A 45,891-nucleotide genomic window follows, 5' to 3' on the forward strand; every position below is an offset into this window, starting at 1 on the left:
GACCGCGCTCGGCCGGCGAGAGGTGCGCGAGGCCGCGGAACGTCGGGCGGTGGGTGAAAGCGTGGTGTCCGGCGAACCCGATCAGCATTCCGAACGGGCGCGCCGCGATCTGGGGGTAGAGCGCGGCGCCCGCCTCGAACGCCGCCGCCGAGGCCTCCATCAGCTCGCGCCACTGGTCCGGGGCGGCGTCGACCTGCACCAAGGCGAAGGAGACCGGCCGATCGATCTCGGTGGCCAGCCGGCGCATCCAGTCCAGCTCCCGTAGCGGAGCGACGATGTCCTCGCCGGCGGCGCCGGTGGGAGCGAGCTCGAACACGGCCTGTCCGCCGCGGGCCATCGCTCGGCCGAGCCCGAACAGTTCGTCCTCGGCGGCGAACGTACCGGGCACCGGCTCGCCGTCCATCGCGCGGTGCGCGACCGTGCGCGACGTCGAGAATCCGAGCGCGCCGGCTTGGACCGCCTCCTCCACCAGGCGCCCCATCGCCGCGATCTCGTCCGGGGTCGCGGGCTCGTTGCGGGCGCCGCGCTCGCCCATCACGTACGCCCGGAGCGGGCCGTGGGCGATCTGCACGCCGAAGTCGACGGCCAGCTCCCGGTCGGCGAGCGTGTCGAGGTACTCGGGGAACGATTCCCAGCCCCAGGTCATGCCCTCGGTGAGCGCGGAGCCGGGGATGTCTTCGACACCCTCCATCAGCGCGATCAGCCACTCTTCCCGACCGGGCCGGACGGGCGCGAAGCCGACTCCGCAGTTGCCCGACACGACGGTCGTGACGCCGTGGCAGCTCGACGGTTCGAGCGTCGCGTCCCAGGTGACCTGGCCGTCGTAGTGGGTGTGGATGTCGACGAAGCCGGGCGTCACCACCATCCCGGTGGCGTCGATCGTGGTGGCGGCTTCGGTCTCCAGCCCGGGGGAGTCACCCTCGACGCGCCGTACCTCGACGATGCGGCCGTCTTTGATCGCGAGGTCCGCGCGGAACGGTGCGGTGCCGGTCCCGTCCACCACCGTTCCGCCGACGATCGTCGAATCGAGCATGTCGTCCTCCCGGTTGCGTCGTTGAACTCCGGTGTGGCGAAGTGCCTCGCGGTGGGGCGAGCGCAGTGCCCGGCGTCGCCCGGCGCAGAGCGCCGATTATGAAAGGCGATTCTAGTTCTTGTCAACGGGGCGGGTGTGTGCGCGCGACGGAGGCGGATAGCGGGAAATGGCTGTTGTTCAGCGTGTCGTCCGTCCGCATAATTGAGTTGGCGGCGGAGAAATCTGCCCCTACGGTGAACACCAACGAAGCACCGACACGGAATCCGGAGGCCGACATGTTGCGACACACCTCGCGCGCACCGCGGCGCTCCCTGCCGCGCGGCGAGGGTGCCTCATGCGTCGAGCGACCCTCCGACCAGGTCATTTTCGAGAACGATGCCCGCCGGGGACGGTGGCGACGCTAGCGCGACCAGCGCCTCGCTTTCGCCGCCCTCCCAGTCGGGAAAGGGCGGCTTTTTGTTTCCGCCAATTGCTTCTCTGTGCTGCCCGGACAATTCTTCGTCGTGTAGTGCCCCCGGGTATTCGGGGCGGTCGTGATCATTGAGAACTTCACAGTGGATGGCACATCTGGAGCGAGGGAGACGGCAACCCGTCCGCTTTGGAAGCGGAAGACCACCCGGTTCGACTCCGGGGCTCCAGACCATCCCGGGCTTGTGGCGCAGCAGGTAGCGCGCCGGTGTGGCACACCGGAGGTCGACGGTTCGAATCCGTCCAGGTCCACGGCGGGAGCACTGTCATGGCTCCCGCACCCTGTTCCTGTAGCTCAGCGGAGAGAGCACCGGACTACGAATCCGGGGGTCGGCGGTTCGAATCCGTCCAGGGACACTTCTCGCCTTCCAAGCTCAGGTGGTAGAGCACGCGGTTGAAGCCCGCGAGGTGTCGGTTCGACTCCGGCGGAAGGCACGACGCACCCTGGTAGCCCAATCGGCAGAGGCGGCCCGCTCAAACCGGGTCCAGTGCGGGCTCGAATCCCGCCCGGGGTACGCAGCAAGGTCGTCGTAGCTCAGTAGGTGAGAGCGCCGAGCTGATACCTCGGAGGCCGTAGGTTCAATTCCTGCCGACGACACGCAAGCAGGCTCGCCGCCCGTGTGCGCCCGCCAGTACCGCCCCCGTAGCTCAGCGGAGAGAGCGCCAGGTTCCGAACCTGGAGGTCGCTGGTTCGAATCCAGCCGAGGGCACTCAGGAACCGACGGTCTCACGCGCGCCATCCACCGTGGAGTTCCCACCAGGGATAAGGTCGCTCGATGGTGAGCGGGACGCTGCTGTCGTGGCTGCTCGACGCGGATCCGGCCCTGCGCTGGCAGGTCGAGCGTGACCTTGCGCAGGAACCGCCGTCGGTGTGGCGGGCGACCCGGGCGCGAGTCGCGACCGAGGGTTTCGGTGCGCGCCTGCTGACGCTCCAGGACCCGGATGGGCAGTGGGCGGGCGGTGCGTACTTCCCCGCGGGCTTCGACTTCGCCGACGTCGAGCGCGTCGGGCAACCGTGGACGGCGACGACGTGGTCGCTCACCGCGCTCCGGGAGTGGGGCCTGGACGCCGCCGTCCTCCGCGAGCGCCGCACGGCCGAACTGCTCGCGCAGAACAGCCGCTGGGAGTACGACGATCTGCCGTACTGGGGCGGCGAGGTGGACTGCTGCATCAACGCCTGGACCCTCGCGAACGGCGTCTGGCTGGGCGTGGACGTCAACGGCGTCGCCGACTGGTTCGTTGAGCACCGGCTACCCGACGGCGGCTGGAACTGCCAGTGGGTCGAGGGATCAACGCGGTCGTCGTTCCACTCGACGCTCAACTCCCTGAAGGGGCTGCTCGCCTACGACACCGCGACCGGTGGCACGGACGCGACGCGCGCGGCCCGGCGCAGCGGCGAGGAGTACCTGCTCCAGCGGCAACTGTTCCGCCGGCTGTCGACGGGCGAGCCGGTGGCTCCGTGGGTCGCCAACTTCGCGTACCCGTTCCGCTGGCTCTACAGCGCGCTGAACGCGGCGGAGTACCTCCGGGAGGCGGCGCTGCTCGACGGCACGCCGCCGGATCGGCGGATGGCGGACGCGATCGACCTGGTCCGGGCCGCCCGCCGGCCGGACGGCACCTGGCTCCAGGGGCGTCGTCTGCCGGGGCAGGTGTGGTTCGACGTCGACGTGGCGGACGGGGCGGCGTCGAAGTGGTTAACGCTGTTCGGTGCACGGGTGCTCACCTGGTGGGACTCATAAGCTCGGTGGGGCCGATCACCCGGAGAAACTTGATCTGTTCCAGAAAAGTGCACTATGTTTAGCGGGTGATGTCCGACTTCGAGTCGCAGCTGCGGGCTGTCTCGTTGCGCGTGACGCGGCCTCGGTTGGCCGTGCTCGCCGCGCTGCGTGACCACCCGCACGTCGATACCGACACGGTGATCGGCCTGGTGCGCGACGTCCACCCCACGGTCTCCCACCAGGCGGTGTACGACGTGCTGCGTGCGCTCACCGACGCGGGCCTGGTGCGGCGCATCGAGCCCGCCGGGGCGACTGCGCGTTACGAGACCCGCGTGGCGGACAATCACCACCACATCGTGTGCCGCTCCTGCGGTGCGATCGCCGACGTCGACTGCGCGGTCGGTGCTGCCCCCTGTCTCAACCCCTCGGACGACCACGGTTTCGTGGTCGACGAGGCGGAGGTCGTCTACTGGGGCACCTGCCCCGACTGCGCGGCCGAACGTACGTCCCAGTCAGCTCCCAGTTCGGAAGGAAGCAGATGAGCGACACCCAGGACACCCCTGCCAGCGCGCAGGGTGTGGACAAGAAGGCGGCGGCCGGCTGCCCGGTCGCGCACGATTCGGTGACCTCGCACGGCAGCGAGAGCGAGAACCCGGCGATCGACTCGCCGACCCCGAAGACCGGTGGCCGTCCGCACACCATCCGCGACTGGTGGCCCAACCAGCTCGACCTCGGGGTGCTGCACGCTCACTCGTCCAAGGTCAACCCCCTCGGTGCGGACTTCAGCTACGCCAAGGAGTTCGAGAAGCTCGACGTCGAGGCGCTCAAGCGGGACATCACCGAGGTGCTCACCACCTCGCAGGACTGGTGGCCGGCGGACTTCGGCCACTACGGCGGCCTGATGATCCGGATGAGCTGGCACGCCGCGGGCACCTATCGCATCCACGACGGTCGCGGTGGCGCCGGCGACGGCGGGCAGCGGTTCGCGCCGCTCAACAGCTGGCCGGACAACGCCAACCTCGACAAGGCCCGCCGCCTGCTCTGGCCGGTCAAGCAGAAGTACGGCCAGAAGATCTCCTGGGCCGACCTGCTCGTGCTCGCCGGTAACGTCGCCCTGGAGTCGATGGGCTTCAAGACGTTCGGCTTCGGCTTCGGCCGCGAGGACGTCTGGGAGCCCGAGGAGATCTTCTGGGGCCCCGAGGACACCTGGCTCGGCGACGAGCGCTACGTCTCCGACTCGGCGATGGCCGAGGGCGTCGGCGCGACCGAGATGGGCCTCATCTACGTCAACCCCGAGGGTCCCCGCGGCAGCGCCGACCCGCTCGCGGCTGCACACTTCATCCGCGAGACGTTCCGCCGGATGGCGATGAACGACGAGGAGACCGTCGCCCTCATCGCCGGTGGACACACCTTCGGCAAGACCCACGGCGCTGCCGTCGCCGACGACCACGTGGGCCCGGAGCCCGAGGGTGCCCCGATCGAGAACCAGGGCCTCGGCTGGCTGAGCACCCACGGCACCGGCAAGGGCGGGGACACGATCACCAGCGGTCTCGAGGTGACGTGGACCGACAAGCCGACGCAGTGGAGCAACCGCTTCTTCGAGATCCTGTACGGCTTCGAGTGGGAGCTCACCACGAGCCCCGGTGGCGCCAAGCAGTACGTCGCGAAGGACGCGCCGGAGATCATCCCGGACCCGTTCGACCCGTCGAAGAAGTACAAGCCGACGATGCTCACGACGGACCTGTCGCTGCGCTTCGACCCGGAGTACGACAAGATCTCGCGCCGGTTCCTGGAGAACCCGGAGGAGTTCCGGCTGGCCTTCGCCAAGGCCTGGTACAAGCTGCTGCACCGCGACATGGGTCCGGTCAGCCGCTTCCTCGGCCCGTGGGTCGCCGAGCCCCAGCTGTGGCAGGACCCGGTGCCGGCCGCCGACCACCCGCTCGTGGGTGAGGGCGACGTCGCCTCCCTGAAGGCGAAGATCCTCGAGTCCGGCCTCACCGCCACTCAGCTGGTCTCCACCGCCTGGGCGTCGGCCGCGACCTACCGGGCCACCGACAAGCGTGGTGGCGCCAACGGCGCGCGGATCCGCCTCGAGCCGCAGCGCAACTGGGAGGTCAACCAGCCCGAGCAGCTCGCCACGGTTCTGCAGACCCTCGAGGGCATCCAGCGGGAGTTCAACGCGGCCGGCGCCGCGAAGATCTCGCTCGCCGACCTGATCGTGCTGGCCGGCTCGGCCGCCGTCGAGAAGGCGGCGCGCGACGCCGGCGTCGAGGTGACCGTGCCGTTCCGCCCGGGCCGCACCGACGCCTCGCAGGACCAGACCGACATCGAGTCGTTCAGCGTCCTCGAGCCGCGTGCCGACGGGTTCCGCAACTACCTGCGTTCCGGCGAGAAGACCCAGCCCGAGGTGCTCCTCGTCGACCGTGCGTACATGCTGAATCTGACCGCGCCCGAGATGACCGTGCTCATCGGCGGTCTGCGCGCTCTCGGCAACAACGTCGGCGGCTCCCGGCACGGCGTCCTGACCGACCGGCCGGGCGTGCTGACCAACGACTTCTTCGCCAACCTGCTCTCGCCGGGCACCCGGTGGAAGGCGTCGGAGTCCGAGGAGAACGTGTACGAGATCCGCGACGTCGCGACCGACCAGGTGAAGTGGACCGCCACCGCGGTCGACCTCATCTTCGGTTCCAACTCGCAGCTGCGGGCCCTCGCCGAGGTCTACGCCAGCGAGGACGCTCGCGAGAAGTTCGTGGCGGACTTCGTCGCGGCCTGGACCAAGGTCATGGAGCTCGACCGGTTCGACATCGCCTGATTTCGATACCGACGGACGAGCCCGCTCGATCGCCCAGCCGGCCACCGGCCTCGTCCGCTACTCGGGTGCCTCGACGAGACGCTGCAGGTTGTCGAGCGACGTCTCCAGCGCGCTGAGCGGAACGACCGGCCAGGTCAGCCGCTCCAGCAACTTGGGGTGGACGCCGCTCCAGTCGCAGTACGACGTCACCTCGGTCGCGGTCGCGCTGACCGGCGCGAGCAGGTAACCGTAGGTGTGGCCGAGCGGGGACCGATCCACCGAGCCCGGCTGCCAGGCGAGCTCCACGTCCGGGACGAAGCGGAGAACGGTGTTCTTCACCGTGTACTTGCCCAGCGGCAAGTCGCCGAGCGGCTCCCGGTCCATGTTCATGATGAACGTGTCGCCGACCGCGCGGAGCCGCTGCGAGTCGGGGGAGACCATCAGCATCCCGGACCCGTCGATCGCGACGTGACCGTCGGGATCGCTGATCACCGCGAAGATCCGGTCCGCCGGTGCGGCGATCCGGCGCGTGGTGGCGATGCGCTGTTCCACTGATTCGGGCACGGCAGGCCGCTCCTTTGCGGTCGGGACCCCCGGTACCGGTCATCGTGGCGCGGCGGACGAATCCGCCGCAGGCAACGTGATCCAGTTAACGCCGCGGACAACCCTGCCGGGTCATCAAAATAACAAGCCCATACCCGCCTACGGAGACCCGAGGGCCGGAACAAGCAGCGGCCCGGAGTGCGGTGTGCACTCCGGGCCGGTGCGGCGCTGTGACTGGGGGTGGGGCTCAGTAGCGGTTGTAGTCCCAGCAGTCGTTGTAGCGCTTCTTGTGGTGGCGGCGACGGCGGCGCGGCTTGTAGCAGTCGTTGTAGTCCCAGTCGTTGCAGTGGTTGTTGTAGTCGTAGTCGTAGCAGCCGCTCATGTCGTCCAGCCTCCTGAAGTTGTGGTCCGGGGCGTGTTCCCCGTGTGTCAGTAGCTTCGCGCTGAGCGGGCGGCGGTTCGATCGGCCCGCAAACGGCCGCAGCGTTCGCTTCCGAACACTCGCGCGCTGGGGCGGCGTCCGGCGCGGGCGGACGGTAGCCAGCGGCGGCTCAGGTGGTGGCGCGCTCGACGACCCGCAGCGGCACCTGCTCGTCGGAGTCGTCCTCGGTGGTGCCGCCGGTCACCGAGCGGACGATCATCTGCGCCATACGTAGCCCGGCGCCGCGGATGTCCGTCTCGATCGTCGTCAGACGCGGGCTCACCAGGTTGCTGATCGGGGTGTTGTCCATCCCGATCAGCGCGAGGTCCTCCGGCACCCGCAGACCCGCCTCCCGGGCCGCGCTGAGCAGCGCGATCGCGACGTCGTCGTTGTAACAGGCGATCGCGTAGCGGGGCAGGTCCAGCCGGTTCAGCTCGCGGCGCGCCTCGTCCGCGTCGATCCCCAGGTTCAGGATGGGGGTCGCGGGCAGACCCGCTTGCCGGCAGGCGTCGCGGACGCCGTCCGCACGTGCCGGGCCGAACGGGTCCTCGCGCCGGTCGCGCAGGTGGGCGTAGGCCAGCCGGGTGTAACCCCGGCTGACGAGGTGCTCGGCCTGCATCCGGCCGATCCGGTGGTCGACCGGTTCGCGCGCGTCGAGGTGGGGCTCGACCAGCCGGATGCCGAGCTCGGTGAGGAGGCTCCGGTCGGAGTCGCGGAGCCGGGTGATGCTGACGACGGCCAGCGGCCGCATCGTCTGGACCAGCCGCTCGAAGGAGTGCGACGAGGAGTCGGAGAATCGCAGGACCAGCGTCAGTCCGGCCGCGGACAGCTCGTCGGTCAGGGTGTCGACGACGTCCTGCAGGTGACCGCCGAACGTGGTGTGCGGGAGGAGCCCGACGACCAGCTCGCTCGCGCCCCGGGCGAGGGTGCGGGCCGCCGCGGACGGCTGGTAGTTGAGCTCCCGTGCGATCTGCTGGACGCGGTCTCGGGTGGCCGGGGCGAAACGCTCGCCGCGTCCGTTCAGGATCTGGCTCACGGCGGCCCGAGAGACGCCGGCGGCCTTCGCGACGTCGGTGCTCGTCACAGTCACGAACACAGCGTAGTTGACGCGCGTTAACGACTGCGGTGGCCTGCGCGCTGCCACCGGCGCCCGGAGCGATCGTCTTCCACGGTGACAGCATCACTGGCCGCTCCTCGCCACCCCGGACGGTGAACTCAGCGGTGAGTGCACCGTGGACCTGCTGCACCTCAACGGTGCCGGCTACCGGGCGTGGGCGGACGTCCTACGCCCCTGCCTCGACGAACTCGCCCACTGACCGCGTCAGGGCGCGGTCCCCGTGGTGGGTTCGGGCAGGGCGAAGCAGCCGGCGAACGGATCCGGGAGCGCGCTCCACGCGTCCCAACCGTCGGCGAGTTCGTCGTCGGTCAGCAGGCACTCGGCCAGGATCGTGGTGAGCGCGTCCGGGGCGGAATCGAGGCCGACGAACGCGAGTTGGGTGCGCCGGTCGCCGTAGTAGGGGTCCCAGGTGGCGTCGGCGGTCAGCCGGCGGCTGGGTGAGGCGTCGTCCCACTCGCGCGGCGGGAGAGCCGCCAGCCAGTAGCCGAGGCTGCCCAGGCCGATCCCGCCGCCGGCGGCCTCGAAGCCGAGCGCGGTGTCTGGCTGACTGGCGATCCACAGCTGACCGCGGGCCCGGAGCGTGCGGCCGGCGAGTTCTTCGAGGGCGTCGTGGAGCCGCTGCGGGTGGAACGGCCGACGGGCCTCGAAGAGCATCGCGGTCACACCCCAGTCGGGGGTGGGGTCGTGCTCGCCGATCGGGTAACCCTCCTGCCCGCGGCCGAGCGTTCCCGGCTTCTGCGGGTCGTGCCGGCCGGTGCGCCGGAGCGCGGCCGGGACGTCCGGCGCGTCCGCGTCCAGCTGCACGGCCCACGGCGCGAGGCGTCGCAGCAGGGTGGCGACGCGCACCCGCTCGAGCGGATCGGACTCGGGGCGCGCCCAGCTGACGAGCGTGTCGGCGTACTCGATCTGGCGCGCGACGACGTCGGCGACGGCGCGGTGGTCGTCGGGCGCGGCGTGCAAGCCCCGATCGCGGAGGTCGTCGGTGGTGTCGAGGCCGTCCAGAACGGTATCGACGTCGACGACGGTGACGTACGAGTCGAAGCGCACCGCGTCGGTGACCGGTCGCCCGTCCAGCAGCGTATGGGCGCAGGCCGAGGCCACCGCCTCCGGCTCGACGGCGCGGGGCAGGGCGAGCAACTGGTCGCTCTGCGGGTGGGTCCGGGCGAGGCGGACGAGCGTCGGGAGGACGTCCTCGCGCAGGGTGCAGGAGACGCAGCCGTGGACGAGTTCCACGGTGACGTCTTCGACGACGCCGGCGGCGGTGCGCACCAGGCGCCGGACGCGGCCGTCGGCGAGGTCGTCGAGGGTGTGAACGACCAACAGCAGGTTCGGATCCTCGCTGAGCAGGCGGTGGGCGACCGCGCTGGTCGCGGTCGGGGAGAAACCGCTGAGCACGGTGACGGCGGGTCGGTGGTCGGGTGGGGAGTGGGTCATCGTGAGTGCTTCCCGGATCGGAGTGTCAGCCGAGTTCGTGTCGGACGAGCGCGCGGAGGTCGGGCGGCACCGGGGTGGTGTCCGGACCGCCCTGGCGAACCCAGTCGGCGAGGGAGCCGACGTCGGCGGGGCGGTGCAGCGGGCCGAGCAGTGTCGCGGCGAGGAGTGGGCCACCGGCTCCCTGCCGGGGTGCGACGAGCGCGACCGGGGCCCAGACGCACGGGCCGAGACAGCCCTGACTGCGGATCAGCACCGCGCCGGCGGTGTTCCGGACCGCCGCGCGCAGCGTCTCGGGGCTGCCGCCGCTCAGTGCTTGGCAACGGCGGCCGCCGCAGGTGACCACCACCGCGCCGGTCGTCGTCCGAGTCCGTTCGCTCGATGGCATCGGCTCTGTCCTTTCGCCGGGATGGGGGTGTGTCGCGCCTTCGCGGTGCTGTGCCCTACCGTAGAGCACATGAAAACCATTATCGAGTACGGCCGTCGGGGGGATCGCCGGTGAGCGCCCGCTGCCAGGTGACCGGGCGGACGCCGGGATTCGGGAACGCGGTGTCGCACTCGCATCGCCGGACCAAGCGGCGGTGGGAGCCGAACCTGCAGCGCAAGCGGTTCTGGCTGGGGTCGGAGAACCGCTGGGTGACGCTGCGGGTCAGTGCGAAGGGCATCAAGACCGTCGACCGGCGCGGAATCGAGTCGGTGGTCGCCGAGCTCCGGGCGAAGGGGGAGAAGGTCTGATGGCCAAGAAGAGCAAGATCGCCCGGGACGCACAGCGGCGGGTCGTCGTCGCCCGCTACGCCGAGCGGCGCGCGGAGCTCAAGCGCGTGATCGCCAATCCGCGGAGCACGTCCGACGAGCGAGCGGCGGCGATGGCCGAGCTGGCGCGTCAGCCGCGGGACGCCAGCCGCACGCGGGTCCGCAACCGCGACGCCGTCGACGGGCGCCCGCGCGGGCACCTCCGCAGGTTCGGATTGTCCCGGGTGCGGTTCCGGCAGATGGCCCACGCCGGCGAGCTGCCCGGCATCAGCAAGTCCAGCTGGTGAGCGACTCCGGTCGCCGGATCGGACGCTCTGCACCCGAGGTGACACGAGCGGTGCGAAAGCGCGGGACCACCGTGGCGGTGGGCACCGGGAGCCGCGGCCCCGTTCGGCACCGGCCGCCGTTCGCGGATCGACGCCGGTTCGCGGGGCTCTGCGCCGGGCTCGCGGGCGGCGTCGTCGCGGTGGGTGTCGTCGGCATCGCGATCGGCGCGGTGCCGATCTCACCCGGCACGGTCGTGGCCGCCCTCGCCGACCACGCCGGTCTTCCGGTGTCGGCAGTGGACCCGGTGGCCGACCAGATCATCTGGACCTCGCGCGTACCCCGGGTGCTGCTCGCCGTCCTAGTGGGCGCGGGCCTGGCCGTCGCGGGCGCGGTGATCCAGGCGATCGTCCGGAACCCGCTGGGCGACCCGTATCTGATCGGGATCGTCCCCGGCGCGAGCCTGGGCGCGGTCACGGTGATCGTGGCGGGCGCGTCGGTGACCGGAGCGCTCTCCTTATCGGTGGCGGCGTTCTTGGGCGGGCTGCTCGCCTTCGCCGCGACGTTCGTCCTCGGCCGGCAGGACGGCCACTGGCCGCCGACGCGGCTGGTCCTCGCCGGGGTCGCCGTGGGATACCTCGTCTCGTCGTTCACGTACTTCCTACAGACGATCGCCACGCCCAACCAGGTCACCCGGGTCCTGTTCTGGAGCCTGGGCAGCGTCGCCAGCGCGCGCTGGGGTGACCTCGCATTACCCGCGATCGTGGTCTCCCTCGCCACGGTTTGGCTCCTGCTCCACGGGAGGCGGCTGAACGCGCTCGTCAACGGCGTCGACGTGGCTTCGGCGCTCGGGATCCAGGTCGGCCGGTTCCAGTTCCAGCTGATGGTCGTCGTCGCGCTGCTCACCGGGACCTTGGTCGCCGTCTCCGGCGGCATCCTCTTCGTCGGCCTGGTCGTTCCGCACGTGGCGCGGCTGCTGGTCGGTGCGGAGAACCGCCGGGTGCTCGTCGCGTCGGTGCTGCTGGGCGCGGTGTTCCTTCCGCTCGCCGATCTGCTGGCGCGCACGGTCCGCGCGCCGGTGGAGCTGCCGGTCGGGATCGTCACCGCGGCGATCGGCGCCCCGTTCTTCCTGTGGCTGTTGCGCACCTCCGGCAGGAGGGCCCGGTGATGCGGGTACACGCGGACGGGGTGGCCGTCGAGATCGCCGGCACGACCATCGTCGCCGACGCGGTGCTCTCCGCGGAGCCGGGAACGCTCGTCGGGCTCCTGGGTCCGAACGGCTCCGGCAAGACGACGTTGCTGCGCACCGTCTACCGGGCGCTCCGTCCGAACGCCGGGAGCGTGCACGTCGGGGACGACGACGTCTGGCATCTCAACGCCCGGGACGCGGCCCGGCGGACGGCGGTCGTGGTGCAGGACGACCCGACGGACTTCGAGTTCACCGTCCGCGAGGTGGTCGAGCTCGGGCGGGTCCCGCACCAGGGTCTCCTGGACCGGCACACATCGGTCGACGACGAGATCGTCGACTCGGCGCTGACGACCGCCGGGGTGGTGCACTTCGCCGACCGGCTGGTGAGCACGCTCTCCGGCGGCGAGCGGCAACGGGTCTTCGTCGCGCGGGCGCTGGCCCAGCAGACCCCGGTCCTGGTGCTCGACGAGCCGACGAACCACCTCGACATCCGCGCCCAGATCGAGCTGCTGGAGCTGCTGCGCGGGCTGGGCGTCACCGTGGTGGCCGCCCTGCACGACCTCAACCTGGCCGCGACCTACTGCGACACGCTCTACGTCCTGAAATCCGGCCGGGTGGTCGCCTCCGGCCCGGTGGCCGACGTGCTGGTACCCGACCTCGTGCGCGACGTCTACGGCGTCAGCGCCGTCGTCCTCCCCAACCCGATCACCGGGCGGCCCACCCTCGGGTTCGGCCCGCTCGTCCCGACCTCTTCCGAGAAGGAGCTCACATGAGCAGATCGTTCCGGCCGCGCGTCGTCCGCCTGGCCGCCGGCCTCGCCGCGCTCGCGCTCGTCGCGGCCTGCGGCAGCGGCGAGGACCCGGACACCACCGCCGCCGCGGCCACCGCGCCGGCCGGAGGCTTCCCGGTGACCGTGGAGAGCTGCGGGCACGAGGCGACGTTCGACAAGGCGCCCGGGCGGGTCGTCCTCGGCTGGGGTACCTCGATTCGCACGCTGGAGGCGCTGGGCGTCGCCGACCGGGTCACCGGCTACGTCAGCGGCAGCAACGTCGGCCTGCCGGACGGGTTCACCGCCAAGGAGGTCTCGCCCGACTTCCAGCCCGCGCGGGAGGCGGTCCTCGCTGCCGCGCCCGACCTCTTCCTCGCCAACGACGAGAACCAGGTCTCCGGCGAGGAGGGAACCGCCACCGTCGCCGACCTCGACGGCCGCGCGTACGTGCTCGGCAACTACTGCCTGAAGAACCCGGCCCCGGCCACGATCGACGTCGTCTACCAGGACGTGCGCAACCTCGGCGCGATCTTCGGCGTCCCCGACAAGGCCGACGCCGTGGTGGCCGACCTGACCCGCCGGGTCACCGCCGCGGCTGCCCGGCGCCGCTCCGCGCCGCAGGCTAAGGTCGCTCTGGTCCAGATCTACGACGGCAAGGTCTACGCGCTCTCCGGGTCCTACTACAACGCCATCCTGCAGGGCGCCGGGATGACGAACGTCTTCGCCGGCATCGGCGAGAACTTCGCCGAGGTCAGCGCCGAACAGGTGCTCACCTCGGCCCCCGACGGCTTGTTCGTCGCCTACGACGAGCCGAACGGCGACGCCGCGGCGGTGCAGGCCGCCCGGTCCGCGTTCGCCGCCACGCCCGCCGTGCGCAACGGCACGGTGTTCGGCATCAACAACGCCGAGATCAGCGGTGGGGGCGTCAACATCGTCGCGCTGATCGAGCAGACCGCCGGCCAGCTGTACGGCAGCTGACCGTGCGCGGCCGCGGGTTCGGCGGCTTCCTGGTCGCCCGCACGGTCTCCTGGGCCGGGTCGGCGCTCACCCTGGTGGCGTTGCCGGTGTTGCTCTACGAGCGGACCGGCAACGCCGCGCTGACCGGCTTGGCCGCGGCGCTGGAGGCCCTGCCGTATCTCCTGTTGGGACTGCCCGCCGGCGCGGTGGCCGACCGGTGGGACCGGCGCCGCACGCTGGTGGTCACCGCCGCGCTGAGCGCGGGGCTGCTGGCGAGCGTGCCGATCGCGGACGCGGCCGGGCTGCTCACCACCGGGCACCTGCTCGCGGTCGCCGCCGGTGGCGCGACGCTGTTCGTCTTCTCCGACGCGGCGACGTTCGGGACGTTGCCGGCCCTGGTCGGCCGGGAACGGATCGCGGTGGCGACCGGCCAGCTCAACACCGCGAACACGATCGTCACGGTCGGTGGTCCCGCGCTCGGCGGCGTGAGCATGGCCACGATCGGTCCGGCCTGGACGCTCGGCCTGGACGCCGCCTCGTTCGCGCTCGCCGCGTGGCTGCTGCGGCGCCTCGATCTCCCCGCGATCGCGGGGACGGGCGGGCGTCGGCGGATGCGGGCCGAGATTGCCGAAGGGCTCCACTTCCTCTGGGGCCATCGGACGATTCGCTGGCTGACGCTGCTCGGCGTCGGCAACAGCCTCACCGGCGGCGCGGTGCTGGGCCTCGTCGTGGTCGCCGCCGTGCGCAGCCTGGGCCTTCCGGAGGACGACGGCCGGATCGGGCTGCTCTACGCCGCGGCCGGGGCCGGTAGCCTCGCCGCCGGGCTGCTCCTGCCCCCGCTCCGCGCCCGGCTGAGCGTCGGCCGGATCACTCTCGGGGGGCTGCTGGGCGGCTGGCTGGCGGTGTCCGCCTGGGCGCTCAGCGATCGGCTCGCGGTCGGGCTCGTCACGCTGGCCGCGTGGTACGCCGCCCACATGCTGGTGAACCTCAACGGCATCGTCGTTCGTCAGGAGTCCACCCCGGATGCGCTGCAGGGCCGGGTGAACACGACCGCCCGGATGATCGCCTGGGGTGGCCAGCCGCTCGGCGCCGCGCTCGGAGGGCTGCTGGCCGAGACGCTCGACGTCCGGATCGCGCTGCTGCTCGCGGGTGGCGGGGTGGCCGCGTCGGCGTGCGCCGCAACGCTCGGTCGTCTGTGGCGCCTGGACCGACCTGCGGAACGCCGACGCCCGCGGACGCGGCCCAGTAGGTGGCTGGGCTGATGGGCGGTGGCCAGGCGCGCCGGTGAATCCGGAGCCGGTGTGCGAGCGAGCGGGGATACCTCGACGTATGCTGCTCAACGCTGTAGAGCAGTAGTGAGGTGTGGTGTGGTGTGGTCAAACGAGAGGACACCTCGTTGGTCGGGCTGTCGACGACCGTGGAAATGGCGAACCTCGGTCCACACCATCACGCGTGCTGGGTGTCGCCGCCCGACGAAGCCGGGCGGGATGATTAGCTCCTTCGCTACCTCACTGCCGGCCTGTCCCGGCAGGAGCGAGTCGCGTTCCTGGGCTCACCGGAACACCGCGTCGAGACGGTCGCGGCGGTCCTGAGGGAGGCCGGAGTCGACGTCACCGCACTCGTCGCGAACCGGCAGCTGGTTCCCGGCTCAGCCGAGGCCGCCTATCTCGGTGGCGGGCTCTTCGACCCGAAGCTGCGGCTGCGGGAGTACGCAGAGGTGGTGGGCGCCGCCGTCGACGAGGGGTTCCAGGGTTACCGGGTGGCCGCCGAGGTGGACTGGGCGGCGAGCCGGCCGGACGCGGGGACGTCATGGGCCGGCTACGAACTCGGTGCGGGCCTGCTGGCGGCGAGCCTGCCGTTCACCGCGTTGTGCGTCTACGACCCCCGGCGCTGGTGCCCCACCGATCTCGCCGTGCTGGAGTCGGTGCACTCGCACCGCATTCGGCGGGTGGTCGGCGACGTGGACACCGGCTTCCAGGTGCACGCCGGTCCGGACGGCAGTCTCCGGCTCAGCGGTGAGGTCGACATGGCGTTCGCCGGACGGCTCGGCGAGATCCTCACGGCGGCGCTCCGGTACAGCGCCCCGCCCGTGCTGGACGGCAGCGATCTGACCTTCGCCGGCCGGCCTGCGGGCGATAGCCCTGGCCGGTCGGGCGGTCGCCCAGGGCGGGCGAACCGCGGCCATTCGCGGCGCTTCGGCCACGTTCCGGCGGCACTGGCAACTAGCGGCCTTCGACCAGACGTACCCCGCTATCGTGGTGAGTTGACGATGACTACCTCCATCCACCTCAGCCATGAGGCCCTGTTCTACGGCGACGACGACGAACTGGTCGCCGGCGTCCTCCCATTCGTCCGGGCGGGCCTGGCGCAGGACCAGGCGGTCGCCGCCGCGGTGACCATGGACAACATGACGCTGCTGCGGGGCGCCCTCGGTGGCGACGCGGCTGCCGTCTCCTTCATCGATCGGGACGAGTGGTATCAGCGCCCGGCGACGACGATCGCCGGCTGGCAGCGGATACTCGCCGAGGCGAACAAACGCGGACACCGCGAGGTCCGCCTCATCGGCGAGGTGGGGTTCGGCACCGTCGACAGGCACCCGACATGGACCCGGTACGAGTCGGCGCTCAACAGCGTGTTCGCCGACGCTCCGGCGTCCATCCTGTGTCCCTACGACACTCGTGCCCTCCCCGCGGCGGTCCTGGCCGACGCGCGACGTACGCATCCCGTCGTGAGCGACCCGAACCGGCGGGACAGCGACGCCTACGTCGCGGCCGACCGGCTCCTCCGGGAGGTCAGGGAATCGGTGCCGACCGCCGTCGGCGAGCCGGTACTCGTCATGCCGGTCGGTGCTAGCGCCTCGCCGGCACGCCGCGCCGTGCTGGGCCTGCTAACCGGTCACGACTGGGCCGACCAGCACCGCCTCGACGATCTGCGTCTCGTCGTCAGTGAGATCGTCTGCAACAGCATCCTGCACGGCGGCGGGCACCGCGAGCTGCGGGTCTGGATCTCCGACCAGGTCGTGGTGTGCGAGGTCAGCGACGACGGCCCGGGGTTGCCCGATCCGCTGATCGGCTACCGGCCGCCGGTCCGGACCCTCACCGGCGGCCGTGGGCTGTGGCTGGCGCGGCAATTGTGCGACGCGCTGTCCGTCGAGACGGCCGACGGCCAGACCCGCGTGCGCTTCGCCGTCCGTTTGAACTCGGCTGGTCGGCCGTAGCCGGGCGGCACGGGGTGCGTGTCACGTCTCCGCGTCGGCGAACGTGTCCCGGAGCGCCTCGATGCCGGTGTACTCGGGAGCCCAGCCGAGCAGCTTCTTGGCGCGTGAGGTGTCCATGATCGCCGGTCGGCTCGCCGCTTCGGCCCACTCGGCGAACGGGGGCAGGAAGGGCACCGCGCTGACCGCGCGCGCCATCGCCCTGACCGGCCCCGGCGGGAGGGGCACCGGCCACGCGCCGAACTCCCGGGCCACGTCGACAGCGGTCACGACGCCGTCGCCGGCGATGTTGTAGGCGCCCGGCGGCCCGTCGCCGACCGCGCAGCGCAGCAGGGCCTGGCCGACGTCCGCCTCGTGCACGAGCTGCAGCGTGAGCGCGGGCACCGCCACGACGACCGGCACCGGCAGCCGGCGGGGACGGCTGGGCAGCAGCTGGCCGAGCGGCCGCAGCACGCCGGGCAGATCGGCCTTGCCCCCCACCACGTTCGGCCCCACCACGATCGAGGGCCGGAGGAAGTACAGCTCGACCTCGGGATGCAGCTCCGACTCGGCGGTCAGCAGCCGCTCGAGCTCCGCCTTCTCCTGGGCGTAGAACAGCCGGGCGGCGGGCCGGACCGGCCAATCCTCGGTCAGCCGGTCGGGGTTGTCCGAGTGGAACCCGTACGCGGCGACGGACGAGGCGTACACGAAGCGGCGAACGCCGCTCTCGCACGCCGCCCGGAACGCGTTGAGCGTGCCGTCGACGTTGATGCTGCGGATCGTCTCGCGATCGGCGGTGCCGGTGATCAGGAAGGCGAGGTGGACGACGACGTCCGCGCCGGCGAACGCGGAGCGCAGCACGTCCGGCTCGCGCACGTCACCGCGCCGGTAGGTCATCTTGCTCCAGCCGCGCGCCGACGGGTCGAACGGCCGCCGTGCGATCCCGACCACCTGGCGCACCCGGTCGTCCGCCTCCAGCAGCGGAAGGAGGCCGGAGCCGAAGGTGCCGGTCGGCCCGGTGACCGCGACCGTGAGGTTCTGCCGCCGCTTCGGCCGGCCGGCGGACCGGCCCGTTTTCGACGGTGTCGTTCTCGACGTGGCCACCCGAGCCCCCTACCGAGTTGGTTTCGACGAGTTCAGCGGCGCGGACGATCGCGTGCGTGGCGGGCCGCTGCGGGTCTTCCGGACCGGTCGTTGCCGGTTGGGTGACCCGCTGCCGTCGGCGACAGCGTCCGCCCGTTCGGCCGCCTTCACCAGATCCTCCATCCCGCGACAGATGCCGTCCGCGAGCACGTCCACCTCCGGGACGGCGTCGAAGTCCACGTTGATCCCGAAGCTGATCGTGTCGCGGTAGGAGAAGATCCCGATCGAGGTCCGCACTCCGCCGCCGATCGGCACGTAGGCGTAGAGCGACTCCATCCGGCGGCCCAGCACGTACAGCGGCACCGGGGGGCCGGGCACGTTGGTGGTGATGGCTTGCAGCCACGGCTGGTCCGCCCGGAGCAGCGTCCGGACGCCGGCGGCGAGCAAGCCTGCCGGCACCAGATCGACCAGCCCGGGAACCGAGCGCGGATCGTACGCCGAGAGCGTCCGTTTGTGCGCGTCCATCTGCGCCCGCACGGAGTCCAGCCGGGCCTTCGCCTTCGGCTCGCTCACCGGCAGGTCGACGAAGACCGCGGACACCTGGTTGTTCAACGCGCCGCGCTCGGCCTGCCGCCGGATCGACACCGGGACCATCGTCCGCACCACCCGGCCGGGTGCGAGTTGACCGCGAGCGGCGAGCAGGTCCCGGAAGCCGCCGGTGATCGCGGCGAGGACGACGTCGTTCATCGACCCGCCGAACGCCTTGCGGACCCGGCGGACGTCCTCGACCGTGGTCTGGGTCCAGGCCCAGCGACGGTGCGGGCCGATCGCTCCGTTGAGGGTCGGGGCCACCGGGGTGAGCATCTGCCGTCCCGCGGCGAGCATCGCACCACCGAGGACCCCGCCGCGGCGCAGCAGATTCTGCGGCGAGCGGAGGCCGGCGATCGCGCTCGGCGCCGCCAACGCCTGCCGCATCGGCCAGGCCACCGCGTCGGCCACGGTCTCGAACACCATCGACGCCGCCGACGGTGGCCGGCGGGGCACCCAGGCCTTCGGCTCCGGCTGCCGCGCGTCCGGGGTCAGGTCGAAAATCAGCTGCATCAGGTCGGTGCCCGCGACGCCGTCGACCATCGCGTGGTGCACCTTGTTGATCATCGCCCAGCGACCGTCCGCCAACCCCTCCACCAGCCACAACTCCCAGAGCGGCTTGGAGAGGTCGAGTCGCTGCCCGAGCACGCGGCCGGCGAGGTTGCGCACCTGCTCCTCGCTGCCCGGTTTGGGCACCGCCGTGTGCCGGATGTGGTACAGGATCTGGAAGTGCGGATCGTCGACCCACAGGGGACGCCCGAGGTTCATCGGCATCCGCACCGGCCGCTGGCGGTACCGGGGAACCTCCGAGAGCTTCCCGAGAAGGAGTCGCACGACGTCGCCGTAGGACGGGGCGGGGCCCTCGAACACCGCGACGGATCCGACGTGCATCGGGGTGTTCTCGCCCTCGGCGTAGTAGAAGCCGGCATCCGTGCCGCTCATCCGATCCACGGGGTCCTCCTCGTCGTCGAGTCTGGTCAGCCGCCCGCGTCGGCGGACGGACTGGCCGCCGCGAACAGCAAGCGAAGCGCGCGCTGGTCCGGAGTCCGGAACGGCTGCCACCCGTCCGCCGGTCGGGCGAGGCGGTCCGCGACGATCCAGAGCACCGCCGGGTGGTGCCCCAGTCCAAGGTGGCTGGCCCGGACCTCGATGTTCTCGCTGCGTGGCCCGGCCGGCAGCAGGCAGGAACGCCAGTCGACGATGCCGTCCCAGCGCGAGTACACCGACGTGCTGGGCACCGCCGGGGGGTGCGCGCCCGCCGCGTCGTCCGGATGGATGCGGTCGGCCACGTGCCGCCGGGCGTAGCGACGATAGGCCCGCTCGCCCGGTGTGTCGCCGTTCCCCGCGTCGCTCGCGAACGGGGAGCCCAGCGTGATCACCTGGCGGATCTGCTCGGGCATCCGCGAGGCCAGGCGTCGGGCGAAGATGCCACCCATGCTCCACCCGACCACGCTGACCGGCTGGCCGTACCGGTCGGCCAGGCGCTCGACCGCCCGCGGCAGGCCGTCGACCACCCGGCGGGTGGGTCCACGGTTGCGGCCGAGGTCCCACCCGACGACGGGGTACCCGAGCCGGTCGATCCACCGGCGCAGCACCGCGGTGGACGAATCGGTGGCCAGGAGGCCGGGCAGGACCAGAACCGGGTGCGCCTGGCCGCGGGGCGCCAGCCGCAGCAGCGGGTAGGCCGCCGCGAGCACGCTGGCGTCGGCCATCGCCCGGGCCGGTTCGGTGAGGTACAGCAGTTGGCGGGAGACGACGCGCTGGAGGAGACGGTCGGTCGTCGGTGCCCGGGTCACCTCGCCTCCTCGATCCGGTGGGGTCGATTCGTCGGTCCGCATCGAGCGACGTACCCGGCGCGATTCGATCCAATCACCGGTATCCGGCCGAAACCAGCTTCTACTGTGGATTCCCGGGCGGATTCAGCATGGGGACGAGGAACTGCCGGGCGACTCCGGCCAGCTCTTCGTCGTCGTCGAGGTCGATGAGGTGGCTGGGGAACGCCAGGAACGAGGCGGAGACCCGGACCATCATCTCGGCGACGAGGTCGGCGTCCACGTCGCTCCGGACGTTGCCCGCGCCTTGCTCACGGCGCAGCTGACCGGCGACGAACTGCCGGACGGTGGCGAGGGTCTGCCCTCCGTCGCTGATCATCGACGGCACCAGGAAGTCCGGTTCGGTCTCCATGATGCCGCCGATCAGCGGGTTGCCCCGAATGGCCCGCAGTGAACTCACGAAGCCCAGCACCACCCGGTCGGCGGCGGTATCGGCGTGCTCGATCTCGACGAGGAACTGCTCGAAGTAGCGGCGGAACTCACGGCGCACCAGGTGCTCGACCAGCGCGTCCTTGGTGGCGAACCGCCGGTAGACCGTGATCCGGGAGACGCCGGCCCGCCTGGCCACGTCCTCCATCGTCGAGCGCTGGATTCCGGTGCGGCAGAACTGCTCGTACGCGGCGTCGAGGATGCCCGCTCGCATCTCGTCCACGTCGTCCTCGACGCGTTCGACGGCGTCGATGTACGCGCGCTCCAGCAACGACTCGTGGCCCGACGGCGGAGCCCCCAACACGACCTCCCACAAACGCGTCCACCCCTCCGTCACTCAACGTTACCCACCGTCGAGTCTTGTCGACGACGATTCGGTGTGCTTTATTGCTGAAACACAGATGCGGCTCGCGTATCACCGTATCAGGAATGGTACTCGCGACTCAAGGAGGAGGAGCGAAGACATGGACAAACTCAGTAGGCGAAACATGCTGAAAGCGGGCGGAGCGTTAGGGGCGCTCGGCGCAATGGCTGTTGCGGCGCCCGCACAGGGCCGAGTGCCCTGGACGTGGTCGGCCGCCGGATCGGTGGCGGGAAGGGGCGCGGGCACCGACCCGCGGTATGTGTGGGACGACGAGGCCGATCCGCTGGTGGCCGCGTTGCTCGACCGCGGCGACGTACCCCGGGTCAACCAACTCCTCGCCGGCTGGACGAAGAACGGGCAGCCGCTGCCTGCCGGCCTGCCGACGGACCTGCGGGACTTCATGGAGCGGGCGCGACAGCTCCCGTCCTGGGCCGACCAGCGGAAGCTCGCCACCGCGGTGGAGTTCAACGAGAAGCGCGGTCTCTATCTCGGCGTCCTCTACGGGCTGGCCAGCGGAATGATGAGCACGGTCATTCCGAAGGAAGCGCGCGCGGTCTACTACTCCCAGGGCGGCGCGGACATGAAGGACCGCATCTCCAAGACCGCCAAGCTCGGGTACGACATCGGCGCCCGCAACGCGTACCAGCCCGACGGGGAAATGGTCGTGACCTGCGTCAAGACCCGGCTGGTGCACGCGGCGGTGCGGCACCTGCTGCCCAAGTCACCGCAGTGGACGCAGGCCGCGGACGAGGAGATCCCGATCAGCCAGCGCGACATGATGGTCACCTGGCACAGCCTGCCGACGACCGTCATGCAGAAGCTCGTCGCCTGGAAGATCCCGATGCCGGCCGCCGAGTCCACGGCGTTCCTGCACTCCTGGCAGGTCGGTGCGCACCTGCTGGGCATCCGGGACGAGTACATCCCCGCGTCGTGGAGTGAGGCCAACGCGCAGGCCGCGCAGGTCCTCACCCCGGTGCTGGCGGCGACGCCGGAGGGCATCAAACTCGCCGACATCCTGCTCAACCTCGGCTCGTCGGTGGACGGCGGAGTGCTGAGCAAGCCGATCCTCGGTGCCTTCACCCGGTTCCTGCTCGGCGACGAGATCGCTGGATGGGTGAAGATCCCGCGGGAGCCCGTCTGGGACCCGCTGCTGCGGACGGCGTGGGGCCCGTTCATCGCCGTGCGCGAAGGCCTGCTCCCCCTTCCCGGCGCACCGGAGAGCTACTGGCTCTTCGACGAATTCCTGCGGAAGGCAGCGCTGCTTTTCCTGTCCGAGGCGAAACCGATCAACATCACGATCCCGGAGACCAACCGGCCGTCCTGATTTCTTTTCCTGTCCCGTAGTGAATTCGAGGAGGAGTCGAGGACCGTGGAATTGAGCCGACGCAAGATGTTGCTCTCGAGTGGCGCGCTCGGGGCGTTCGGGGCGCTGAGCGCGATGTCGCAAGTGCAGGCGCGCGTAGCGGACTGGACCTGGGCGCCGAGCGGCTCGGTCGCGGGCACCGGTGCGGGTGTGGATCCGCGCTGGGTCTGGGACGCCGAAGCCGACCCGGTGGCCGCCGCACTGCTCGACCGCGGCGACGTGCCCGAGGTCAACCGGCTGCTGTGGGACTGGAACCACAACGATCAGCCGCTGCCTGCCGGCCTGCCGACGGACCTGCGGGACTTCATGGAGCGGGCGCGGCAGCTCCCGTCCTGGGCCGACCAGGGCAAGTTGAACGCCGCGGCGGAGTTCAACAAGTCCAGAGGCCTCTACCTCAACCTGCTCAACGGCATCGGCGGTGGCATGCTCAGCACCGCGATCCCCAAGGAGGCGCTCTCGGTCTACTACTCCAAGGGCGGGGCGGACATGGAGGACCGCGTCGCGAAGACCAGCATCCTCGGGTTCGCCGTCGGCGCCTTGGACGCGTACCAGCCCAAGGGCAACTGTGTGGTCAACGCGGTGAAGACCCGGCTGGTGCACGCGGCCGTGCGGCACCTGTTGCCGCAGTCGCCGCACTGGAAGGGCGCCGTCCCGATCAGCCAGGAGGACATGCTCGTCACCTGGCACACGCTCCCCACCTTCGCGATGCGCAAGATGCTCGAGTGGAAGGTGCCGATCAAGCCCGCCGAGTCGGTGGCGTACCTGCACGTCTGGCAGGTGACCGCCCACTTGCTCGGCATCCGCGACGAGTACATCCCGGCGACCTGGGCGGACGCCAACGCCCAGTCCGATCAGGTCTTGCCGCCCAACATGGGGCCGACCCGGGAAGGCGTCGAGCTGACCGACATCCTGCTCGACCAGCTGGCCGAGCAGACCAGCCTGGGCACCAAGATCAGTCGCCCGCTCTGCAACGCGCTCGGACGCTACCTCGCCGGTGACCAGGTCGCCGACTGGGACGGCATCCCCCGGGAGCCGGTGTGGGATCCGGCGATCAAGACCGCCTGGCCGACGCTGGTGAAGTTCCGCGAAGGGCTCATCCCGAAGCCGCTCGTCCCGGAGGTCGCCTGGGTCATCGACGAAGCCGCCCGGCAGTACATCCTCTTCTACCTGACGAAGGGCAAAGAAACGAAGATCGACATCCCGACGATCAACCGTCCGAGCTGAGGACTCGCGGATGGCTGAGGATCACCGGATGGGCGGCCCGGTCGGGCGGCGACGATTTCTCGGGTACGTGCTGGCGGCGCCGACCCTCGCGGCGGCCGCGCAGCTCGCCCCGCCATCGTCGGCCGCGGCGGCCTCGCCGTCGTCGGCCGCGGCTGCGCTGCCGACGCAGGACATCACCGACGTCGTCGACCTCAACGATCTGATGACGCTGGCCGCGGCGCCGACGTCGGGCCTGATCACGGTCGTGGTGAACACGGACGGCACGGTGTCGTTCGCGCTTCCCCGGGCGGAGGTGGGTCAGGGCATCACCACCTCGACGGCCATGCTGATCGCCGAGGAGTTGTCCGTACCGCTGGACAAGGTACGGGTGACGCTGGCCGACGCGCGGCCGGAGCTGCTGTTCAACCAGCTCACCGGTGGGTCGAACACGACGTTCGCGACCTACACGCCGATCCGGACCGCCGCCGCGATCGCCCGGCATCGGCTGCTGGACGCCGCGGCGGCCCACCTCGGCTCACCGGTCGGCGAGCTGACGCTGACCGCCGGAACCGTCAAGAACCGCTCCGGCGGGAGCGTCCCGATCGGGACGCTCGCGGAGAAGGCCGCGAGCTCGCGGACGAAGGCGGTGACCGTCGAACTCGCTCCACGGACGAAGTTCACGGTCATCGGCGAACCGCACGGCCGGACCGATGCCCTGGCCGCGGTGACCGGGCGCAAGAAGTTCGCGATGGACCTCGACGTGCCGGACGCCAAGCCGACGATGGTCTGCCGTGCGCCGACGATCAACGGCACGGTCGGTGCGGTCGCCAACCTCGACGACGTCCGCCGGATGCCGGGCGTCACGGACGTCGTCGTGATCTCGACCGGGGTCGCGGTGCGTGCCGACACGTTCGGCCAGTGCATCGACGCCGTCCGCGCGCTGCGGGTCACGTGGAAGCCGGGGACCGCCGCCGGCAAGTCCGACGAGAGTGTCCTCCGGGAACTCGCCGGGGCCGAGCTGCCGCTGGGGCCGAAGCCACCGGCTCCCACCGTCGAGGGCAAGTTCACGTTCTACTTCCGCGGTAACAGCGCGCTGGAGCCCAACTGCGCGGTCGCCGACGTCCGGCCCGACCGGGCAGAGATCTGGGCGTCGCTGAAGTCGCCGATCGTCGCCCAGCAGACGATCGCGGCGAAGCTCCGCCTCCCGGTGGGCAAGGTCGCGGTGCACGTGGTCGAGGGCGGTGGGTCGTTCGGGCGCAAGCTGTTCTTCGACGCCGCGCTGGAGGCCGCCGAGGTGTCCCAGAAGATCGGCAAGCCGGTCAAGCTGATGTGGCACCGCGCCGACGACGCCCGGCAGGGTCGCGCGCATCCGATGGCGACCTCCCGGGTGCGGATCGCCTACGCCGGCGACGCCGTGCTGAGCTACACGCAGCGGCACACCAGCGTCTCCACCGACCTCGGCCACGGGCTCGGCGAGATCATCACGTCGCTGGCCGCCAAGATCCCGGTGGGCGACAAGGCGTTCTCGGAGGTCTTCTTCCTGCTCAGCCAGACCATGCCCTACCGCGTCGGGGCGGAGAGCCGGCTGCTCAGCGAGGTCGACAAGGGCTTCAACACCGGCAGCATGCGGAACGTCTACTCGCCGGACGTGACGTGCGCCCGGGAGCTGATGCTGGATCAGCTGGGCACGAAGATCGGCAAGGACCCCCTGCAGGTCCGGCGCCAGCTCCTGCGGGACGGCCGGGCCCGCGCGGTGCTGGACACGGTCGCCGAGGCCGGGAACTGGGGTCGCGCCATGCCGGCGGGCACGGCGCAGGGCATCGCCGTGCACACCGAGTACAAGTCGGTCAGCGCCGCGCTGGTCGAGATCGACAACCGGCCGGCGACCGTCAACCGCCCGATCCGCGAGGGCGTGACCGGGCCGCGCGTCACGAAGGTGGTGTTCGCCGTCGACGTCGGCCTGACCGTGAACCCGCGCGGGCTGGAAGCGCAGATGATGGGCGGCATCATGGACGGCATCGCCCAGGCCTTGACGGCCAGCCTGCACCTGCGCGACGGGTACTTCCTCGAGGCCAGCTGGGACAACTACTTCTACACCCGGCAGTGGAACGTCCCGCCGGACCTGAAGATCATCATCATGCCGGACACCTCCGACCGTCCGGGCGGTGCCGGTGAGCTGGCCGTGGCGGCGTCGATGGCCGCGGTCGCCGGTGCCTACGGTCGCGCGACGGGGACGATGCCGACCAGCTTCCCGATCAACCACGCCACGCTCTCCTTCGAGGTCAAGCCGACGGTCCCACCGATCCCGCCTTCGCCGACGGACGGACTGAGTAATGCCTGAACACACGTTCCGGGTCAACGGTAAGCAAGTCACCGTCGACGTCCCCGACGACGTGCGCCTGCTCTGGGTGCTGCGTGACGTGCTCGGTCTCACCGGGCCGAAGTACGGCTGCGGGATCAACGTCTGCAAGGCCTGCACCAGCCACGTCAACGGCAAAGCGGTCAACCCCTGCGCGATTCCGGTGAAGGACCTCGAGCCGGCCGACGAGGTGACGACGATCGAGGGCCTGCCGGCCACGGCCGGGGACGATCCGTTGCACCCGATGCAGCAGGCCTGGATCGACCACGACGTCGCCCAGTGCGGCTACTGCCAGCCCGGCCAGATCATGGCCGCGGTGGCGCTGGTCAAGAGGGTGGCGGCCGACGGGCGGGAGATCACCGAGGCGGACCTCGACGGGATCCGCAACATCTGCCGCTGCGGCACCTACCCCCGTATCCGTGCGGCGATCCGGACGGGGGCGGCGAAGATGTAGCCGGGTCTCAGCCGCCGGCGGCGTGGACGGCGACCACCAGCCCGGCCCGGTCCCGCGCCCCGATCTTCGACATCGCCCGGTTGACGTGCGTCTTCGCGGTGAACGGGGAGATCACCAGACGGCGGGCGATCTGGTCGTTGGTGAGCCCCTGCGCCACCAGTAGCGCGACCTCACGTTCCCGCTCGGTGAGCGAGTCCAGGGCCGACGGAGAGGTCGCGGGCGGAGCAGGTGGCGTGACCCCGGCGCTGAGTGCGGCCATGGCACGGGGGGAGAGCAGCGTCTGTCCGCGGGCGACGACCCGGACGGCGTCGAGAAGGGACTCCGGATCGGCGTCCTTGCCGAGGTAACCGCGGGCGCCCGCGGCGACGGCGGCGAGGACGTCGTGCTCGCCTTCGAACGTGGTGAGGACGAGGACGGCGACGCCGGGGGAGTCGCCGGGATCGGCGGTCAGTTGCCGGGTGGCTTCGATCCCGTCGACGCCGGGCATGCGCAGGTCCATCAGCACGACGTCGACGCCGCCCGCGCGGGCCGCGGTCACCGCCTCGGCGCCGTCCGCGGCTTCGCCGACCACGGAGATGTCCGGCTGGGACTCCAGCACGCCCCGGAGGCCGGCGCGGATGAGCGGCTGGTCGTCGGCGACGAGTACCCGCACCGGCGGGTTCGGCTCGGCCATGGTCAGGCATCCTTCCGGGCGAGGTCAGCCCCGACATCGAGCGGCAGCTCGGCGACGACCCGGAACCGGCCGTCGGCGCGGGTGACGTCGAGGTGGCCGCCGACGGCGCGGACGCGTTCGCGCATGCCGATCAGACCGTAACCGCCGCCGGCGGCCGGCACGTCGCGGGCCGGGTTGGCGGCGGTGATCGTCATCGTGGTGGCGTCGGTGTGCATCGTAAGGTGCAGGGGGCCGGTGGCGTGCCGGCGGGCGTTGGTCAGGCACTCCTGCACCACGCGGTAGGTGGTGACCGCGGTCAGGTCGGGCACGCGCTGCGGATCGACGTCGCGCTCGACGGTGACGTCCAGGCCGCCGCGGCGGACGGTCTCGATCAGCGGGTCGAGGTCCGCGAGGCCGGGCGCCGGGGCCGGGGGTGTCTCCTGCTCGTCCTCGCGGAGCAGGCGGAGGATGCCGCTCATCTCCCGGAGGACGGCCTGCGCGGCGGCCTCGGTCTCCGACAACGCGGCGGCGGCCTTGGACGGGGCGGAGGTCAGCGTGCGGCGGGCGAGACCGGCGTGCACCCGGATCACCGCGACGTGGTGGCCGAGGACGTCGTGGAGCTCGCGGGCGATGCGCAGCCGTTCCTCGGCGACCAGGCGGCGCCCCTCGGCGGTGCGGGTCTCCACGGCCCACCGGGCGCGTTCCTCGATCGCGGCGACGTAGTCGAAGTGGGAGCGGATCGCCAGGCCGGTCGCGGCGGCGCTCGCGGTCCAGAGCAGCAGGACCACACCGCCGTTGCCGATCAGCTCGAACCCGTGCACCCGGTTGTTGGCGGCGCAGAGCGTCACCACCGCGACGGCGGCGGCCACCATCGTCACCCGGCGCTGGGCGACCAGCGCGACGTGCGCCAGCAGCACCTGGCTGACCCCGACGCAGACCAGCCACACGGCGTCGTCGGCCGGGATCGACAGCACGCAGAGCAGGCTCACGGCCCACGCGGTCAACGGGGCGCGGAGCCGGAACACCACCATGGCGCCCTGGACGGCGATCGCCACGGCGAGGAGGACGATCGTGCCGCCGTCGCGCTCGTCGGCGCTGCGGACGAGGCTTGCAGAGGCGAGACCGACGACCGCCAGGCCGAGGAGTGTGAGCCCGATCCGGCCCCGTCCGCGCATCCGGTCCTCCCTGTGTGTGCGCTCTCCCGAGTCTCCCCGAGGGCGGACTCGGCTCCGCAGCGGGCCGCTCTCCCGGGGAGAGGAGCGGCCCGCCGCGGAGCCCGCCCTGCGGATCAGCGCACGGTGGCCAGGTCCTGGGTGGCGTCCGGGTCGGTCTGCTCCAGCGCGCTGCCCTCGGCGTCGATGTGGGGCAGGACACGGTCCAGCCAGCGGGGCATCCACCAGGCCGACTCGCCGAAGACCGTGAGCAGCGCCGGGACGATGATCATCCGCACGACGAACGCGTCGGCGAGAACGCCCACCGCGAGGGCCAGCCCGATCGGCGCCACGAACGCGGACTCGGCGAAAGCGAACCCGGCGAACACCGACGTCATGATCAGGGCGGCGGCCACGACGACGGCGGCGGTGCGTCCGAAGCCGTCGAGCACGGCCTCGACGGGGCTCAGGCCGTGGCGGTGGGCTTCGTGCATCCGGGACACCAGGAAGACCTGGTAGTCCATCGCGAGCCCGAACAGGATGCCCACCAGCAGGATCGGCAGCAGGCTCAGCAGCGGGTTCCCGGCGGGGGCCGGAAACAGCGGGTCGAGCCAGCCCCACTGGAAGACCGCGACCGTGACACCGATGGCGGTGCCGAGCGAGAGCAGGAACCCGAGGGTGCCCAGCAGCGGCACGAGCAGCGAGCGGAACAGCACGATCATCAGCAGCAGCGAGAGACCGACAACAAGCACGAGGTAGACGATGAGCGCGTTGCTGAGCATCTGGTTGGTGTCGATGTCGACGGCCGTCGAGCCGGTCACCGCCAGCTCGACACCGTCGGCGTCCAAGGCGCGGATGTCGTGCACGAGCTCACGGGTCGCGTCGTCGATCGGCCCGCTCTTCGGCACGACCTGGAGCAGTGCGGCGTCACCGGCCTCGGAGACCCCGGCCGGGTTGACCGCGGCGACGTGGTCGAGCCCGGTGATCGCCTCGGTGATCGCCGGCAGTTTCGTGGCGACGTCGGAGCCCTGCACCAGGACGAGCAGGGGGTTCTGCGAGCCCTCGCCGAACTTCGTGGCGATCTGCTCGTAGGCGGCGCGCTGGGTGCTGTCGGGGTCCTCGCCGCCGGGGGAGCTCAGCGCGGTGGTCAGGGACAGCACCGGGATCGAGGCGACCAGCAGTGCGGCGATCGCCGTCCCGCCGACCACCAGCGGGCGCTTGACGACCAGCCGGATCCACCGCTCGAGGAACGTCAGGCCCTCCCGCTCGGCCGCGGGCTGCACCGGCGGGCGGCCAGCGCGCTCCTTGCGGGGCAGGGCGCGGCGGCCCATGACGCGCATCAGCGCGGGCAGGAACGTCAGGGCCATCAGAACGGCCACGGCGACGGTGACGGCGGCGGCCAGGCCCATCTCGGTGATGAACGAGATCCGGACGACCGAGAGCCCGACCAGCGCGATGATGACCGTGATGCCGGCGAAGACGACCGCGGAGCCGGCGGTACCGATCGAGCGGGCGATCGCGTCGTCGATCGAGCGGCCTTCGCGCAGCTCGGTGCGGAAGCGGGCGAGGATGAAGAGGCCGTAGTCGATGCCGACGGCCAGACCGATCATCGCGGCCAGCGTCGGGGTGGTGGCGCCGATCGGGTGGATCGCGGAGAACGCGAAGACGCCGAGCAGGCCGACGGCCAGGCCGAGGAGCGCGCCGAGCATGTTCGCACCGGCGGCCACCAGGGATCCGAACGTCAGGATCAGGATCGCGAACGCGATGATGGCGCCGACGGCCTCGGCGGGACTCTGCTCCGCCCCGGCGACCTCCACCGTTCCGCCGACCTCGGCGATCAGCCCGTTGTCGCGGGCGTGCTCGGCGACCGCGACGACGTCCTCGTGGACGGTCTCCCGGTTGTCGTCGCGCAGACCGGTCAGCGTCAGCGTGGCCACGGCGGTGGTCTGGTCGGCGGAGACGTAGGGCCGATTCGCGTCGAACGGGTTGCTCACCGACTCCACGTGCGCGACGCGGCCGGCCTCGGCCAGCGCGTCGGCGACGAGGGTCCGGTTGGCGGTGCTGGTGATCTGCTCACCGGCCGGCACGGTCAGCACGAGCTGGAGCGTGCCCGCGTCGTCCGTGTCGTCGGACTCCGCGGCGGGGAACTTCTCCTCCATCGTCGCCAGGGCTCGGCCCGACTCGGTGCTTCCCAGCGTGAAGCCGCCGTCGCTGAACTTGAGGCCGGTTGCCCCGCCGACGACGACGGCGAGCAGCACCGCCCCCCAGACCGCGAAGACGAGCCTCCTGCGCCGGGCGCTGAACGCGCCCAGCCGGGCCAGGAATAGTGCCATGGTGAGAGGTCTCCTCGGAGCGCTTGGGCGCGAGTGCGACGGACTTGTCCGCACTCGACATCGACGTCCCAAGCGTGCTGTCTGAGACCTTTGCGCTGCGTCGTCCAGGCGGGGCATCTTCGCCTACCGCCGTGGCAGCACCGGCACCGCTTCTACTGCGCCCGCAGTACGACGGGGTACGCCGGGCGCAGGACGCTCACGCCCCGCCGGCCAGGACGCGCTTGAGGATCTTGCCGCTGGCGTTGCGCGGCAACTCGTCCAGCACGACGACCTCGCGGGGAGCCTTGAAGTTCGCCAGCCGCTCCCGGCAGTACGCGAGTAGCTCCGCGTCGTCGAGGGCCGCACCGGGCCGCAGCGTGACGTACGCGCGCCCGACCGAGCCGAGCCGGTCGTCCGGAACACCGATCACCGCGGCCTCCGCGATCGCGGGGTGACCGGCGACGACGTTCTCCACCTCGGCCGGGTAGACGTTGAACCCGCCGACCGTGAACATGTCCTTGAGCCGGCCGGTGATCGTGACGCAGCCGTGCTCGTCCAGACGGCCCTGATCGCCGGTGTGCAGCCAGCCGTCGCGGTCGATCGTGGCCGCGGTGGCCTCCGGGTCCTCGAAGTAGCCGAGCATCACGTTGTTCCCGCGGATCAGGATCTCCCCGTCGGCGCCGGTCGGCTGCGCGGTGCCGTCGGCGTCGACGATGCGGATCTCCAGGCCGTCGACGGCCGGGCCGGTGGTCTCGGCGACGTGCCGGGGGTCCTCGTTCGGGCGGGACTGCGTGGCGACCACGCACTCGGTCAGCCCGTAGGCCTGGGCGACCTGGTCGAAGCCGAGTACGTCGAGCATCTGCACGAACAGGTTCTCCGGCACGGTGGCGGCCCCGGCGATCGCGAACCGCAGCGACGAGAGGTCGTAGTCCACGCGCTCGGGGTGGTTGATCAGCGTCGTGAAGATCGTCGGCGCGCCCGGGAGCACGGTGATCCGTTCCTGCTGGATCAGACTCATCAGCGCTTCGGGGTCGAACGTGCGTACCGGGTAGACCGTGGTGCCCGCGGTGAACGACGTGACGAAGCCGGCCTTGTAGCCGAAGCTGTGGAAGAACGGGTTGACGACCGCGTACCGGTCCGCCTCGCTGAGTAACGCACCACGCGCCCAGACGTCGGCCACGCCGATCGTCTGCCGGTGGGCGCTCATCACCCCCTTCGGCAGGCCGGTCGTGCCGGAGGTGTAGAGGATGTCGCAGATGGTGTCCGGCGTGACGGCGTCCGCGGCGGCGGCGGCCTCGGCGGGGTCCACCTGGGCGGCCCGGTCCAGGAAGTCGGCCCAGGTCACCGCGTCCGGGTGGGTCCCGGCACCCAGGTCGACGATCGTGTGCAGGTGTGGCGGTCCGGTGCCGTCGGCGGGTCCGGTGCCGTCGGTCTCCGGGGCGCCGGCGCGTGCCAGCATCGCCAGGTAGTCCTGGCCGAGGAAGCCGTCGGAGACGACGAGCGCCGAGGCCCGCGACCGCTCCAGGATCATCCGCGCCTCGGCGCCGCGGAAGCGGGTGTTGAGGGGCACCACCGCGGCGCCGAGGTACGCGGCGCCGCAGAGTGCGACGATGAACTCCGCCTGGTTCGGTGCCCAGATCGCGACCCGATCACCGGGCCGGATGCCCGACGCCAGATACGCTCGGCTCGCGGTCTCGACCTCGCGGAGCAGATCGGCGTAGGTCAGCCGCAGCGAACCGTCGACGATCGCCGGATGGTCGGTATGGCGCTCGGCCGCTTCGCGCAGTAGCCCGGGCATCGTCCGTGCGGTGGACATGGCTGCCTCCCTGAGCAAGTGCTTGTTCGGTAAACTAGGTGCATGGTGTCGATGGAGTCCGTGCCGCGCTCGAAGCGCCGCGCCACGTCCCAGAAGTCGCTCGGACGTCGGAGCGAGCTCCTCGGCATCGCTGCGGAGATGTTCGCGGACCGTGGCTACACCCAGACGACCGTGCGGGACATCGGGGATGCGGCGGGCATCCTCTCCGGCAGCCTCTATCACCACTTCGACTCCAAAGAGGCGATGCTCGACGAAATCCTCCGGGACTTCATGGGCAGCCTCCACGCGGCGTTCGCGGAGATCGTCGCCGAGGGCGAAGGGCCGCGGCAGGTCCTGGAAGGGCTCATCCGCTCCTCCTTCGCCACCATTCACGAACGCCCGCACGCCGTGGCGCTCTACCAGAACGAGTCGTCGCTGCTCGCCCATCTTCCGGACTTCTCCTACGTGGCCCAGACCAGCAACGACATCGCGCAGATCTGGCTGGACGTGCTCGAGGCCGGCCGGAAGGAAGGCACCTTCCGGCAGGACCTGGAGCCCGGCGTCGCCTATCGGTTCATCCGCGACTCGGTCTGGGGCTCGGTCCGCTGGTACTCCCCGGACGGCAAACTCGGCCACGAGAAGGTCGCGGAGCAGTACCTCGCGATGCTCTTCGGTGGCCTGCTCGCCTAGCTCCGCACTTCTCGGTCGCGCAGCCCTTTCGGGTCGATGACCGTCCGGATGAGCTCCAGTTCCTCCGCGGTCGGCGGACGGGTCGGCGGTGCGGATCGGCACTCGATCGGGAACCCGGTGTTGGCCTGTACCTCCTCCGCGGTCACCCCGGGGTGCAGCGAGCGGATCTCCAGCCGACCGTCGGCGTCGTAGCCGAGCACCGCCAGGTTCGTGACCACCACGCCGAGGTCGTGGAACCGCAGTGAGCTGCTCGCATGCGCGCGGGCGCGGTCGTTGCCGACCCCGCAGACCACGTCGACGGACTCCACGAACACCTTCGCCGAGTGCCGGGACACCCAGTAGTCGGTGCGGTGGTTCACAGTGTTGCCCGGCGCGCCGCGGGCCCCGATCAGCTGTCGGGTCGGGCGGTCCCAGTCGCCGATCAGCGAGATGTTCTGGTTGCCGTAGCGGTCGATCTGGCTGGCGCCCATCATGCTGTGGCGTCGCCCCGAGTTGAGGATGTCGAAGATCCGGCTGAACGGCGCCCAGCCCTCGATCACGCCGCCGTCGGCGGCGGTGCCGCCCAGCGGCGGCGGCTCGCTCATCAGGAACGCCTCCCCGTCGGTGAGCACCAGATCGGGGGAGTGGGTCAGGCGGGCGAGCCGGGCGCTGATCGCCGGGACGGTCCCGACCGCGTGCGCGAGGACCTCCCCGGCGCCCCGCCAGGCGTCCGCGCAGGCGGTCACGCAGATCTCGGCGCGGGTCACGTCGCTCATGCCGGTGCTCCTTCGAGAGTCCGCAGGCTCTTCACCGCTGCCTGGTACTGGTCCTCGTCCCCGGTGAGGAACTCCTCGGTGAACGTCCGCCACGCGTCGGGGTCCGCGGCGCTCCGGGCGTAGTGGCGCTGGAACGCCTCGTCGCGGCGGTAGTCCGGCTCGCAGGACGTGAAGTGGGCGCCGTTGCGTGCTTCCACGACGTGGTGCACGAACAACCGGCTGATCAGCAGGGACTGCGGCGGCGCGGTCGCGGTGAGCTCCGCGGTGTCCACGATCTTCTCGACGCTGAGCAGGCAGCGGTCGGCGGCCATCGCGAGCACGTCGTCGAAGTACGGATCCGGCCCCAGGTACTGGCCGTTGCCCTGCGCGTCAGCCCGGTTGAGGTGGATCAGCGCGACGTCCAGCCGGATGCCCGGCACCGCCACGTACACCTCGTCGTCGTAGGGGGACGCGACCGTGCGTAACTCCGGGTTGCGCCGCAGGACGTCGCTCTCCAGCCCGGCCCGGGTCGGCAGGAACGACAACCGGCTCGCCCCGGCCCGCAGCGCGGCGACGAACATGCCCTCGTCGTACTCCGTGACCGGCAGGCCGTGCTGCTCGCGGGCGGCGCGGAAGTGCGGGTCGAGCGGAATGCTGTCCAGGGAGACGAACCCGTAGATCACCCGGCGCACCTTTCCGGCGGCGCAGAGCAGGCCGACGTCCGGACCGCCGAAGCTCACCACGGTCAGGTCGGTGACGTCGCTGCGGAGCAGCTGACGCACGAGCGCCATCGGTTTGCGCCGGGAACCCCAGCCGCCGATGCCGATCGTCATGCCGGACTCGACGTGGCTCGCGACGTCGGCCAGTGCCAGGGTCTTGTTTCCCATTCGTTCTCCCTCGATCGCGATCACACGTACTCCAGGAGCCGGCGGCGGTGAGCGCCGGCCGGGCCGAACAGCTGTGCGGTCGCGTGCGCTCGTTTGAAGTACAGGTGGGCGTCGTGCTCCCAGGTGATCGCGATGCCGCCGTGCAGCTGCACCATCTCCGCGGCGACCGTGCTGAACGCCTCGGAGCACCAGGCCTTGGCGCACGCGGCGCGGTAGCGCAGGGCGTCCGGGTCGGCGTCGGCGGCCGCGGCGGCCCACAAGGCGGCCAGGAACATCGAGCGGGCGCTCTCCACCTGGACGTGCAGGTCGGCCACCCGATGCTTGAGCGCCTGGAACGACCCGAGCGGCCGGCCGAACTGGACGCGGGTCCGCAGGTGCTCGACGGTGCGATCGAGCGCGGCCTGAGCACCGCCCACCTGCAGTGCGGTCACCGCGACCGTCGCCACGTCGTGCACTCGCTCCAGCGCCTCAGCGGCGTCGGTGGTGAGCGCGGTGGCCGGTGCGTCGTCGAAGTGGACGGTCGCGAACCGGAGCGTGGGGTCGAGGGCCGGCGTCGGCTCCCGGATCGCACCCGGAGCCCCGGGCGCCACCTCGAACAGGCCGACGCCGTCCGGCGTGGTGGCCACCGCGAGCAGGAGGTCGGCCTCGGCGCCGTCCACGACCAGCGTCGCGGTGCCGGACAGCCGCCAGCCGTCGGCGGAGCCGCCCGCCGCCGGGCCGGCCGCGGCCGGGCCATCCGCCCGCCTGGCCTCGACGTCCGAGCCGTCCGTGCGCCACCGGCCGCGGGTGTCGGCCCAGGCCAGCGCTCCGATCGTGCGGCCCTCCGCGAGGCCGGGCAGCAGCCGTCCGCGGTGTTCGGGTCCGGCCGCGGCGAGAATCGCCTGGGTGGCGAGGACTCCGGACCCCAGCAGCGGCGTCGGGGTGAGGTCCGCGCCGAGCCGCTCCAACACGACGAGCGTCTCGCTCACCGTGTAGCCGGCGCCGCCGTGCTCCTCCGGGATCGCGAGTGCCGCCGCACCGATCTGTTCGCAGAGCGTCGTCCAGAGGACGTCGTCGTAACCGCGGTCGGACGCGAGGGCCGCGCGCAGATCGAGGGTGTCGGCGCGGCGCCGGGCCAGGCGGGTCACCGCGTCGGCGAGTGCCCGCTGGTCGTCGTCGAGTGCGAGGCGCATGGCTCACGCCCCCCGCAGCGACGCGGCGATTCGTGCCCGGTGGAACGCTGGCGTGCCCCAGGCCCCGAGCAGCGCGCGGACCCGGAGCAGCCAGAGGCTCAGGTCGAACTCCCGGGTGTAGCCGATCGCGCCGTGCAGCTGGAGTGCGGTGCGGGCCGCCCGGTGCGCGGCGTCGGACGCCAGCACCTTCGCGGCGGAGACCTCCCGGGACGCGTCCTCCGGAGTCACCGCCGAGCCGAGCGACCGGGCCGCACCGCCGACCAGCGGCCGGGCGAAGTCGAGGCCGACGCGGACGTCGGCGAGCGCGTGTTTGACGGCCTGATACTCGCCGATGAGCCGACCGAACTGGCGGCGAGCGGTGACGTAGGCGACCGTGTCGTCGAGCAGGCGCTGCCCGGCGCCGACCAGCCACGCCGCGGTACCCAGCGCCACCTGGTCGACGACCCGGTCGTCGACGGTGCCGATCGTCTCCTCCGGGGTGAGCGGCGCGAGGGCCCGCGCCGGGTCGACCGACCGGAGCGGCCGGTCGACGCGGGCCCGGCTGAGCGCGCCGCCGGTCAGCAGGTAGACGTGCGTCGCGGTGTCGGCGTCCAGCGCGTGCGGCGCCCAGGGCAGCGCCGCGCAGGTGACGCGCGCAGTTCCCTTGGCCAGCTCGGGCAGGACCTCGGGGGCGGCGTCGGCGAGCAGGGCCGGTGCGAGCGCGACCGACTCGATCCACGGTCCGGGCACCCCGTGGTAGCCCAGGCGCTCCAGTGCCACGGCGACGTCGAGCGGCGTGCCGCCGAGGCCACCGTGCTCTTCCGGGACGCCCAACGCGGTGACCCCGAGGTCGGCCAGGCGCCCCCAGAGGTGCAGGCCGTCGGCCGGGTCGCCGTCGGCCCAGCGCCGGGTGGCCGCGGGGACGTCCGCGGCGGCCAGCAGGGCGTCGAGCGCGTCGGCGAACGCGCGCTGCTCGTCGGTGAGTGCGAACCTCATGCGCGGGCCTCCCGATCGGTCCGGGGGCGACGCTCGTCCCCGCGCGGAAGCTGGAGCAGGCGCTCGGCGACGATCGTCCGCTGGATCTCGTTCGTGCCCGCGTAGATCGGCCCGCCGAGGGCGAACAGGTAGTCGTCGATCCACGGTCCGACCAGTTCCTGCTCCGGCCCGAGCAGGTCGAGCGCGGTCTCGTGCAGGTCGACGTCGAGCTGCGACCAGAACAGCTTGTTGACGCTGCCGTGCGCGCCCACGTCGCCGCCTGCCCGCAGCCGGTCGACGGTGTCCCAGGTGTAGTAGCGGTAGGCCTGCGCGCCGATCCACGCGTCGACGACCCGTTCGGTGGCAGCGGGCTGGTCGGTCCCACGCCCGCGCCACAGGTCGACGAGACGGTCGGCGGCGGCGAGGAAGCGGCCCGGTGAGCGCAGCGACAGCCCACGTTCGTTGCCCGCGGTGCTCATCGCGACCCGCCAGCCGTCCCCGACGCCGCCCAGCACGTCCGCGTCCGGCACGAAGACGTCGTCGAAGAAGATCTCGGCGAAACCGGGGTCGCCGTCGAGCTGGGCGATCGGCCGGACCGTCACGCCGGGGGCGTCCAGCGGGAAGAGGAAGTAGGTCAGACCGCGATGGCGCTCGGCGTCGGGATCCGACCGGAAGAGGCCGAAGCCGAAGTCGGCGAAGGGCGCGCGGGAGCTCCAGATCTTCTGCCCGTTCAGGATCCAGCCGCCCTCGGCGCGGGTCGCACGGCTCCGGATGCCCGCCAGGTCACTACCGGCTTCCGGCTCCGACCACGCCTGGGCCCAGACGTCGGTGCCGTCCGCCATCCGGGGAAGAATGCGTTGCTGCTGCTCCGGCGTGCCGTGGGCGAACACGATCGGGGCGAGCAGCGAGATGCCGTTCTGGGCGATCCGGGTCGGAGCGCCGGCGCGGTAGTACTCCTCCTCGAACAGGACCCACTCGACCAGCGACGCGTCGCGTCCGCCGAACGCCTCCGGCCAGGCCACCACCGACCAGCGGGCGGCGGCGAGCTCCCGCTCCCACTCCCGATGGGCGCGGGCACCCCGGGGCGTGTCCATCGAGGGCAGACGCCCCGGGCTGTGATCCGCGAGCCACTGCCGGGCCTCGGCGCGGAAGGCGAGTTCGCGCTCGGTGAAGTCCAGACCGCGATCCGAGCCCCAGGTGTCGCGAGGCGCGGTTCCGCCGCGACGGCCGGGCACGCTGCCGGGCGGCGGCGGGCCGGGGAATCCGAGGCCCTCGAGGTGATCGAGGGGGTCGGGTCCGACGAGGTAGTCCGGGTCGCGGAGGGAGTCCGGGTCGCCGAAGAACACCGCCCCGCCGGACGGGTCGGTGGTCATGCCCGGCTCGCCGAGCCCGCCGCGGCGTCGGGGGTTGCCGCCGGGGTTGCGGGCGGCTGCGCCGCGTCGGCGACGGCCTTCTTGTTCGAGGCGGCCATCGCGCGGGCGTCCAGGCCGGCCAGGGAGTCGGTGCTGACCTCGGCGTTGTGGGCGTGCGCGGCGTGGTGCAGTCCGAAGACCGAGTCCATCCCGGTACGCAGGCCCTGCAGATCCTCGGCCTGATTGATCGCCTTCTTCGTCAGCGCGAGCCCGAGCCGGGGCATCTTCGCGATGCGCTCGGCCATCGCGAACACCGTGGTCTCCAGCTCGTCCCGCGGAACGACGTGGTTGACCATGCCGAGGGCGTGGGCGCGCTGCGCGGAGAACCGGTCACCGGTGTAGAGGAACTCCTTGGCCGCGCGGGGGTTCATCACCCACGGATGGGCGAAGTACTCCACGCCCGGGATGTTCATCCGGACGACCGGGTCGGAGAAGAACGCGTCCTCGGAGGCGACGATGAAGTCGCAGGACCAGGCCAGCATGAGCCCACCGGCGATGCACGCACCCTGGACCATCGCGATCATCGGCTTCGGGATCTCGCGCCAGCGGCGGCACATTCCGAGGTAGACCTCGGACTCGCGGGCGTACCGGGAGTCGACGCCCTGCTTGTCGGTGTGGTCCCACCAGATCACGGCCTTGCGCTCGAACGACTCGTCGATGTCCCGGCCGGGGGTGCCGATGTCGTGGCCGCCGCTGAAGTGCTTCCCGGTGCCGGCCAGCACGATCACCTTGACCGCGTCGTCGTCGACGGCCCGGACGAACGCCGCGTCCAGGGCGTAGGTGACCTTGGAGTTCTGCGCGTTCGTGTACTTCGGACGATTGACCGTGACGAGCGCGACCGGCCCCCGCACCTCGTAGGTGACGACCGGTTCGCCGTTCTCGACGTGCGGCTCGAACGTCGTCATGGAAGTCCCTCCTCGGTTCGTGCGCCTGCGAGACCCACCGGGCACTACCTGGCACGCTACCAAACAAGTGCTTGGTGAAGTAGGGTGAGTGTGCCCGCGACGAGGAGGAGCCGGTGGACACGACATACTCGTCCGAGGACGCCTTCCCGGAGGAGGCCGCCTTCCGCAAAGAGGTGCGGACCTGGCTCGCCGACAACCTGACCGGCGAGTTCGCGGCGGTGCGCGGTCTCGGCGGCTCCGGGCGGGAGCACGAGGCCTACCCGGAGCGGATCGCCTGGAACCGGCACCTCGCCGCCGCGGGCTGGACCTGCCTCGGCTGGCCGGTCGAGTACGGCGGCCGCGGGCTCAGCCTGCTCCAGCAGGTCGTCTTCCACGAGGAGTACGCCCGCGCGAACGCACCGGCTCGAGTCAACCACCTCGGCGAGGAACTGTTGGGCCCGACGCTGATCGCGCTGGGCACCGACGTCCAGAAGGCCCGGTTCCTGCCCCGGATCGTCGACGTCACCGAGCTGTGGTGCCAAGGCTACTCCGAGCCGGACGCCGGGTCCGACCTCGCGAACGTCCGCACCCGCGCGCACCGGGACGGCGACGAGTGGGTCATCGACGGGCAGAAGATCTGGACGTCGCTGGCCCACCACTCCGACTGGTGCTTCGCGGTCGTCCGCACCGAGCCGGGCTCCCGCCGCCACGCCGGGCTGTCCTACCTGCTCGTCCCGCTCGACCAGCCCGGCGTCGAGATCCGCCCGATCCAGCAGCTCACCGGCACCTCCGAGTTCAACGAGGTGTTCTTCGCCGGAGCCCGCACGCGCGCGGATCTGGTCGTGGGCGAGCCGGGAGACGGGTGGCGGGTCGCGATGGCCACCCTCGGCTTCGAGCGGGGCGTCTCCACGATCGGGCAGCAGGTCGGCTTCGCCCGCGAGCTCGGCACGGTCGTGGCCGAGGCCCGCGCCAACGGGTCGTTCGACGATCCGCTGATCGCCGACCGGATCGCCCGTGCCAAGCTCGGCCTGGAGGTCCTGCGCACCCACGCGCTGCGGACCCTCAGCGAGGACGCCACCGCTCCCGGGGCCGCGTCGGTGTCGAAGCTGCTCTGGGCCCGCTGGCACCGGGAGCTGGGAGAACTGGCGATGGACGTCCGCGGCGCTGGCGGGTTGACCGTCGGCCCGGACTACGCGCTGGACGACGCGCAGACTTTGTACCTGTTCTCCCGTGCCGACACCCTCTACGGCGGCTCGGACGAGGTGCAGCGCAACATCCTCGCCGAGCGCGTGCTCGGCCTACCGAAGGAGCCTCGCCCGTGATTCCTGAGTACGTGCCGGGTCACTCGCTGCTGAGCGGGCGCACGGTGGTGGTCACGGCCGCGGCCGGCGCCGGGATCGGCGCGGCGGTCGTCCGCCGGTGCCTGGAGGAGGAGGCCCGCGCCGTCGTGCTCGGCGACGTCCACAAGCGCCGTCTGGACGAGGCGGTCGAGACCCTGAGTGGCGAGTTCGGCGCCGAGCGCGTCGCCGGTGTGCTCTGCGACGTGACGAGCGAGGACGACGTCGAAGCGCTGTTCGCCGCGGCGGAGCCGTTCGGCGGTGTCGACGTGCTGGTCAACAACGCCGGGCTCGGCGGCACCGCGTCGATCCTCGAGATGACCGACGAGCAGTGGTCCCGGGTACTCGACATCACGCTCACCGGGACGATGCGCTGCACCCGGGCCGCCGCGCGACGTCTCGTGAACAGCGGACGCCGGGGCGTGATCGTCAACAACGCGTCGGTCGTCGGCTGGCGCGCCCAAGAGGGCCAGGCGCACTACGCCGCCGCGAAGGCCGGCGTGATGGCGCTGACTCGCTGCTCCGCGCTCGATCTGGCGTCGCACGGTATCCGGGTCAACGCGGTCTCGCCGAGCCTGGCGATGCACCCGTTCCTCGCCAAGGTCACCTCCGACGAGGTGCTCGCCGAGCTGACCGCCCGGGAGGCGTTCGGGCGGGCCGCGGAGCCGTGGGAGGTCGCCAACGTCGTCGTGTTCCTCGCCAGCGACTACTCGTCGTACCTGACCGGCGAGGTCGTCTCCGTCAGCAGCCAGCATCCGTAGGAGGATCCCCGTGCCCGAGGCCTACATCGTCGAGGCGGTCCGCACCCCCGTGGGGAAACGGGGTGGTTCGCTGGCGGGGATGCACTCCGCCGACCTCGGCGGGCACGTGCTCGCCGCGCTGATGCGCCGCAGCGGCGTCGACCCGGCCGCGGTCGACGACGTCATCCTCGGCTGCTGCGACACGATCGGCTCCCAGGCCGGCGACGTCGCGCGCACCGCGTGGCTGGTCGCCGGGCTACCCGACCACGTCCCCGGCGTCACGATCGACCGGCAGTGCGGGTCGTCGCAGCAGGCGGTGCACTTCGCCGCGCAGGCGGTGATGTCCGGCACCGCGGACCTGGTCGTCGCCGGCGGTGTGCAGAACATGTCCGCGATCCCGATCTCGGCGGCGATGACCGTCGGGGAGCAGTTCGGCTTCACGACCCCGTTCGCCGAGTCGCCGGGCTGGCAGGCCCGCTACGGCGACCAGGAGGTCTCCCAGTTCCGGTCGGCGGAGATGATCGCGGAGAAGTGGGGGCTCTCCCGGGAGCGGATGGAGCAGTTCGCGCTCGCCAGCCACGAGCGGGCGCTCGCGGCGATCGACTCCGGCCACTTCGAGCGGGAGATCGAGCCGGTCGGGGAGTTCACGACCGACGAAGGTCCCCGGCGCGGGACGTCGCTCGCCAAGATGGCGTCGCTCGCGCCGCTGCGTGAGGGCGGGCGGCTCACCGCGGCGCTGGCCTCGCAGATCAGTGACGCGGCGAGCGCGCTGCTGGTGGCCTCGTCGTCGGCGGTGACGACGCACGGGCTCACGCCGCGGGCGCGCGTGCACCACCTCAGCGTCTACGCCGACGATCCGGTGTGGATGCTCACCGGGCCGATCCCGGCGACCAGGCGGGCGCTGGAGAAGGCCGGGCTGACGATCGACGACATCGACCTGTTCGAGGTCAACGAGGCGTTCGCGTCGGTGGTGCTGGCGTGGGCGGAGGAGCTCGGCGCCGACCTGGCGAAGACGAACGTCAACGGCGGGGCGATCGCGCTCGGCCACCCGATCGGCGCGACCGGGACCCGGCTGATGACCAGCCTGCTGCACGAACTGGAACGCACCGGCGGCCGCTACGGCCTGCAGGTGATGTGCGAGGGCGGCGGCCAGGCCAACGTGACGATCCTCGAACGTCTCTGACGCCCTGGGCGTTGCACAGATTTCGCCGCTATGCCGGCGACTTCTGTGCATCGCCCCCCAGGGCCCCATGGGCGGCGGTGAGATGGGCGACGGCGTCGGCGATTGTGCGGTTGACGAGTTCGGCGCAGCTGGGCAGGTCCTCGATCATGCCTACTACCTGGCCGGACGCTAGCATGCCCGCCGACGTGTCGCCCTCGACCAGGCCGGCGCGCAGCAGCATCGGGGTGTTCGCGGCCTGCATCGTCTGCGCCCAGGAGCGATCGCTGCCGCGGGTCATCGCCCAGCCGTCGGCCAGCAGGGAGCGCCAGGAGGCTCCACTCATCCGCTTGTAGGCCAGCGTCCGCCCCACCGTCGAGGTCGCGCGGCGGAGGCGGTTCCCGCTCTCCAGCGACTCGACGAACGGCGTGCGCAGCAGCCGGTGCGGCATGCCGTCGGCCTTCGTCGTCACGACCGTGCCGGTGAGGCCGAACTCCAGGTACTGCCGCTTGACTGGGTCGGGGACCGCGCTGTCGCTGGTGAGCAGGAACCGCGTGCCCATCCCGATGCCGGCGGCGCCGTAGGAGAGCGCGGCGGCCAGGCCGCGGCCGTCGAAGAATCCACCGGCCGCCACCACCGGGATGTCGACGGCGTCGAGGACGGACGGCAGCAGGAGCGTCGTCGGCACCGGGCCGGTGTGGCCGCCGCCCTCCCCGCCCTGCACCATCACGAGGTCCGCGCCCCACGACGCCACCTTGCGGGCGTGCTTCGCGGCGCCGACCGAGGGCATGACGACGATCCCGTGCTCTTTGAGCTTCGCGATGAGCTCCGGCTTCGGCGCGAGCGCGAACGAGGCCACCTTCACGCCGTGCCGGATGAGCAGGTCGACGCGCTGGCCGGCGTCGCCCGCGTCCGCCCGCAAGTTGACGCCGAACGGGCGGTCGGTGCGCTCCTGGACCTCCAGGATCGCCTTCTCCAGCTCGTCGACGCTCATCGTCGCCGACGCGAGGATCCCCAGTGCGCCGGCTTTGGCGGTGGCCGAGACGAGCCGCGGCCCGGCGACCCAGCCCATTCCGGTCTGGACGATCGGGTGCTCGACGCCGGTGAGCTCGGTGAGCGGGGTGCGGAGCCGGCTCATCGCGTCGCGTGCCCGTCGCGCACGAACGCGTCGCGGTGCTCGTCGGCGACCCCGGCGAGGTTGAGCTCGAACGTGAAGCCCTGCTCGAAGCGGTAGCTGCGGTTGACGTCGACCGGCTCGATGCCGTTGAGCGCCTCCTTGGCCGCCCGGATCACCCGCGTGTCCTTCGCCGCGATCTCCCGTGCCACCACGAGCGTCGCCTCCGCCAGCTCCTCGCGGGGGACGACGTCGAGCACGGACCCGTGCCGGTGCAACTCGGCCGCCGGGATCGTGCGGCCGGTGAAGTACATCGTTCGCATGAGCTGCTGCGGTACCAGCCGCGCGAGGTGCGTCGCGGCGCCGAGCGCACCCCGGTCGACCTCGGGGACGCCGAAGTACGCGTCGTCGCTGGCCACGATCGTGTCGCAGTTGCCGACCAGCCCGACGCCGCCGCCGAGGCAGAAGCCCTGCACGGACGCGATCACCGGCACCGGGCACTCGTAGACGGCCTTGAATGCGGCGTAACAGCCCCGGTTCGCGCCGATCAGCGCGTCGAACCCGGCCGTGCGCTGCATCTCTTTGATGTCCACCCCGGCGTTGAACCCGCGCCCCTCGGCGCGGAGAACGACCACGTGGACGGCCGGATCCTCGCCGAGCGACCGCAGCGTCTCGGCGATTCCGAACCATCCGGCGACCGGTAGGGCGTTCACCGGCGGATAGTCCATCGTGACGACGCCGATCGAGCCGTCCACGAGCTGGGTCGAGAGAGTCATGGCGCGTTCCTAACCTAGCGATTGCTTGGTAGCCTAGCAGCCGCTTGGTCGGTGCAGACCGGGTTGACTCGAACGGAGAAGGAGTGCGGATGACCGGCATCCTCGAAGGGCGCGTCGCGATCGTCACCGGTGCCGGGCGTGGCCTGGGGCGCGAGCACGCGCTGGAACTCGCGCGGCAGGGCGCGAAGGTCGTCGTCAACGACCTCGGCACCTCCGGCTCGGGGGAGGGTGCGTCGAGCGCGCCGGCCGAGGAGGTCGCGGCGGCGATCCGGACGGCCGGCGGTGAGGCGGTCACCAACGGCGCCGACGTCGCCGACTTCGCCGCCGCCGAGGCGATGGTCGCGCAGGCGATCGAGGCGTTCGGAGGGCTGGACGTCCTCGTCAACAACGCGGGCTTCGTCCGCGACCGCATGCTGGTGAACACGTCCGAAGAGGAGTGGGACGCGGTGATCCGCGTGCACCTCAAGGGGCACTTCGCGCCGCTGCGCCACGCCGCGGCGTACTGGCGGCGGGAGGCGAAGGCCGGCCGCCCGCGAGCGGCGCGGGTGATCAACACGTCCTCGGGCGCGGGGCTGCAGGGCAGCGTCGGGCAGGGCACGTACTCGGCGGCGAAGGCGGGGATCGCCGGGCTCACCCTGGTCGCCGCGGAGGAGCTGGCCTCCTACGGGGTCACGGTGAACGCGATCGCGCCGTCCGCGCGGACCCGGATGACCGACGGGCCGTTCGCGACGAAGATGGCGCGGCCGGCCGAGGGGTTCGACGCGATGGACCCAGCGAACGTGTCGCCGGTGGTGGCGTGGCTCGCCAGCGTCGAGGCGGGCGACGTCACCGGTCGGGTGATCGAGATCGAGGGCGGCCAGATCTGCGTCGAGGAGGGGTGGCGGCACGGGCCGGCGCACGAGCTCGGTACGCGCTGGAAGGCCGCCGACGTCGGCCCGGCCCTGCGCGCGCTGCTCGAGCGTGCGACCGCCCCGGAGCCGGTTTACGGCGCCCGCCCGGCCGCTCCCGCGCCGACGGCCCCCACCGGAGTGCGGGCGTGACCGCGTCGGCCGCCGCGCCCGTCACCGCGGGTGACTGGGCCGGGCGGCACCTCGGCGACCGCACGGTGGCCTGGACCGAGCGCGATCCCATCCTCTACGCGCTGGCCGTCGGCGCCCGCCCCGACCAGCTCGACCTGGTCTACGAGAAGCAGCTGCGGGTGCTGCCGTCGTTCGCGCTCACGCTCGCACAGTGGGCGCCGGACGCGCTCGGCTCCGCCGGTGCGTTCGACGTCGCCACCGCGCTCCACGGCGCCCAGCGGCTGACCGTGCGGGAACCCCTTCCGCCCGCCGGCGAGCTGACGCTCTCCGCCCGCGTCGGCGACGTCTGGGACAAGGGCAGCGCGGCGGTCTTCGACGTCACGGTCGAGAGCCGGTGCTTCGTCGCCACCTGGACGCTGTTCGCGCCCGGCCGCGGTGGCTTCGGCGGTGAGCGCGGTCCGGGCCGGCCGGCGCCGCCGGACAGCGCGCCGATCGACACCGCACCGGTGGCGCTCGCGCCGAACGCGGCCGCGCTCTATCGGCTGCTCGGCGACCGGCACGCGATCCACGTCGACCCCACCGCCGCCGCCGCGATCGGCCTGCCGATCCGGGTCCGGCCCGGCCTGGCGACGCTCGCGACGGCCGCGCTGGCTCTCGCCGAGACCGTGGGCGCCCACCCCGCCGACCTGCGGGAGCTGTCCGGCCGGTTCGCCGCGCCGGTCTTCCCCGGCGAGACGGTGACGGTCCGCAGCTACCCCGGCGGCACGTTCGACGTGGTGTC

General features: G+C 71.7%; 42 protein-coding genes, 7 tRNA genes and 1 pseudogene (1 of these 50 cut by a window edge). 28 read left to right on the forward strand and 22 right to left on the reverse strand.

Features of this window, described 5'->3' with window-relative positions:
- On the reverse strand, nucleotides 1-1,033 hold the 5' portion of the coding sequence (locus tag ABEB28_RS06085; protein ID WP_345726981.1) for an N-acyl-D-amino-acid deacylase family protein. It extends 737 nt beyond the left edge of the window; only the first 1,033 of its 1,770 coding nucleotides appear in the window; the start codon lies at nucleotides 1,031-1,033; the stop codon falls past the left edge of the window.
- A gap of 567 nt (nucleotides 1,034-1,600) precedes the next feature.
- Here ABEB28_RS06085 and ABEB28_RS06090 point away from each other — a divergent pair.
- The 10 genes from ABEB28_RS06090 (at nucleotide 1,601) to katG (ending at nucleotide 6,031) form a co-directional block, all read left to right on the forward strand.
- Nucleotides 1,601-1,676: transfer RNA gene (locus tag ABEB28_RS06090), tRNA-Pro, on the forward strand.
- Nucleotides 1,677-1,680: 4 nt separating this feature from the next.
- Nucleotides 1,681-1,753 (forward strand) — tRNA-Ala (locus tag ABEB28_RS06095).
- 32 nt (nucleotides 1,754-1,785) lie between these two features.
- A tRNA-Arg gene (locus ABEB28_RS06100) sits at nucleotides 1,786-1,858 on the forward strand.
- 6 nt (nucleotides 1,859-1,864) lie between these two features.
- Nucleotides 1,865-1,936, forward strand: a tRNA-Phe gene (locus ABEB28_RS06105).
- A 6-nt stretch (nucleotides 1,937-1,942) separates the two neighbouring features.
- Nucleotides 1,943-2,016, forward strand: a tRNA-Leu gene (locus ABEB28_RS06110).
- 9 nt (nucleotides 2,017-2,025) lie between these two features.
- Nucleotides 2,026-2,099: transfer RNA gene (locus tag ABEB28_RS06115), tRNA-Ile, on the forward strand.
- 39 nt (nucleotides 2,100-2,138) lie between these two features.
- A tRNA-Arg gene (locus ABEB28_RS06120) sits at nucleotides 2,139-2,211 on the forward strand.
- A gap of 66 nt (nucleotides 2,212-2,277) precedes the next feature.
- Nucleotides 2,278-3,240 carry a prenyltransferase/squalene oxidase repeat-containing protein gene (locus tag ABEB28_RS06125; RefSeq protein WP_345726982.1) on the forward strand — a complete coding sequence of 321 codons (963 nt, stop codon included), beginning with the start codon at nucleotides 2,278-2,280 and terminating at the stop codon, nucleotides 3,238-3,240.
- Nucleotides 3,241-3,308: 68 nt separating this feature from the next.
- Complete coding sequence (locus ABEB28_RS06130) at nucleotides 3,309-3,761, forward strand: Fur family transcriptional regulator (protein ID WP_345726983.1); 453 nt, start codon at nucleotides 3,309-3,311, stop codon at nucleotides 3,759-3,761.
- Nucleotides 3,758-6,031: a catalase/peroxidase HPI gene (katG, locus tag ABEB28_RS06135; protein WP_345726984.1), complete on the forward strand. Its 2,274-nt coding sequence runs from the start codon at nucleotides 3,758-3,760 to the stop codon at nucleotides 6,029-6,031. The genes ABEB28_RS06130 and katG overlap by 4 nt, the downstream gene beginning before the upstream one ends.
- Before the next feature lie 57 nt (nucleotides 6,032-6,088).
- Here katG and ABEB28_RS06140 read toward each other — a convergent pair whose 3' ends face one another.
- The 5 genes from ABEB28_RS06140 to ABEB28_RS06160 all read right to left on the reverse strand — a co-directional run bounded on the left by ABEB28_RS06140 (nucleotide 6,089) and on the right by ABEB28_RS06160 (nucleotide 9,910).
- Nucleotides 6,089-6,574: an SRPBCC family protein gene (locus ABEB28_RS06140; RefSeq protein WP_345726985.1), complete on the reverse strand. Its 486-nt coding sequence runs from the start codon at nucleotides 6,572-6,574 to the stop codon at nucleotides 6,089-6,091.
- Nucleotides 6,575-6,800: 226 nt separating this feature from the next.
- Nucleotides 6,801-6,935 (reverse strand): hypothetical protein, encoded by a 135-nt coding sequence (locus ABEB28_RS06145; RefSeq protein WP_345726986.1) that lies wholly within the window; start codon nucleotides 6,933-6,935, stop codon nucleotides 6,801-6,803.
- A 169-nt stretch (nucleotides 6,936-7,104) separates the two neighbouring features.
- Nucleotides 7,105-8,064: a LacI family DNA-binding transcriptional regulator gene (locus tag ABEB28_RS06150; RefSeq protein WP_345726987.1), complete on the reverse strand. Its 960-nt coding sequence runs from the start codon at nucleotides 8,062-8,064 to the stop codon at nucleotides 7,105-7,107.
- Nucleotides 8,065-8,295: 231 nt separating this feature from the next.
- Nucleotides 8,296-9,525 (reverse strand): CobW family GTP-binding protein, encoded by a 1,230-nt coding sequence (locus ABEB28_RS06155; RefSeq protein WP_345726988.1) that lies wholly within the window; start codon nucleotides 9,523-9,525, stop codon nucleotides 8,296-8,298.
- A gap of 25 nt (nucleotides 9,526-9,550) precedes the next feature.
- On the reverse strand, nucleotides 9,551-9,910 hold the full coding sequence (locus tag ABEB28_RS06160) for a (2Fe-2S) ferredoxin domain-containing protein (RefSeq protein WP_345726989.1): 360 nt from the start codon (nucleotides 9,908-9,910) through the stop codon (nucleotides 9,551-9,553).
- Nucleotides 9,911-10,020: 110 nt separating this feature from the next.
- Between ABEB28_RS06160 and rpmB the strand changes: the two genes are divergently transcribed.
- The 8 genes and pseudogenes from rpmB to ABEB28_RS06200 all read left to right on the forward strand — a co-directional run bounded on the left by rpmB (nucleotide 10,021) and on the right by ABEB28_RS06200 (nucleotide 16,671).
- On the forward strand, nucleotides 10,021-10,257 hold the full coding sequence (gene rpmB, locus ABEB28_RS06165) for a 50S ribosomal protein L28 (protein ID WP_345726990.1): 237 nt from the start codon (nucleotides 10,021-10,023) through the stop codon (nucleotides 10,255-10,257).
- Nucleotides 10,257-10,562, forward strand: coding sequence for a 30S ribosomal protein S14 (gene rpsN / locus ABEB28_RS06170; RefSeq protein WP_345726991.1), 306 nt, complete (start codon nucleotides 10,257-10,259; stop codon nucleotides 10,560-10,562). Before rpmB ends, rpsN begins: the two co-directional genes overlap by 1 nt.
- A gap of 50 nt (nucleotides 10,563-10,612) precedes the next feature.
- Complete coding sequence (locus tag ABEB28_RS06175; protein ID WP_345726992.1) at nucleotides 10,613-11,707, forward strand: FecCD family ABC transporter permease; 1,095 nt, start codon at nucleotides 10,613-10,615, stop codon at nucleotides 11,705-11,707.
- Nucleotides 11,707-12,501, forward strand: coding sequence for an ABC transporter ATP-binding protein (locus ABEB28_RS06180; RefSeq protein ID WP_345727056.1), 795 nt, complete (start codon nucleotides 11,707-11,709; stop codon nucleotides 12,499-12,501). The genes ABEB28_RS06175 and ABEB28_RS06180 overlap by 1 nt, the downstream gene beginning before the upstream one ends.
- Nucleotides 12,498-13,475 (forward strand): ABC transporter substrate-binding protein, encoded by a 978-nt coding sequence (locus ABEB28_RS06185; RefSeq protein ID WP_345726993.1) that lies wholly within the window; start codon nucleotides 12,498-12,500, stop codon nucleotides 13,473-13,475. The genes ABEB28_RS06180 and ABEB28_RS06185 overlap by 4 nt, the downstream gene beginning before the upstream one ends.
- A gap of 2 nt (nucleotides 13,476-13,477) precedes the next feature.
- Nucleotides 13,478-14,716 carry an MFS transporter gene (locus tag ABEB28_RS06190; protein WP_345726994.1) on the forward strand — a complete coding sequence of 413 codons (1,239 nt, stop codon included), beginning with the start codon at nucleotides 13,478-13,480 and terminating at the stop codon, nucleotides 14,714-14,716.
- 248 nt (nucleotides 14,717-14,964) lie between these two features.
- Nucleotides 14,965-15,372, forward strand: a pseudogene (locus tag ABEB28_RS06195) (MEDS domain-containing protein); the annotation flags it as partial.
- 351 nt (nucleotides 15,373-15,723) lie between these two features.
- On the forward strand, nucleotides 15,724-16,671 hold the full coding sequence (locus tag ABEB28_RS06200; protein WP_345727057.1) for an anti-sigma factor RsbA family regulatory protein: 948 nt from the start codon (nucleotides 15,724-15,726) through the stop codon (nucleotides 16,669-16,671).
- A 21-nt stretch (nucleotides 16,672-16,692) separates the two neighbouring features.
- Here the strand turns inward: ABEB28_RS06200 and ABEB28_RS06205 are convergent, their stop codons facing one another.
- The 4 genes from ABEB28_RS06205 to ABEB28_RS06220 form a co-directional block, all read right to left on the reverse strand.
- Entirely contained in the window at nucleotides 16,693-17,751 is a 1,059-nt protein-coding gene (locus tag ABEB28_RS06205) for an NAD-dependent epimerase/dehydratase family protein (protein WP_345726995.1), read from the reverse strand.
- 9 nt (nucleotides 17,752-17,760) lie between these two features.
- Nucleotides 17,761-19,260 (reverse strand): WS/DGAT/MGAT family O-acyltransferase, encoded by a 1,500-nt coding sequence (locus tag ABEB28_RS06210; protein WP_345727058.1) that lies wholly within the window; start codon nucleotides 19,258-19,260, stop codon nucleotides 17,761-17,763.
- Nucleotides 19,261-19,295: 35 nt separating this feature from the next.
- On the reverse strand, nucleotides 19,296-20,114 hold the full coding sequence (locus ABEB28_RS06215; RefSeq protein WP_345726996.1) for an esterase/lipase family protein: 819 nt from the start codon (nucleotides 20,112-20,114) through the stop codon (nucleotides 19,296-19,298).
- Nucleotides 20,115-20,214: 100 nt separating this feature from the next.
- A complete protein-coding gene (locus tag ABEB28_RS06220; RefSeq protein WP_345726997.1) occupies nucleotides 20,215-20,883 on the reverse strand; it encodes a TetR/AcrR family transcriptional regulator in 669 nt (222 codons plus the stop codon).
- 160 nt (nucleotides 20,884-21,043) lie between these two features.
- On the opposite strand from ABEB28_RS06220, the gene ABEB28_RS06225 reads away from it, so the two are divergent.
- The 4 genes from ABEB28_RS06225 to ABEB28_RS06240 all read left to right on the forward strand — a co-directional run bounded on the left by ABEB28_RS06225 (nucleotide 21,044) and on the right by ABEB28_RS06240 (nucleotide 26,322).
- Entirely contained in the window at nucleotides 21,044-22,267 is a 1,224-nt protein-coding gene (locus ABEB28_RS06225; RefSeq protein ID WP_345726998.1) for an oxygenase MpaB family protein, read from the forward strand.
- A 66-nt stretch (nucleotides 22,268-22,333) separates the two neighbouring features.
- Nucleotides 22,334-23,530 (forward strand): oxygenase MpaB family protein, encoded by a 1,197-nt coding sequence (locus ABEB28_RS06230; RefSeq protein ID WP_345727059.1) that lies wholly within the window; start codon nucleotides 22,334-22,336, stop codon nucleotides 23,528-23,530.
- A 10-nt stretch (nucleotides 23,531-23,540) separates the two neighbouring features.
- Nucleotides 23,541-25,850 (forward strand): molybdopterin cofactor-binding domain-containing protein, encoded by a 2,310-nt coding sequence (locus ABEB28_RS06235; protein ID WP_345726999.1) that lies wholly within the window; start codon nucleotides 23,541-23,543, stop codon nucleotides 25,848-25,850.
- Nucleotides 25,843-26,322: a (2Fe-2S)-binding protein gene (locus ABEB28_RS06240; protein WP_345727000.1), complete on the forward strand. Its 480-nt coding sequence runs from the start codon at nucleotides 25,843-25,845 to the stop codon at nucleotides 26,320-26,322. Before ABEB28_RS06235 ends, ABEB28_RS06240 begins: the two co-directional genes overlap by 8 nt.
- Nucleotides 26,323-26,329: 7 nt before the next feature.
- Here the strand turns inward: ABEB28_RS06240 and ABEB28_RS06245 are convergent, their stop codons facing one another.
- The 4 genes from ABEB28_RS06245 to ABEB28_RS06260 form a co-directional block, all read right to left on the reverse strand.
- Nucleotides 26,330-26,995, reverse strand: coding sequence for a response regulator (locus ABEB28_RS06245; RefSeq protein ID WP_345727001.1), 666 nt, complete (start codon nucleotides 26,993-26,995; stop codon nucleotides 26,330-26,332).
- A 2-nt stretch (nucleotides 26,996-26,997) separates the two neighbouring features.
- Complete coding sequence (locus tag ABEB28_RS06250) at nucleotides 26,998-28,149, reverse strand: sensor histidine kinase (protein ID WP_345727002.1); 1,152 nt, start codon at nucleotides 28,147-28,149, stop codon at nucleotides 26,998-27,000.
- A gap of 113 nt (nucleotides 28,150-28,262) precedes the next feature.
- Nucleotides 28,263-30,458: an MMPL family transporter gene (locus ABEB28_RS06255; protein WP_345727003.1), complete on the reverse strand. Its 2,196-nt coding sequence runs from the start codon at nucleotides 30,456-30,458 to the stop codon at nucleotides 28,263-28,265.
- Between the two features lie 196 nt (nucleotides 30,459-30,654).
- Entirely contained in the window at nucleotides 30,655-32,235 is a 1,581-nt protein-coding gene (locus ABEB28_RS06260) for an AMP-binding protein (RefSeq protein WP_345727060.1), read from the reverse strand.
- A 69-nt stretch (nucleotides 32,236-32,304) separates the two neighbouring features.
- On the opposite strand from ABEB28_RS06260, the gene ABEB28_RS06265 reads away from it, so the two are divergent.
- Nucleotides 32,305-32,922 (forward strand): TetR/AcrR family transcriptional regulator, encoded by a 618-nt coding sequence (locus ABEB28_RS06265; protein ID WP_345727061.1) that lies wholly within the window; start codon nucleotides 32,305-32,307, stop codon nucleotides 32,920-32,922.
- On the opposite strand, the gene ABEB28_RS06270 is transcribed toward ABEB28_RS06265, so the two are convergent.
- The 6 genes from ABEB28_RS06270 to ABEB28_RS06295 are packed head-to-tail and all read right to left on the reverse strand — an operon-like array spanning nucleotide 32,919 to nucleotide 38,986.
- On the reverse strand, nucleotides 32,919-33,677 hold the full coding sequence (locus ABEB28_RS06270; RefSeq protein WP_345727004.1) for a CoA-transferase subunit beta: 759 nt from the start codon (nucleotides 33,675-33,677) through the stop codon (nucleotides 32,919-32,921). The two genes, ABEB28_RS06265 and ABEB28_RS06270, sit on opposite strands and share 4 nt — an antisense overlap.
- Nucleotides 33,674-34,543 (reverse strand): CoA transferase subunit A, encoded by an 870-nt coding sequence (locus ABEB28_RS06275; protein WP_345727005.1) that lies wholly within the window; start codon nucleotides 34,541-34,543, stop codon nucleotides 33,674-33,676. Before ABEB28_RS06275 ends, ABEB28_RS06270 begins: the two co-directional genes overlap by 4 nt.
- Nucleotides 34,544-34,563: 20 nt before the next feature.
- Nucleotides 34,564-35,715 (reverse strand): acyl-CoA dehydrogenase family protein, encoded by a 1,152-nt coding sequence (locus ABEB28_RS06280; protein ID WP_345727006.1) that lies wholly within the window; start codon nucleotides 35,713-35,715, stop codon nucleotides 34,564-34,566.
- 3 nt (nucleotides 35,716-35,718) lie between these two features.
- Nucleotides 35,719-36,690, reverse strand: coding sequence for an acyl-CoA dehydrogenase family protein (locus tag ABEB28_RS06285; protein ID WP_345727007.1), 972 nt, complete (start codon nucleotides 36,688-36,690; stop codon nucleotides 35,719-35,721).
- Nucleotides 36,687-38,042, reverse strand: a complete 1,356-nt coding sequence (locus ABEB28_RS06290) for an acyl-CoA dehydrogenase family protein (RefSeq protein ID WP_345727008.1) — start codon at nucleotides 38,040-38,042, stop codon at nucleotides 36,687-36,689. Before ABEB28_RS06290 ends, ABEB28_RS06285 begins: the two co-directional genes overlap by 4 nt.
- Nucleotides 38,039-38,986 carry an enoyl-CoA hydratase gene (locus ABEB28_RS06295; RefSeq protein ID WP_345727009.1) on the reverse strand — a complete coding sequence of 316 codons (948 nt, stop codon included), beginning with the start codon at nucleotides 38,984-38,986 and terminating at the stop codon, nucleotides 38,039-38,041. The genes ABEB28_RS06290 and ABEB28_RS06295 overlap by 4 nt, the downstream gene beginning before the upstream one ends.
- A gap of 113 nt (nucleotides 38,987-39,099) precedes the next feature.
- Between ABEB28_RS06295 and ABEB28_RS06300 the strand changes: the two genes are divergently transcribed.
- From ABEB28_RS06300 to ABEB28_RS06310, 3 genes are read left to right on the forward strand one after another with little or no spacing between them, the layout of a single operon-like run.
- Complete coding sequence (locus tag ABEB28_RS06300; protein ID WP_345727010.1) at nucleotides 39,100-40,287, forward strand: acyl-CoA dehydrogenase family protein; 1,188 nt, start codon at nucleotides 39,100-39,102, stop codon at nucleotides 40,285-40,287.
- Entirely contained in the window at nucleotides 40,284-41,063 is a 780-nt protein-coding gene (locus tag ABEB28_RS06305) for an SDR family oxidoreductase (RefSeq protein WP_345727011.1), read from the forward strand. Before ABEB28_RS06300 ends, ABEB28_RS06305 begins: the two co-directional genes overlap by 4 nt.
- A 10-nt stretch (nucleotides 41,064-41,073) precedes the next feature.
- The gene (locus ABEB28_RS06310) at nucleotides 41,074-42,225 is read left to right on the forward strand and encodes an acetyl-CoA C-acetyltransferase (protein ID WP_345727012.1); all 1,152 of its coding nucleotides are present in this window, start codon (nucleotides 41,074-41,076) and stop codon (nucleotides 42,223-42,225) included.
- Between the two features lie 28 nt (nucleotides 42,226-42,253).
- Here the strand turns inward: ABEB28_RS06310 and ABEB28_RS06315 are convergent, their stop codons facing one another.
- The gene (locus ABEB28_RS06315) at nucleotides 42,254-43,339 is read right to left on the reverse strand and encodes an NAD(P)H-dependent flavin oxidoreductase (RefSeq protein ID WP_345727013.1); all 1,086 of its coding nucleotides are present in this window, start codon (nucleotides 43,337-43,339) and stop codon (nucleotides 42,254-42,256) included.
- Nucleotides 43,336-44,091: an enoyl-CoA hydratase family protein gene (locus tag ABEB28_RS06320; protein WP_345727014.1), complete on the reverse strand. Its 756-nt coding sequence runs from the start codon at nucleotides 44,089-44,091 to the stop codon at nucleotides 43,336-43,338. The genes ABEB28_RS06315 and ABEB28_RS06320 overlap by 4 nt, the downstream gene beginning before the upstream one ends.
- Nucleotides 44,092-44,180: 89 nt before the next feature.
- On the opposite strand from ABEB28_RS06320, the gene ABEB28_RS06325 reads away from it, so the two are divergent.
- A complete protein-coding gene (locus ABEB28_RS06325) occupies nucleotides 44,181-45,131 on the forward strand; it encodes an SDR family oxidoreductase (RefSeq protein ID WP_345727015.1) in 951 nt (316 codons plus the stop codon).
- Nucleotides 45,128-45,891: MaoC/PaaZ C-terminal domain-containing protein (locus ABEB28_RS06330; protein WP_345727016.1), on the forward strand; the 764-nt coding region annotated here is incomplete at its 3' end. The genes ABEB28_RS06325 and ABEB28_RS06330, both read left to right, overlap by 4 nt.

Source organism: Cryptosporangium minutisporangium (assembly GCF_039536245.1).
GTDB lineage: Bacteria > Actinomycetota > Actinomycetes > Mycobacteriales > Cryptosporangiaceae > Cryptosporangium > Cryptosporangium minutisporangium.

Excerpts from the sequence above, each read along its gene's own strand:
- ABEB28_RS06125 (WP_345726982.1), top strand. The coding sequence starts at position 2,278 with ATGGTGAGCGGGACGCTGCTGTCGTGGCTGCTCGACGCGGATCCGGCC.
- ABEB28_RS06185 (WP_345726993.1), top strand. The coding sequence starts at position 12,498 with ATGAGCAGATCGTTCCGGCCGCGCGTCGTCCGCCTGGCCGCCGGCCTC.
- katG (WP_345726984.1), top strand. The coding sequence starts at position 3,758 with ATGAGCGACACCCAGGACACCCCTGCCAGCGCGCAGGGTGTGGACAAG.
- ABEB28_RS06260 (WP_345727060.1), bottom strand. The coding sequence starts at position 32,235 with ATGCCCGGGCTACTGCGCGAAGCGGCCGAGCGCCATACCGACCATCCG.
- ABEB28_RS06280 (WP_345727006.1), bottom strand. The coding sequence starts at position 35,715 with ATGCGCCTCGCACTCGACGACGACCAGCGGGCACTCGCCGACGCGGTG.
- ABEB28_RS06295 (WP_345727009.1), bottom strand. The coding sequence starts at position 38,986 with ATGACGACGTTCGAGCCGCACGTCGAGAACGGCGAACCGGTCGTCACC.
- ABEB28_RS06275 (WP_345727005.1), bottom strand. The coding sequence starts at position 34,543 with ATGGGAAACAAGACCCTGGCACTGGCCGACGTCGCGAGCCACGTCGAG.
- ABEB28_RS06250 (WP_345727002.1), bottom strand. The coding sequence starts at position 28,149 with ATGCGCGGACGGGGCCGGATCGGGCTCACACTCCTCGGCCTGGCGGTC.
- ABEB28_RS06285 (WP_345727007.1), bottom strand. The coding sequence starts at position 36,690 with ATGAGGTTCGCACTCACCGACGAGCAGCGCGCGTTCGCCGACGCGCTC.
- ABEB28_RS06315 (WP_345727013.1), bottom strand. The coding sequence starts at position 43,339 with ATGAGCCGGCTCCGCACCCCGCTCACCGAGCTCACCGGCGTCGAGCAC.
- ABEB28_RS06230 (WP_345727059.1), top strand. The coding sequence starts at position 22,334 with ATGTTGCTCTCGAGTGGCGCGCTCGGGGCGTTCGGGGCGCTGAGCGCG.
- ABEB28_RS06155 (WP_345726988.1), bottom strand. The coding sequence starts at position 9,525 with ATGACCCACTCCCCACCCGACCACCGACCCGCCGTCACCGTGCTCAGC.
- ABEB28_RS06320 (WP_345727014.1), bottom strand. The coding sequence starts at position 44,091 with ATGACTCTCTCGACCCAGCTCGTGGACGGCTCGATCGGCGTCGTCACG.
- ABEB28_RS06240 (WP_345727000.1), top strand. The coding sequence starts at position 25,843 with ATGCCTGAACACACGTTCCGGGTCAACGGTAAGCAAGTCACCGTCGAC.
- ABEB28_RS06130 (WP_345726983.1), top strand. The coding sequence starts at position 3,309 with ATGTCCGACTTCGAGTCGCAGCTGCGGGCTGTCTCGTTGCGCGTGACG.
- ABEB28_RS06210 (WP_345727058.1), bottom strand. The coding sequence starts at position 19,260 with ATGAGCGGCACGGATGCCGGCTTCTACTACGCCGAGGGCGAGAACACC.
- ABEB28_RS06245 (WP_345727001.1), bottom strand. The coding sequence starts at position 26,995 with ATGGCCGAGCCGAACCCGCCGGTGCGGGTACTCGTCGCCGACGACCAG.
- ABEB28_RS06290 (WP_345727008.1), bottom strand. The coding sequence starts at position 38,042 with ATGACCACCGACCCGTCCGGCGGGGCGGTGTTCTTCGGCGACCCGGAC.
- ABEB28_RS06255 (WP_345727003.1), bottom strand. The coding sequence starts at position 30,458 with ATGGCACTATTCCTGGCCCGGCTGGGCGCGTTCAGCGCCCGGCGCAGG.
- ABEB28_RS06200 (WP_345727057.1), top strand. The coding sequence starts at position 15,724 with ATGACTACCTCCATCCACCTCAGCCATGAGGCCCTGTTCTACGGCGAC.
- ABEB28_RS06180 (WP_345727056.1), top strand. The coding sequence starts at position 11,707 with ATGCGGGTACACGCGGACGGGGTGGCCGTCGAGATCGCCGGCACGACC.
- ABEB28_RS06325 (WP_345727015.1), top strand. The coding sequence starts at position 44,181 with ATGACCGGCATCCTCGAAGGGCGCGTCGCGATCGTCACCGGTGCCGGG.
- ABEB28_RS06265 (WP_345727061.1), top strand. The coding sequence starts at position 32,305 with ATGGAGTCCGTGCCGCGCTCGAAGCGCCGCGCCACGTCCCAGAAGTCG.
- ABEB28_RS06160 (WP_345726989.1), bottom strand. The coding sequence starts at position 9,910 with ATGCCATCGAGCGAACGGACTCGGACGACGACCGGCGCGGTGGTGGTC.
- rpsN (WP_345726991.1), top strand. The coding sequence starts at position 10,257 with ATGGCCAAGAAGAGCAAGATCGCCCGGGACGCACAGCGGCGGGTCGTC.
- ABEB28_RS06145 (WP_345726986.1), bottom strand. The coding sequence starts at position 6,935 with ATGAGCGGCTGCTACGACTACGACTACAACAACCACTGCAACGACTGG.
- ABEB28_RS06225 (WP_345726998.1), top strand. The coding sequence starts at position 21,044 with ATGGACAAACTCAGTAGGCGAAACATGCTGAAAGCGGGCGGAGCGTTA.
- ABEB28_RS06270 (WP_345727004.1), bottom strand. The coding sequence starts at position 33,677 with ATGAGCGACGTGACCCGCGCCGAGATCTGCGTGACCGCCTGCGCGGAC.
- ABEB28_RS06235 (WP_345726999.1), top strand. The coding sequence starts at position 23,541 with ATGGCTGAGGATCACCGGATGGGCGGCCCGGTCGGGCGGCGACGATTT.